The sequence below is a fragment of the Streptomyces sp. NPDC013157 genome (assembly GCF_042899865.1).
Lineage (GTDB): Bacteria > Actinomycetota > Actinomycetes > Streptomycetales > Streptomycetaceae > Streptomyces.
The window spans coordinates 163,117-219,061 of sequence record NZ_JBIBAK010000016.1 but is presented as its reverse complement, the minus strand read 5'-3'; the positions used below and the strand labels follow the sequence as shown (position 1 = coordinate 219,061).

Genomic DNA, 55,945 nt, shown 5'->3' with positions numbered 1-55,945 from the left:
CTCTTGCCAAGACTTGTGTGCATACCAGCACAAGACTGGCGGGCAGAGTCGTCCAATACACCAGCCGTCGGGGGGAAGATGCATGTCACCGGACTGGGCAACAACCATCACCACTGTGGGCGGGGTGGCCGCCGCCTTGATCGGCGTGGTGGCCGGCTCATTGCTCACCAGCCGCAGCGAACGCACGCATTGGGCACGTGACAAGCAGATCGCCGCCTGCTCTGCGATCGTCGCCGAGTCCACCCGGATCCAACTCGCTCTACGTCGCGCCTGGAAGCTCGGCGACCCCGTGGACTGGGTGCCTTGGAACGTGGCCTTGGGAACGATCTGGCTGGTCGGCAGTCCCGCAGTCGTCGATGCCGCAGCTCGGGTCGACGAAGTGTTCTGGGACTGCAGCGATCAGTTCATCCGGCAAGTCGCACCCGATGAACAGTCCTGGGGCGAGGCGCGCGACCGAATGGAAGCCGCGCGGCTCCACTTCATCAACACCGCCCGTCTTCATATCGATCCCCAGCGCTCACGGCTCACCCAGGTGCCCGTGAGCCGGCCGCCCCAGCCGCGCGTTGTCGGCCCGGGACCGGGAGGCGCCACTGCGCTCGACGCCGCATAACAGGGTCTTCGAAGTTGAGCGGTGCGCTGGCTCGGTCTGCTGACCGGGCGTCACTATTTGTGTTGGGCCGGCAAGACGCCCGGGGTGCTGCGTGATCGTTTCTGTTCTCTACGCGGAACGATCACGCAGGAGCCATGGGCTTGCTTGATTGATGGGGCCCACCGGCCTTCTGCCTCAAGGCGGCGGTGAGGGGAACGGTCAGGGTTCCCCGGCATGTGCCTCGTCGGCAAGAAGGCCCGCCAGGATGATGTCGAGCGCCCCGGCGAGGCGCTCGTGCAGGTTGAACGGGGCCGGTTCCTCGCGGATCCAGCGCAGGATCGTCGAGAAGTAGCAGGCGGCCAGCAGTTGGCCGGCCTGGTCGCAGTCGACGCCTGCCCTGATCTCCCCGCGTTGTCGCCCTTGCTCGACGATCCTGGCGAGTTCGATTTCCAGGGACGGGTCCTGCAGGAGGTACCCGTAACGCGCTGAGGCGTCCATCAAGACGGTGGTCTCCGCGCGGGAGGCAACGTTGAGGTCGCCCATCTCCTTCAGGTAGCGGCGCAGCCGGTCGCCGACCGGCAGGTCCTCGGCGTGCTCCGCGCCGAGGATCTCAGCGACGCGGGCGCGGCGGCGGACTCCCCATTCCTCGAGGAAGCCGACCTTCTGCGTGAAGTGGTTGAAGACGGTGGCCCGGGCGACATCGGCGGCCGCGGCGATCTGCTCCATAGTGGTCGCCTCGTATCCCTGGGCGACGAAGAGACCGACCGCCGTCTCATACAGCTGGTCGTGCAGCTTCCGACGCCTGCGCTCCTGGCGCCCCACGGCCGCGCCACCCTCTGAGGTGGCTGCCGCGTCCCGGATCTTCATGGCCCCCAGTACAACACAGGGCCGTACGACTCTTGACCCCTTCCCGGCATCTATCTAGATTCCTCTCCACTGCTGGACCCAAGTCCAGCAGTGGATAAAAGTCTTGCGCTGTTGATCGCGGGACTCTGACGAGGAGGCAACGTGGCTTCCGTGACATCCCAGGCGGGCTTTATCGAGCTCGGACACGGCTGTTACGCCTGGATCGCGGGCGATGTCGGATGGGGCATGAGCAACGCCGGGCTGATCACCGGCCGGGGCGAGTCACTGCTCGTGGACACCCTCTACGACCTGCGGCTGACCAAGACCATGCTCGACGCGCTGGCGCCACTGACCGCCCCGGCACCGATCTCCACCGTGGTCAACACCCACGGCAACGGCGACCACTGGTTCGGCAACCAGCTCCTGTCCCACGCCGAGATCATCGCGGCCCGCGGGTCCGTGGCGGACATGCGGCAGGTGGGCCCCGCGGAGATGCGGGCGCTGACCGGCATGGACAGCCCTGCCGGACACTTCGCCCGCCGGATCTTCGACCGCTTCGACCACACCGACATCGAACCCGTCCTCCCGAACCGGGTCTTCGACGGCGAGACCGTCCTCGACATCGGCGGGACGGAGGTCCGCCTCATCGACGTGGGGCCCGCGCACAGCGCGGGCGACACGATCGTCCACGTGCCGCGGGCCCGGACCGTCTACACCGGCGACATCGTCTTCGCCGGAGCAGCGCCGGTCGTCTGGCACGGTCCCTTCGCCCGCTGGCTCGCCGCCTGCGACCTGCTGTTGGGCCTCGACGCCGACATCGTCGTACCCGGCCACGGCCCCGTCACCACCAAACAGGCCGTCCGCGAGATCCGCGACTACCTCGAATACGTCCACGAGCAGGCCACCGCCCGCTTCACCGCCGGCATGCCCGCCATGGACGCGGCCCGCGACATCCGCCTTGGCCGCTTCGCCGACCTGGACGAGAGCGAACGCCTCGCCGTCAACGTGCACACCGTCTACCGGGAGCTCGACCCCTCACTGCGCCCGCTCGACGGCCCCGGACTGTTCGGCTGCATGGCCGAGCTCTGCCCCCGCGTCTGAGAGCGCTTCCCGCCTGCCCTGACGAGGCCCCACCCTCCGCCGACCGGCGCACCGCCCCTCCGGTACGCGCAGCTCCCCACCATCCCTCTCGGGCCGTACGTCCCGCCAACCCTCCAAGGAGGAGACATGGTCTCCACCCCTGCCTACGACCCACCCGCCGCCCCGCCGTCCGATGTCGCACCGGCCGCTACGGCACGCCACACCGGCACGATCATCGCCGGCTGTCTGGCCGTCTGCCTGGCCCAGATCGGGCTGGTCCTGCCCGCCGCGATCAACGGCGTCATGCAGCGCACCCTCCAGACGTCCGGCGGAGAACTGACCTGGATCAGTGACGCCTTCCTGGTGCCCGCCGCCGTCCTCGCGCTGACCTTCGGCGTCTTGGGCGACCTGTTCGGCCGTAAGAAACTGGTGGTGGGCGCGGCGCTGCTGTCCGCCGTCGGCTACCTGGTGTCCGCCACCTCCCACTCGGCAGCCCAGCTGATCACCGGGCAGGCGATCTCCGGCATCGGAGCCGCCGCGCTCTTCCCCGCATCCCTGTCGATGATCACCGCGATCACGACCACCCCGGCCTCGCGAGCCAAGGGGCTGGCCTCCTGGACCACGGCCCTGTCGCTCGGCGCCTTCCTCGCCCCGCTGATGTCCGGCGGGATCGTCGAACACGCCTCCTTCCAGTGGGCGTTCGGCGTGACCGGCCTGCTCGCCGTGATCACCGCGGTGGGTGCCTGGCTGCTGGCTGCCGAGTCCAGCGCCCCCCAGGGCCGCTCACTCGACTGGCCTGGCCAGATCGCCATCGCCGTGGCCATGCTCGCCCTGCTGTACGGCATCATCCAGGGCCCCTCGGACGGCTGGAGCTCGGCACCCGTCGTCGCCTCTTTCGTCGCCTTCGCCGTGTTCATCGTCGCGTTCGTGACGGTGGAGAGCCGCAGCGCAGCCCCGATGCTGCGCCTGGAGCTGTTCCGCAACCCGGCCTTCGCCGCGTCGGCCGCGATGGCGGTGATCGGCATGTTCGGCTTCCTCGGCGGCGCGTACGACCTGAGCATCCGCCTCGGCGTCATCCAGCACCAAAGTCCCTTCCAGGCCGCGGTGCCCTTCCTGGTCATCCAGGGCGTCACCCCGCTCATCTGGCCGCTGCTTGTCCGGCTGCTGCACCGCGTGGGCCCCGGTCCCATGCTCGTGACCGGGTTCGTCTCGCTGGCCGGCGCGCAACTGTGGCTGCGGGCGGCGCCGATCCACGAAAGCGGCCTGGTGCCCCTGCTCGGGCCACTGGTGCTCAACGGTGCCGGTTTCGGTCTGGTCGTCGCCGCCCTCACCGCGGCTGCCGTCAACGTCGTACCGCCCACCCTGACCGGCATGGCCAGCGCCACCACCAGCCTGGTCCGCGACCTCGGTCAGACCCTCGGCCCGGCCATCGTCGGCGCCGTCGCCCTCGGCATGGCCGCGCGTCAGCTCACCGGCAGCCTCGCCGACGCGGGCCTTACCCCCAAGGAACACGGCATCGCCTCCGCCGTCCTGCACGAGGGCGGCCCGCTCGCCCTGCACAGCGCCGACCTGGGCCCGCTGAGCGCCAAGCTTGCCCCGCTCACCGAGCACGCGCTGGCAAGCGGCTACAACAACGGGCTGATCCTCACCGCCGCCGCCTGCGTGACCGCCGCTGTGATCGCCGCAGTCTTCGTCGGCTTCCGACACAGCGGCACCGCGCCGGCCGAGGCGGAGAGGAGCGCGACGTGAAGTTCGCAAGCTTCGTCCACAACGGGAAACGGCAGTCGGGAGTCGTCGCCGACGACCAGCTCCACTCCTTCGAACACCCCGTCGACCTCCTGGACCTGATCGTGGAGGGCGAGGAGGCTCTGCGCGGTGCGGGAGAACACGCCCTGCACGCCTCCCTGCCCGTGCCCCTGGCCGACGCGCGCCTGCTGCCTCCACTGCAGCCGCCCACCGTTCGCGACTACATGACCTTCGAGAGCCATGTCGCGGGCGTCGCACGGGGATACGGCGACACCGTCCCCGAGGAGTGGTACGCCGCACCCGCGTTCTACTTCACCAACCCGTACGCGATGATCGGCGCCCACGACGACGTGCCGGTACCGCCGGGCTGCGGGCGCTTCGACTTCGAGCTGGAAGTCGCGGCCGTCATCGGCAAGGCGGGCCGGGATCTGACGCCCGAGCAGGCGCATGACCACATCCTCGGCTACACGATCCTGGGCGATTGGTCCGCCCGCGACCTCCAGGGCCGCGAGATGAGGGTCAAACTCGGCCCGGCCAAGGGCAAGGACACCTCCACCACCCTCGGCCCCTGGCTCGTCACCGCCGACGAACTCGAACCCCACCGCGACGCCGACGGCTTCCTCGACCTCGCCCTCACCGTCGCCGTCAACGGGAAGACGGTCGGCCAGGACCGACTGGCCAATATGGCTTGGACGTTCGAGGAGATGGCCGCCTACGCCTCCCGCGGCACCTGGATCCGCCCCGGCGACGTCCTGGGCTCCGGCACCTGCGGCAACGGCGGCTGCCTGGCCGAACTCTGGGGCCGAGGCGGCGTCCTGGAACCCCCGCCGCTCGTCCCCGGCGACACCGTCACCATGACGGTCGAGGGCATCGGCACCATCAGCAACACCGTCGTCGAGGGCGTCGTCCCGGTGTCTCTGCCACCTGCCCGCCGCAGGCGATGACCACCGTGCGATGAGCTCTGGCACCACCCCGGTGCCGGACACCGTGTCCGGCACCGGAGGATGACGTTGATCGACTGCGTGGATGACCCGTTCTTCAGGGTGATCTGACCGCCCCTGCCCACCGGGAGTGGCACGTTCTGACCTCCGTGAACTCGCCGCTTGATCGCACGTCTCGCTCATCAAAGCGCCGCAAGGAAGCGCGAGCGCGACCATCCCATGTGCGGCGGCGGTGCATCGATTTGAGTCAGTCAGCCACCGCGTCCGCATGTACCGTCGTCCGGATCGCGGCAGGAGTGTGCAGTTGTGTCACTGGGGTAGCCGCTCCCCTCGACGGATGCATCTCTTCGAAGACAGCACCATGAGCGGCCCCCCGCCGTCGGCTGTCCGTCAGTCCTCTTCGTCTGCGTCCACAACGCCGACCGCTCCCAGATGGCCGCTGCCTTCCTCGCGCATCTCGCCGGAGGGGCGGTGGAGGTCCGCTCACCTGGCTCAGCCCCACCGACTCGGTCAACCCCGCTGTCGGCGAGGCAATGAACGAGGCGTGCATCGACATCTCTGCCGAGGCCCCAATAGTCCGGACCGTCGAGGCCGTCAAGGCGTCCGACGCAGTGATCACCATGGGGCGCGGCGCCGCGACGAGATCGAGGACCGAGTCCACGGCTTTCTCGCCGACCTCGGTGTAGGCCCCCAACGCGTGACAGTCGCGTCGGCTCCGATCAGGCATCGCGTGCCGTGGTGTGCACGTAGCTGCCGCGAACTGTGTCTTTGCGTAAGCGACTTCGCAGGCGCAATACTCAGTGGTGACGCAGGTCACTCAAAATGCGTCTCACTATTTGGGACCCATGGGAGTCGAGTCACCCAAAGTGGCCGCTGAACGCCCCCGAGGCGCCCCGCTGAGCTCGACTTGGGGCACGCAGAGGGCACGCCACCCTCAAATTGGTCCAGACAACCAACAAACCCCAGGCCACCGACCTGGGGTTTCTCTCTGGAGCGGGTGACGAGAATCGAACTCGCGCTCTCAGCTTGGGAAGCTGATGTTCTACCATTAAACTACACCCGCGTAGAACGCCGACCGGGTCGGTGTCTGAACGCTCGCTCACTGTACCTCATGACGGACCCCCGGTGCTCGGACCGTGGGGTTCGTGTGCGTTTCAGGGGGTGGCAGAGGGGTGGGATCCGGGTGCGGGCGACCGGAGTTGGGGCGTACGGTGGAGGTGTGGGAGAGGGGCCCGGTAGGCCGGAGTGCCGCCTGGAGAGCCGTCCCTTTGATCCCGTAATGTGGCTTTCCGTCGTCACGGCAGTAAGCCCGACGCGGCTCCTGGGGAAGGGACTTAAGGGACTTGATGGAACAAACCGTCGTCCGCTGTGCCGAAGGGCACGTGTTCAGCACCGCTTCGTTCCCGATGCAGCAGGCCGAGCGGCTCGGCCCCGGCCGGCTCGTGCGGTGTCCCAAGTGCGCCCGGCTGCGCAGCGTCGTGCCGGTCGCACTTGAGAAGCAGCAGTAGCGGAGAAGAAGAGAGACAGCAGTAGCACGGGCGCGCGGACTCGTCACGATTGTCGTGGGTCCGCGCGCCTTGCGTATCCTCGGGGCGTGCTTCTCTCAGACAAGGACATCCGGGCCGAGATCGACGCCGGGCGAGTACGGATCGATCCCTACGACGAATCCATGGTGCAGCCGTCGAGCATCGACGTCCGGCTGGACCGTTTCTTCCGGGTGTTCGAGAACCACCGGTACCCGCACATCGACCCCTCCGTCGAGCAGCCCGACCTCACCCGGCTCGTGGAGCCCGAGGGCGACGAGCCCTTCATCCTCCACCCCGGTGAGTTCGTGCTCGCCTCGACGTACGAGGTCATCACGCTGCCCGACGACCTCGCCTCCCGACTGGAGGGGAAGTCCTCGCTGGGGCGGCTCGGGCTGGTCACGCACTCCACCGCCGGGTTCATCGACCCCGGGTTCAGCGGGCACGTGACCCTTGAGCTGTCCAACCTCGCGACCCTCCCCATCAAGCTGTGGCCGGGCATGAAGATCGGGCAGCTGTGCATGTTCCGGCTCTCCTCCCCCGCCGAGCACTCCTACGGCAGCGAGCGCTACGGCTCCCGCTACCAGGGGCAGCGCGGGCCCACCGCCTCCCGCTCCTACCTCAATTTCCATCGGACGCAGGTGTGAGAGGCCGGTCATGAGCAGTGACAGTCCCGTGCGGGAGAACCTGAGCTACGAGCAGTTCGGCGCCGCCGTGCGCGAGCTCGCGCAGACCATCGCCGACGACGGGTTCGAGCCCGACATAGTGCTCAGCATCGCGCGTGGCGGCGTCTTCGTCGCCGGCGGGCTCGCCTACGCCCTCGACTGCAAGAACCTGCATCTGGTGAACGTCGAGTTCTACACCGGGGTGGGGACGACCCTCGACATGCCGGTCATGCTCGCGCCCGTCCCCAACGCCATCGACTTCAGCGACAAGAAGGTGCTGATCACCGACGACGTCGCCGACACCGGCAAGACGCTGAAGCTGGTCCGCGACTTCTGCCTCGAAACGGTCGCCGAGGTGCGCTCCGCGGTGATCTATGAGAAGTCCCACTCCCTCGTGAAGTGCGAGTACGTGTGGAAGCGGACCGACGACTGGATCAACTTCCCGTGGTCCGTCCTGCCTCCGGTCGTGAAGAGGGCCGGGCAGGTTCTCGACGCCTGAGAGGACGGCCGGCGGACGTCGGCCGATGTGCGAAGGGCCCCGGCGCGGCTGCCGGGGCCCTTCGTGTGCGTGCGGTGCTAGAACGTGCCCAGCTTCACGATCGACAGCAGGGCGATCAGCTGGATCGCCGACGCGCCCAGGGCCTTCGGCCACGGCAGGTCGTGGGACTTGGCGACCATGAGGGTGAGCAGGGTGCCCGCCGCGACCCAGGTGGCCCAGCCGAGGAGCTGGACGAAGCCTGCGTCGCCGCCGAAGAACATGGCGAAGAGGAGGCGGGGGGCGTCGGTGATCGACATGATCAGCATGGAGAGGCCGACCGTCGGCTGCCAGGCTCCGTCGCCGCCGAGCTGGCGGGCCAGGGTGTGGGTCACCACGCCCAGGACGAAGGCGGAGAGGACCATCGCGACCGCCGTCACGAGGACGATCGGGACCGCGTTGGTGAGGGTGGCGTTTATCGCGTCCGCGCGGGCGCCGTCGAAGCCGAAGACCGCGAGCAGGCCGTAGAGGAAGGTGACGATGAGGGCGGGGCCCCACATCGTGTAGTCCCGCATCTGCAGGAAGGTCTGGTTCGGGGCGAGGACGATCCCCTTCAGCAGGTCCTTCCAGTGCAGGCGCGGGCCGATCGGGCCGGACGGCGCCGCCGAACCGGCGTGGTAGGTCGCGCCCTGCGTGTAGGCGCCGGCCTCGTCGACCGAGAAGGCCTGGGTGTGGCCCGGCTGGTTCGCCGCGTACGGGTCGGCGCTGCCGGAGCCGTATCCGCCGCCGTAGCCGTGGTCGTCGCCGAAGTACTCCGGACCGTCGCCGCCGCCCTGTCCCGGGTGGCCGCCGCGCGCCTGCGCCTGCGGCCAGCCGGACGCGCCGCCGTGCTGCGGGTACGGCGGCTGCGGGGCCGACGGGTACCCGTACGACGGTCCCGCCGGCCGGCCGCCGAAGCTCTGCGGCGGTGCCTGCTGCCCGTACGCGGGTTGTTGCGGTCGCGCTTGCGGGGCACGCTCGTTCCGGCCGCCGCGTCCGTTCCTGAATCCAGCCACGTCATCGAACGTACCCGGTCCCGGAGATCCGTGTGGCGGGCTCGGGCACCCGAGCCCGCCATTGCCGCAGACCTGTGACATCCCCTAAGGGGAACCCTCAGGGCCCTGTTGATCGCTGTCGCTCACTGCCCGAACAGGGAACCCAGCTGCGCCGACGTCCCCGACACGCCCACCGACGTCGCGTGGAAGGACACCGCGCCGGTCGTGGTCAGGCCCGTGGCGGAGCCGGGCAGGGTCCATACCGCGCCCTGTCCGCCGTTCTCGTGCCGGGCGCCGACCGCCAGATCGGCCCGATGGTCGCCGTCGAGGTCGGCCAGGCGGACGGCGGAGCCGAAGAAGTCGTCGTCCTCGTTCAGGTCGGGGATGCCCGGGGTGTTCTGGGTGTACCGCGTCGAGCCGACCCCCGTCAGCCCGGCCGCGGAGCCGCGTAGCAGGGTGACCGTGCCGGTCCGCGAGGCCGTGGTGACCGTCTCGTAGAGCGTGCCGACCGCGACGTCGTCGTAGCCGTCGCCGTCGGCGTCACCGACGGCGAGCGAGTCGCCGAACGAGCTGGTGCCCTGGGCCCGGGTGGCGCCGGGGACGCCCGGGCTGTCCTGGGTGATCGCCGCCTGCGGGGTGGGGCTGATGCCGTGCGGGCCGCCGAGGTACGTGATGACCTCGCCGGGTCCGGCCTTCGAGCCGTAGACCAGGACTCTGGCGGTGATGACGTCGTCGTAGCCGTCGCCGTTGACGTCGCCGGCGACGACCGGCTGCCGGCCGTCGGTGACCAGCGTCCGCTGGGCCTTCGGCCGGGAGTCAGCGCCCAGGTACACCACCTGGCCGTCGAAGGGTTCGTCGGACTCCCCCACGATCGTCCCGCTGACGACGAGGTCGTCGACGCCGTTGCCGTTGATGTCGCCGGCGGCCAGGGACCGGACGCCGTAGGAGTCGCCGGTGCGGAACGAGGGCACCACCCAGGTCCGGGACGCGGCCCCGGCGGTCCTGGTGAAGCCGCCCCGGAAGATCTGGACGTCGGCGCCGGTGCTGCCGACGGCCAGGTCGGCCCGGCCGTCCGCGGTGAAGTCGCCGACGGCCAGGGACCGGCCGAAGCGGTGGTGGGAGGAGCGGGCCGGGTCGGCGACGATACGGCCCCCGGACAGGCCCTTCCTGCTCCCCCAGAGGATCGTCACCGACCCGGCCTCGCCGTCCTCGCCCTCGGAGCCGACGACGAGGTCGGCGTACCCGTCCCGGTTCAGGTCGCCGGAGGCGAGCGCCGAGCCGAACTCGTCGCCCTTCTCGGCGGTGCCGGGGACAGCCGCCGAGTTCTGGGTGACGACCGTACGGTTCGACGCCTTGATCCCGGACTTGGAGCCGTAGGTGACGACCACCGCGCCGGCGTCCGCCCTGCCGCCGACCGTGGCTCCCGGGGCGGCGGTGGCGAGGTCGTGGTAGCCGTCGCCGTTGAAGTCGTCGGCGTAGCGGGCGGGCGCGGCGGCGGCGGGGGTGGCGAGCGGGACGAGGCCCGCGGTGAGGAGTGCGGCCAGGGCCGCCGCCGTACGGACGCGCATGATCAGCCTTCCAGTACGTCGCCGAAGTAGGCGGTGCCCGACGGGCCGCCCAGGGTGGTGCCGGTGAAGGTCTTGGAGCCGCTCGCGGTGATGCCGGCGGTGGTGGACTTGAAGAGCCAGACGGCGCCGGCGCCGCGGCCCTCGCCGTAGGCGCCCGCGACCAGTTCGGCGCGGCCGTCGCGGTTGGCGTCGGTGAGGCGGACCGAGGAGCCGAAGAAGTCCTGGGACTGGGCGGTGCCGGGCACGCCCGCGGTGTCCTGGGAGAAGAGCTTGGCGCCGCTGCCGGTCAGGCCGTTCGCCGAGCCGCGCAGCACGGTGACCGTGCCCGCCTGCTTCTTCGTGCCGAGCGTCTCGGCGTAGGCGCCGACGGCGATGTCCGCGTACCCGTCGCCGTTCACGTCCCCGGCGGACAGGCTCCAGCCGAAGCCGTCGTTCTTCTCGCCCTTCTCCGGGACGCCCGCCGTGTCCTGGGTGATCCGGACCGGGGTACGGCTGCTGAGGCCGCCGGCCGCTCCGTAGGTCACCGTGACCGCCCCGCCGAGGCCGCCGTTCGGCTCGTCGGCCGACTTCTCCATGAAGTTGCCGGTGATGATGTCGCCGTAGCCGTCCTTGTTCACGTCGGCGATGACCGCGTCGTAGCCGCCCGCGAGCTTCTTGCCGACCTTGAGGGTGCCGGTGGCGGAGCCGGTGTAGAGGACGCTGCGGGTGCGGTAGCCGCCGGATGAGGTCTCCTCCTGGCCCATGACCAGCAGGTCGGTCCTCCCGTCGCCGTTGACGTCGCCCGCGATCAGTTTGTCGGCGTAGATCGTGGTCTGGGCGACGGTGTCGATGCCGACCAGGGCGACCGCCTTGCCCTTGCGGGTGAAGGGGCCGCGGAAGATGTTCAGGGAGGGCGTGGAGTTGTTGCCGACGGCCAGGTCGGTGTGGCCGTCTCCGTCGAAGTCGCCGGCCGCCAGTGCCCAGCCGAGTTCGTTGCGGTACCTCGGCAGCGGCGAGGAGAGGTTGCTGGCGCCCTTGAGGCCGCTCGCGCCGCCCCAGAGCACGGTCACGTTGCCGTAGGAGTCGGTGGTGCCGATCCGCTCGCTGTGCACGCCCACGACCAGGTCGGTGTAGCCGTCGCCGTCCAGGTCGCCGGTGGTGAGCCGGTCGCCGAAGTAGTCGCCGGAGGCCGGGTTGCCGGGGACGCCGGTGGTGGCCTGGCTGATGATCTGGCGCTTGGTGGTGTCGAGGCCGTTCTTCGTGCCGTAGACGACCGCCACGTAGCCGGCGCCGGACTTGCCGGAGACCTTGGCGACGGGCGCGGCGATCGCGAGGTCGCGGTAGCCGTCGCCGTTGAAGTCGCCGGACAGGCCCGAGGGGGCGGCGGTGGCGGTGGCGGCGGGCAGGGCGGTGAGCAGGCCGGTGGTGAGGGCCGTGGCGAGGAGCAGGGTGGTGCGCTTGTGCATGGATTTCCCCCGTGAGGTGGTGAGGTGACGCGACGTCACGTGATGCGTCCTCTTGGTGCGGGCGCGTCAGCCGGTGAGGCCCGCGCCGAACGCGCCGTACGTGCGGGACAGCCCGAAGGTGCCCGGGCCGAAGGACTTGGCGCCCGTGGCGGTGATGCCGGAGGCGCTGCCGCGCAGGGCGGTGACCGCGCCGACGCCCTCGTCCTCGAAGCCGGCCGCGACGGTCAGGTCCGCCTTGCCGTCCTTGTTGACGTCCGAGAGCACGAGGTCCGAGCCGAAGTAGTCGATGGACTCGTTGGTGCCGGGGACCCCGGGGGTGTTCTGGGAGATCGTGCGGGCGCCGGTGCGGGAGACGCCGTCCGCCGAGCCGTTCATCAGCACGACGAGACCGGTGTCCTCGGCCGCGCCGATGTCCTTGAAGACGACGCCGATGGCGAGGTCGCCGTAGCCGTCGCCGTTGGTGTCCCCGATGGAGACGGAGCCGCCGAAGCCGTCGCCCTCCTTGTCGGTGCCGGGGACGCCGGTGGCGGACTGGGTGAGCTCGGCCATGGGGGCGTCGCCGTTGACCGGACCGCCCTTGCTGCCGCGGATGACGACGACCTGGCCGCCGAGGGTGCCGGTGTGGTCGTCCTCCTTCGCGAAGACGTTGCCGATGGCGATCTCGTCGTAGCCGTCGCCGTCGATGTCGCCGAGGGCGAGGGAGGTGCCGCCGTTCAGCGGGCGCGGCTTGGTCGTGACCACGCCCGTGGACGCACCGAGGTAGGCGGCGCCCTTGGACCAGCTGCCGGACGGGTCGGAGGTGAGCGCGGTGCGGTAGGTGAGGACGAGGTCGGCTTTCTTGTCGCCGTTGGTGTCGCCCGCGGCGAGCGCGTCGATGCCGAACTCCGCCTTGTCCGGCGTGGGGACCTTCTGGGTGCCGCCGGTGGTGCCGGACTTGGTGAAGCCGCCCTTGACGATGTAGGCGTACGACGCGGCCGTTCCGGACGCCAGGTCCGCCCTGCCGTCGCCGTTGAAGTCGCCGGCGGCCAGTACCGAGCCCCAGGCCTCGTGCTTGGCCGCCGAGGGGTCCTTGACCGTCGTGCCGTTCTTCAGGCCGTTCGCCGAACCCCACAGGATGGTGACCGAACCGCCGTCGGTGTCCGTGCCGTTGTCCTCGCCGGGCGCGCCGACGGCGAGGTCGGTGTAGCCGTCCTTGTTGAAGTCGGCCACGGCGAGCGCGTCGCCGAAGAAGTCCTCGGTCTCGGCGGTGCCGGGGACACCGGCGGTGTTCTGGCTGACGACGGTGCGCTTGGCGGGGTTGAGTCCGGAGGCGCTGCCGTAGACCACGGCGACGTACCCGGCCATGTTCTTGCCGCCGACCTTGGCGTAGGGGGCGGCGAAGGCGACGTCGCCGTAGCCGTCGTGGTTGAAGTCGGCCTTGTAGGCGCGGGCCGTGGCGGCGGACGCGGCGGGGGCCGAGAGGGTCAGCAGTCCGCCGGTCAGCGCGGCGGCGGTGACGGTCGCGAGGGCGAGGCGGCGGCGGTGGTGTCCGTTCACGAGGGCGTTCACGGGGAGGGGGCTCCTGGGATCGGCGGCATGGGTGCCGGAGGTGCGCGGGGGCGCGGGTCCGCGGGTGCGGAATCCGCGGGTGCGGGATCCGCGGGTGCCGGATCCGCGGACCCGCAGGTGCGCGGGTCCGCGGAGGTGGTGCGGTGCCGTGCGGCGGCAGGCCGGTCAGTCGGCGAAGATGGCGCTGAGCTGCGGGGTTCCGGTCGTCGACACGCCCAGCTTGCTTGCGGAGAGGGCCCGGGAGCCGGTCGTGGTGATCTTCGAGCCGTTGGACGGCAGGTAGGTGACCGCGCCGTCGCCGCCGTTCTCGTACGAGCCGACGATCAGGTCCGCCTTGCCGTCGCCGGTGACGTCGTCGAGCTTGGTGTCGACGCCGAAGAGGTCGTTCTTCTCGTCGTCGCCGGGGACGCCGGCCGTGCTCTGCGCGAAGGACTGGGCGCCGGAGGCGAGGTTGATCCCGGTCTTCGAGCCGTAGAGGACGGTGACCTGGCCGGTGTTGGCCTTGCTGCCGATGTCCTCGTACGGGGCGGAGACGACCAGGTCGGCGTAGCCGTCGCCGTTGACGTCGCCGAGGTCGATCTCCCAGCCGAAGTTGTCGCCCTTCTCGGAGGCGCCGGGGACGTTCCCGCTGTTCTGGTTGAACATGGTGGCCTTGGCGGGGCCGGAGGCGCTGCCGTAGGTGATGGCCACCCGGCCGCCGTTGGCGGAGTCCGGGAAGACGGTGCCGCCGCTGCTGGCGTCCCAGGAGGCGCCGCTGACGATGTCGCCGTAGCCGTCGCCGTTGATGTCGCCGATGCCGGTGACGATGCCGCTCTTCAGCGCCTTGGCGCCGGTGGCGGTCACGCCCTTGGCGCTGCCCGGCAGCCAGTAGTTGGTGTTCCAGTGGTCGCTGGTCTTCGTCTCGTACCCGTCGACGACGAGGTCGGTACGGCCGTCGCCGTTGACGTCGCCGGCGGTGAGCTTCATCGGGCCGTACGGGTAGGAGCTGGTGCCCGGCTGTATCGGCGGCTTGACGGTGTACCGGCCGCCGGGGGTGCCGCTGCCGGAGAAGCCGCCCTTGAACACCCACAGGGTGGCCGCGGAGCTGCCGACCGCGAGGTCCGCCTTGCCGTCGCCGTCGAAGTCGCCGGCGGCGAGCTGCAGCCCCCAGTAGTCGTGGCTGCTCGGCGACGGGTCCTTGATGTCGACGCCCTTGCCGGTGAGGCCGCTCTTGGAGCCCCACAGGAGGGTGACGGTACCGCCGTCGGTGTCGGAGCCGACCTTCTCCGACGGGGCGCCGACGGCGAGGTCGTCGTAACCGTCGGCGTTGAAGTCGGCGTACGCCAGGGTCTCGCCGAAGTCGTCGCCGGCCTCGGCGGTGCCGGGGACGCCGGGGCTGTTCTGGCTGAGGGTGGTGCGCTTGGCGGTGGTGATGCCGGAGGCGGAGCCGTAGAGGGCGACGACCTGGCCGGCGCCCTTGTGGCCGCTGACGTAGGCGGTGGTGGCCGAGGTGGCGATGTCGCCGATGCCGTCGCCGTTGAAGTCGGCGCGGGCGACCTTGACGGAGTCCGCGGCCGACGCCGAGGCTGCCGAGAAGGTGAGCAGACCGCCCGTCAGCGCGGCAGCGGTGGCCGTCGCGAGGGCGAGTCGCGGGAACGTGTGCATGCGGGTCGTCTCCTGCGGCATGCGGGGGCCGTCCGCGCCCGGCGGCCGGCCGGAGTCAGTGGTGTCCAGCGATCAGGAGACCCGCGTCAAGGAGTAAGGGTTGTACAGGAGTTCGGTGAATTCTTCGGGTGGGCTGTGACCGGCGGGGAGCTCGGCGGCCGGTCGTGCAGGACGGGGCCGCCCTCCTGACCTGCGGTCGCGGCACAGCACGAAAACGCCTGTCGAGGCCGGTTCGGCATCTGGTCCCATGCGCGGATGGAGATCATCCCGGGCGACGGAGCCCCACTCGCCGACTCGTGGCCTGTCCGCTTCACAGAGCGCGGGCACACGGGTGTCCGCCGTATCGGCTCGGGTGTCGAGGGCGTCGTCTACAGCCTGGGCGACGACCGGGTGGCCAAGGTGTGGAGCGGTCGGCGGCCGGCCGGTTTCCGGCTCACCCGCCAGGTGTACGCGGACCTTGCGCGGCACCCTCTGCCGTTCTCCACCCCGGAGATCCTCGACGTCGAGGAGTACGAGGGCGTCCTGGTGACGTACGAGCGGAAGCTGCCCGGTGTCACGTTGCGGGCCGACTCCGCACAGATGGACTATGAGCGCTAGCTGCCCGCGCAGCACAGCAACGCGATACTCACCGTCCTGCGCGGCTTGGCCTCCGTGCCCGGCACCGACGCCATGCGCCGGCTGACCGTCCAGGGCGACGACCGTCCGCTGTGGCGCGACCACGACCGCTTCCAGGACGCGCTCGCGGCCCTGGCCGCCCGGGCCGCCACCCGGCACGGTGCCGCCCTGGCCGCCCAGGTGCCGGACGTCGACGCGGGAGTCGAACGCACGCAAACGGCGCTGCGCTTGCTCCCCGACGCCCCCGTGACAGCGATCCACGGCGACCTCGTCCCGCCGAACATCCACGTCGACGCCGCCTGTCGGCCCGTTGCCGTACTCGACTTCGGCTTCTACACGACCGCGGGCGACCCGGCCTTCGAGGCTGCCGTCACCGCTGCCGTCTGGGACATGTACGGTCCGCACGCCGCGGAGCACACCGCAGAACTCACCCGGCTCTTCGCCCACGAGCTCGGGTACGCGCCGACAACCCTCACCGTCTGCCAAGCCGCGTACGCCCTGACCACCTACGACCTCTTCGGCCTGGATGACAGCGACGGACACATCCGATGGTGCGTCGAACGACTACGCCACAACGCCGTATTCAGCGCCAGGTGATCCAGTCGAACAGCGTGTCCTGAGCTGGTTGACCTCGTTTTCCGGTCGTGGCCGGAATTCCGAATTCGAGGGTCATGGTGTACGGATCCCGATGCGTTGCGAGGAGGTGATCATGTGACGACTTCCCCTGGACCTGATGCCTCAGGATCCCACTCCGGCTCACATGTGATGGTGCGGCGGGGCCTGACGAAATGCACATACTCACGGGCAGAAATGGCAGGGGTCCTGCTGGTCCTGCTCCTGACGGCGTTGCCGGTGGGCTGGTGCGGCTTCCAGGACTTCAGCGCGGCTCTGACTTTCCTGGGATGCGTCACGGGAGCGGCCCTCATCCTGGCAGCCCTCAGCATGGTGGTGGGTGTTGCCGCGGTCGTGGACTGCTGGGTTCGCGGGCCGATTTCCAACTTCGGGATGCTTGCGCTGATCAGTGCCGGCGTAGCGCTTTTGACGAACACCTTGCTCCTGCTTCAGACATGGAAGGACGGTGACAAGGTCGGCTATCCGGTACTGTTCGGTTTTCTCTCGGTGGGTTCACTATGGGCTGTCGTTCTGGTGTGGCGGAGACTGGACGAGATCCCTGCTCCGAAGAGGGTAGCCGCGGCACTGATCGTCTCCACTATTGTGGCGGTCGCCAATTTTGGCTACCAGGACCTCTATCAGCCGTACCGACGTGGGGGCGAGCCTCTCGTGCATCTGGCCGTGGGCAAGGCGGTGCTCAGCGGGGACCGCAACGCGTTCTCCGTGCCAGTCGACATCAAGCTCGTGAACCACAGTGATATGAGTTTCTATGTGCTGGGCACCGAGTTCCACGCAATGGGGGAGCACGTACCGCTGAGCAAGACGGACCGGCCGCGCGCCAAGTGGCAGGCCGACGCCGAGCAATGGATCAAATACCGGGAGAAGCACCCGCTCTCCCGCAGAGAGGTCTACCAGCCCGGTGAACTGGTGGCAGCACAGCCGTGGATTCCTGCCGGACACTGGGTCGAGGCGAACGACGAGTCGCTCACGCGAACCATTGTTCAGCTTCCCATCGACACGCCGTACGACCATTTGGCGTTCTATGCCACCGTGAGCTTGGCACGCAAGGACAAGCTCGATTTGGGAGCTTTCGGTCGACCTGATTACTCCTGGCGCGGCGCCACACTTCCCCAATGGCTGAAGAGAGGGCAGAAAGAATACGACACCATCGTCCAAAGCGCCGAAGTACAAGAGAACAATGCAATCGATAATTACACGAGGGATCCGCGCCGCGTCACCACATACTGGCGCTTTGGCCGACATGGTGCAGACGTGTCGGAGGTCATCGCGCGGAAGGGCGAGGAAGGCCGCGAATTTCCCGAACGGACGAACCGCGAGGTGCGGGAACGCTACGGACTGGTCGATGTCCTGGTAGGCCCGATCGAACAGACGCTGTGGGACATCAAGAGCAGGCGCTGACCAGTCCCTCCGCACACCGGAACAGAGCCGGGCTGCCTGACGGGCATGCTCAGCAGCGCGACCGAGCTTCCCGCGGCAGGAAGTGGGGGAACGAACACCGGCCGCGTGAGAAGGTGATCGCCCCCGCGCTGCACATCCACTGCTCCAGAGCAGAGGGGGCCCGGCCGGCCAAGGCCACACCCTCCACGAGGACCTGGGGCCCCGCAGCGCATCGACCACGATGCCGGCCAGCCGTTCCTCCCGGTAGTACAGCTTCACTGGATCCACATGCCGGTCAGCCTGTAGGCAGACCGATCTGGTCGCATTCGAGCACGGAGCGGAGCTCCGAAAGGACCTGTACGGCGGCCAGTCCTGAGGGGCCACGGAGAGCGCCTGCGGTCAGCTCGGCCGGCGTTTCGGTGAAGGTCGCCTCCGCCGCCTCGACGAGTTGCAGGGCGTCATCGGTCAGGTCCAGCAGTGATGAGCGACGATCCGATGGATTGGTTCGCCGTATGACCCATGCCTGCTTCTCCAGGCGGTCGATGCCCTTGCTGGTCGCACCGATCCCGATGGCGAACTCAGCGGCGAGGTCCGCCACCCGGGACCCAGGGCGGTCGCGCAGGAAGCGCAGGAAGCGCAGGAATTCGAACTGCGAGGTGACGATCCCCTGCCGCTCGCGAAGACGGTCGTTGGCGTTTGCGCAGGTGGGAGCGATTACCGCTGGAGGTGTAGGCCTTGTCCCCGGCGACTGCGTCCGGGTGCGAGGGCGGCCGACGGGCCCGCAGACCCGGATCTTTCGCATGACCGGGATGAACTGCGGGCTGTCGGCCGCCTGTCCGGCGGGCGGGACTTGCGGTCGGCGGCGAGGTGAACCTTGCTGGTCCGCCCGCCCCGCGAGCGTCCCAAGACGGCGGTCTTCGGGCGGAGCTCGGCATCTCCCGCCACTGCCCGCCGGTCCGGAACCGCCAGATCACGCCCTCGAACTGCTGCCGCAGGGTCTTGGGGTACGGGCCGCACTCGCCGGTCGGCAGGTGCGGCTCGATGAACTCCCGCTCGTCGACCGTCAGTTGCGCGCGGGTCACGCACGACGGTCTACCGGGCCAGGGCCTGGAACGGGGCGAAAGCCACGGATTGACCACGACCCGATCCGCGCCCTAGGCGGGCTGCGGGGCGGGTGTTGCCGGAGTGGCCGCGACCTTGCGGGTCTCGCGCATTATCAGCAGGCCGTTGACCACCATCAGTGTCGCGGTCAGGCAGTGGACGCCGAGCGCGGTGGCCACGGAGCCGTGGTGGGCCAGCACGGTGGCCATGTCGCCGTATGCGGCGAGGGACTCCACCAGCAGCACCCAGCCCAGCGCCCGGCGGTGGCCTGTCACCAGCAGGATGCCCAGGACCAGGGCCAGGACGACGTCGCGGATTCCCTTGATGATCAGGAAGCCGTCGCCGTCGCCGGACGGCCAGCCCGGCAGGCCGAAGCCCGGCGCCGTCGTCTCCGGGCTCAGGATGAATTCCGTCCCGAACCAGAGGATGAAGAGGATGAAGGCAGCGGCCAGAACGGTGTTGATCTTCTTCAGCGACATTGCTCTTCTCCTTGCGAGTCTTCGTCAGCTTGGTGAGCTTCGTGGACCCCGGTGAATCGTGTGGGGCCCGATCAGCCGCGTGGACGCGGCTGATCGAGGGGCGCAGCTTGCCGGGATCGCAGTCGTGGGATTTGAGCGGCAGCTGGACTCCTGGATGTCGGGATTTCGGTGGTCGGCCGCACCCCGAGGAGCGGGGATGGTGCGCCACCGGCGCGGCATCGGCCCGCGGGGTCAGAAATCCGAAGCCATGTCGGGCTCACCTCGACGAGGCGAAAGTCGTCGAGGTACAGGGGCGAACCAGTGCATGCCGGGCAGCGGTGGTATCACGTGAGGGCGGCGACCAGCAGGGTGAAGGCGGCGATGATGACGGCGACGCGGACGTAGTGGTAGCGGTCCCAGCGGCGCAACTGCTGCTTCCAGTCGGCGGGCCGGTTCTCGGGGGTCCAGGTCTTGTTTCGGTTGTTGATCGGGACGAGCAGCAGCATCGACATGACCACGCTGACGATCAGCAGGCCGGCGGCAGCGACGACGAGTCCGGCGCCGTGGTGGTGCCATCCGGCGATGGCCCAGATCGCGCTGAGGACGAGCGAGCCTATGTACCAGAACGGCATCAGGGCGCCGAGCATCCGGCCGCCGTGGGCGTGGCCGAGCTGGCCGCTGTCCTCGGGAAGCGCGTCCAGGATCCGGTTCATGATGAAGGCGACGGAGAACTCCACCCCCACCATCAGCCCCACGACGACGGTGGTGACGACCTCAAGCGCGTTGAGCATGGCGATCCCTCCGTGATCTAGCATTGCTAGCCGATGAGGCAACGCTAGTACTGCTACCGCTCGATTGTCTAGCGATGCTAGGATCGACTCATGTCGGTACAAGAACGCAAGCAGCGCGAACGGGCTGAGCGCGAGCGCCTCATCGTGGCGTCAGCCCGCGAACTCGCCGAACAGCAGGGCTGGGACGCAGTCACCACTCGCCGACTCGCCGAGCGCATCGAATACAGCCAGCCCGTCCTCTACAGCCACTTCCGCGGCAAGCGGGAGATCATCGGCGCCGTCGCCCTCGAGGGCGCCACCGAGATGGCCGCGGCGGTGCGGGCCGCGACCGCCGCCGTGGACGGCCCGCGCGCCCGGGTCACCGCCCTGGCCAGCGCCTACCTCGACTTCGCCGCACGCAACCCGGCGGTCTACGACGCCTTGTTCCAGCTCGACGGCGGCCTGGCGTACGCGCAGGAGGACACCCCCGAGCCTCTGAAGGACGCCTTCGCCGCCCTGCTGGAGACTCTCGGCGAGGTCGCCGGCGACGGCGTCCACCCGGGGCTGTTCACCGAGGTGTTCTGGGCGGCCCTGCACGGCCTTGCGACCCTGACCCGCGCGGGCCGCCTGCTGCCCGAGGACGCCGAGCCGAGGGTGGAGCTGCTGGTGGACCGGCTCGCCATGGTCTGACACACCGTCCCTGCGGGCACGCAACCGGGGTTCTCGGGCCCCGCGACGGCCTGCCTGCGGCAACGCTTCCGGTCACCCGCGTCCACGCGGCGCAGCCGCAGACAGCCGGGCCCCGCGCCCCAGACGGGGCGCCCGCCCCGGAGGCTGCGATGAGCATTGATCACGACCCGATACGCGCCGTAGGGCCACGCCTCGGAAGCCAAGAAAGCCTGGTCGATGTCGGTGTCCGGGTTGTCACGATGCTGACTTGCCCTCTGATGAGGTGGGGGCCGCAGTGCCCGGCCGGCGATGCTCTTGCCGACAAGTGAAGCAAACGGCCCTTACCGAAGCCTGGTTGAGGGGATCATCGGTCCATGGCCAGATTCGGGGGATATCGGCGCGGGCGCACGCTGCTCTTCGGCGTGGGCGCGGTCGCCAGCTCGGTGGCCACGGTGGTCTACGTCGTGTGGCAGATCGCCGGCGGCGGGCTCGGAGCGGCCGACACCACAGCCCTGTTGGGCCTACCCATCGGCCTTGCCTCGTTGCTGCTGACCATCATGGCCCTCCGCAGACCGGCCGAAGACGACAACGCCGACCACGTCCGCAGATGGGCGGACACCCTGGCCCACCAAATGCTCGAGACCGAGTCCTGGATGCTCCGGCGGCAGCTGGGCGTCGGCCCCGACCTCATCGACCTCACCTACAGGCTGCACCCGACGAGCAGCCGGGACGCCTCCGCCCTGCCCGCCGGACGTCTCGGCACCGATCCATCCGGCGCGCTTCCCGGCATCCGGGACTTCTACCTCTCTCTCCGACCCCGGCGCCTGGTGATCACCGGTGCGCCCGGGGCCGGCAAGAGCGTACTCGCCGTCGATCTCATGCTCGCTCTCATCAGGAACCGCGCAGAAGGCGACCCAGTACCAGTACGTATCCCAGTCGCTTACTGGGACCCTGCCAAGCCGTTGGACACCTTGCTGGTGGAGCATCTGACCCTCGTCCACGACTGGCCCAGGAAGATGGCTGCCGACCTTGTCCACCAAGGCCTGGTGCTTCCCGTGCTGGATGGTCTGGACGAGATGCCGTCCACCCAGCGCGACTCCCTGGTACCGCTGTTGGGCCGATGGCTGTCCGGTTTCCCGGCGCATATCGTGACGTGCCGCAGGGATGCCTACGACGAACTGTCCGACGTGGCGGCACGCGCGCTGGGCACGGCGGTGGTGGTCGAGCCGCTGTCGGCGTCCACCATCGCCGACTGCTTGCGCAGGGCCGACCCTGGAAGGGGCTGGCGGACCGTCGCCGAGGCGGTGGAGAGGGACCCAACGGGGCCGCTGGCCCTGGCCCTGTCGTCGCCGATCGCGCTGATACTGGCCCTCACCAGCTACTCCGGGCCCGGACACCGCGAACTCGTCGAGCTGACGGATCGCGGGGCGTTTCCCGACGCTGCCGCGGTCATGGCACGTATCTTCGACACTGCCGACCCGACGGCCAGCTTCGATGGCTGGGACGGCTCCGAGGCGAGGCAGCATCTGACGCTGCTGACCGACGCCATGGGACGAGAGAACGACGGTGCGCTCCTGTGGTGGCGTATGGCGCGGACCTGTCAGTCCCAGGGCGTGCTGTGGGGCGTACGGCTCGGACTGCTGCTGCTTCCGCTGCCACTGATCGCCGCGGTGAACCCTTCGCTGGCGACCGTGACTCTTTTCCCGTGCGCGGCAACAGGCATTGTTGCTCCGGCACTGCTCAGGCGTTCGGTCCCTCTGTGTCTGAGACTGCCCGGCTTCGGGAGAACGGGGCGGGGAGGCCGTGTCAGGAGGGTGGCGGCTGCCATCGCCTCGGGCGCGGTGCTTGGTGCGGTGCTCTTCGTCGTTCCCTCGGCACTGCGTGGCGAGACCCTGGGCACTGCGGTGTCGACCCCTGGGAGAACGATCCTTCTGGTGTGCTGTGCCCTCATCGGATGTGTGATCCCATGTGCGCGTCCCAATGCCGACCCTGAACCCGGGCGGTCGGGCGGCGACCTGAGCCGGGATCTCTGGTGCGCGCTGGCTGTCTCGTCCGCTGCGGCCTTTCTGCTGTATCTGCCGTCGGCGCGTTTCGCCTGGCCGACACAGGTCCGGCACGGCGGCCTGCTCACCTGGTTCGTATGGGTGGTGCCCCCGCTCTGCCTGTTCATGGCCTTTCTGCTCACCGGCAGCGCGTGGGGCCGGTACCGGCTGGTCCATTTCCGCCTGGCGCTCGACGGCGAATTGCCCTGGCGGTTGCAGCGCTTTCTTCAGCACGTACAGACACGAGGGCTGCTCATGCCCGCCGACGGGTACGGAAGCGGCTGCTATGCCTTCCGTCACCGCATGGTCCTTGACGTGTTCGCCGCCCGGGCCGTGCAACTGCCCCACCTCCGAGCCGTGCAGAGGTTTCAGGCGGAGATCCGTGCCGAGGTCCTGGGCCTGCCAGAGTCCGTCGCCTATCGCGCGTACCGGGCGGACGGTGACCCAGAGGCGGCGACCCAGGCAGAAGCTCGCATCGAGACACTCACCCAACGTGTGCTGGACGAGGAGCTCGCCGCCGTCGCGAGCCCGGGACGCGATGCCTACCAACGATTTCAGCGTGCCCAGGAGCGGATGAGGGCCGCGGTGCGTCGGCCATGGTGGGCCCAGCCCACCGCAGCCCAAATCTACGCGGCAGTCGCTCTCGTGGCCGGTGGCGTCGTCTGGGGGGCCGAACTCCTGCTGGTGGGCGCCCGCGAGAACCTCGGGGCGACCGAGAGCGCGGCGGTCGCCGTTCTGGTCGTGGGTCTCGCGCTCTGGCTGCGGCAGCGGCGCGCTGTGCGGCCTCGGACGCGTGGTTCCCAACTGCCTCCGTGGTACCGCGCCGGCGTCGTGGTGGGCGTGTACTGCGCGCTGGTCCCGCTCCTTGCTCCGGTTGTTTCCGACGGCCTGCTGAGGACGGCGCTTCTGCCTGCCCTGGGCGTGGGCTGTGTATCCCTCCTTGCCTGGCTCTACGCCCGGCCGCATGTCGCACGGGCCCGTGCTCTGGGCGACGACGATCCCCGCGGCTGGCCCGTTCTCCCCCGTTCCCGGGCCCGGCATCGTGAGGCCGCGCTCCAGGCGCGCCGGGACTGGCTGAACGTCGTAGCGCGGGACGGAGTCATGCCGCTGATCTCGAGTCGGCTCCGGGTAAGCGAGGACACCACGACGACCCCGGCCTTCCCCGCCATCGATCTCTCCCGTCTCACCGGCACGCGTCACTCCGACAGCTTCGTCGAGACAGCCGCGTCCCAACAGGTCGCCTTCGACCTCGGGGAGCTGGACAGTGCCAGTATCGGTGTCAGCGGGCCGCGTGGGGCGGGTAAGTCGCATCTGATGGAGCGTTTTTGCACCCCCGGTCCCACCTCCACCTCCGAAGACCTGCTGGTCCTGGTCGCGGCGCCTACCTCCTACGATCCCCGCGAGTTCCTCATCCATCTGTTCGCAGAGCTGTGCCGGGGCATCACGGGTGACTCGACTGCCGAGGGTGGCCGGCCCGGTCCCGACCCGGCCCCTCGCCGAGCGCGGGCATTCCGTATCGGCGCGGGCGTCACCACGGTCGCGGGCGTCGCGACGGTCGCGGTCACTTTGCTATGGCCACAGCTCAACACGGCCGTAGCAACCGCCGGCGCACACCTGCGTGCCTTGCTGATCGCAGGTGGTATCGCACTCGTCTGCGCAGGACTCATCTGGACCTTGGTATTGTCCGCCCGCGCCGGGCACCGAGCCCCTGACTCTTTCGCGGATGCCGAAGCCGTGGCGGCTCATTACCTGCGCGCACTGCATTACCAGTTGTCGGTGACGCGTGGCCGAAACGCCCAACTCAGTCTGCCGGCAGGGCTCCAACTCTCCGACAGCGCCGAAGTCCAGCACACCGAGCAGGTACTGACCTACCCCGAACTGGTGGCCCGCTTCAGAGCGTTACTTGACATGATCGCGCTGGAGCGCCGACATGCGGGCGGGCGCGTCGTCATCGGCATCGACGAACTCGACAAGCTCGGCGACGCCCAGGCGGCCGAACGCTTCCTCAACGACCTCAAGGTCGTCTTCGGTATCAGAGGCTGTCACTTCCTTGTCGCGGTCTCCGAAGACGCCCTGACAGCCTTCGGCCGGCACGTGGTGGATATCCGCACGGCTTTCGACAGTGCCTTCGACCAGCTTGTCGCCGTGCGTCCACTGGACCTCGCGCAGGCACGCAGGCTTCTGGAACTGCGCGGTGTGTGGCTTCCAGACCCGTATCTGTGGGTGTGTCAAATACTCTCCGGCGGGCTGCCGCGCGATCTGCTCCGCACGGTGATGAGCCTGGCGACCGACCGGGCGCTGCACAACACCACGGACATGCGCGCGCTGGTGCTCCGCGTGATCGAGGACGACGTCCGCACCGTGCTCTCCGCCCAGAGCCGCCACACCTCCGCCCTCACCACTGCCCAGGCCCCCGCTGTCGCCCGCTGGATCGCGAGCGCCTCCGAGGCCCCAACCCACGCCGACGCCTGGGAGGAGGTCCTCGGCAACGCGCCCCTCATCACTGCCGGCGAACACGAAGCCGCCAAGGCCCTCACTCAAGTGCGGGCTTACCTGGGACTGGGGGCTGTCCTCCTGCGCACCTTCGCCGACGACACCTGCGATCGCCTGCCCCTCCGCCTCGAGGCCCTGCGTAACGCGGGCCCCGAACCCATCGACCGCCTCACCGCTGCCCGGGCCAAACTCGCGGCAGAACCGGAGGCTGTATGGGCCGCTGTCAACCACTACCGCCGGCAAGTCCTGCGCCTTGCCCCCTTGCCGGAACCACAGTGAGCCCGTGCGCTCCCAAAGCCGGTGCCTCCTGGCTCATCGGTGATCTCGTCGGGCTCAGCGGTTTCGTTTCAATCGGCGGACGGATCAGGCGGATCGCCACCGTCTTGTGGATCGCCACCGTCTTCTCGTAACGGGTAGCGATGCCGCGCCACTGCTTGACGACCGCGCGGATGCCGCGTGGTCGGGTGCTCGCGGATCGCCCGTGAGGTCATCCAGAACGACACCCAGGGGGGACCTGGCCGACCAGGGCCACGCCCCCTACCAGGACCTGGAGGCCCTCGCAGCGCATCGACTGCACCATGCGCCCAGGCACAAGGCGTAGTCGCTCACGCTCTCCTGATCACCCTTGCGGCAGGATGGGGGCATGAGCGTAGTCAAGATCAACGTACTGGAAGTACCGGCGGGACAGCGGGAGACGCTGGAGAAGCGGTTCGCCCATCGCGCCCACGCCGTGGAGAGCTCCGACGGCTTCGAGTGGTTCGAGCTTCTCCGTCCGGTTGAAGGCACTGACAACTACCTCGTCTACACGCGGTGGCGCGACGACGAGTCGTTCCAGGCGTGGATGGAGGGGCCCATGAAGGCGGCGCACCAGGGCGGCGGTGAGGAGAGTGGGGAGAAGCCGAAGCCAGCAGCGTCGGGTTCGACCCTGTGGTCCTTCGAGGTGGTTCAGCAGGCCGAACCAAAGAACGCCTAGATCAGGCCACCTAATCTCCATCACCGATCGGGTGCACGTTGGCGTAGACCATGGGTCCTTCGACTGCGCGATCCGTCGGCTTCCCCGCGTACGCCGCTCCCAAGCTCCAAAGGCGCCCCACTGATCGTCTCGGATGTGGGAGTGGGTCTCAGCCTGTCCTCGGCCGAGGACAGAGCGCGTGCAGCCGGGCCTCTTCCTCGTCGAGGAAGAGGCTCAGTCATGTCGGTCCACGTCTTGAGGGCCCGCCCGCCGGTGCCGGCCCTCAAGTTGAGCTGTGGTGCCTGAACCGCTGGAGTCAACGGTCTGGTGGGCGTACCACAAGCGCGCAGTCGGTCGCGGCGTGGTGGATGGTGAGCATCCGGGTCCTCCTGCATCGGCCGAGGGCTGTTTCCCTAGCCCGCACGCCCCCCGCCGAACCGGGCCCGGTGGGGACGGCCGCAGGCACCGGCAGACCCGGTGTTGCCGTGAGAAGGTGTGCGCATATTGTCGTGAATGCGTGGTATACGCCGCCGTAGCGGGGCCCGGGAGGGGCTCCGTGCGGCGTCCGCCGCCCACCGCACACGACCGGAGGACGAACGTCATGCGGCTCCGTGCCCGGCCCAGGGACGACCTCGCGGTCGACGATGCCCTGGGCGTGGCGCTGGCCGACATGGTCCGCCGGACGGGGGCGGCGATCGGCGGCGTCTACCTCGTCGAGGAGCCGGCCGCGCTGCTGCGCCTGGTGGCGCTGTGCGGGCTGCCCGTCGACTTCACCGTGCCCTGGCAGCGGCTGTCGCTGACCGCCCCCGTTCCGGTGGCCGACGCGATCAAGGAGGACCACCTGGTCTGGGTCGGCTCCCAGGACGAGATGGCGCGCCGCTACCCGCGGGCCGCGACCGTCCTGCCGTACCCCTTCGCGCTCGCCGCGGCCCCGCTGCGCGGGGTGCGCCGCCGCTGGGGCGGGATCGTGCTGATGTGGCCCGCCGACCACCCGCCCCGGGCCACCGCCCGCGAACTCCACCACATCATCGCCGGCGCCCGCAGGCTGGCCCGGCTCCTGGACGACTCGCCGGTGCCGCCCGCCCTCCCCGACCGGCCGCGTGTCGTACCCGTGGACGCCCAGCACCACTCCGCCCAGACCGCGCTGGCCGCCGTCGACTTCCTCGACCGGCTCCCGGAGGGTGCGCTGGCCCTGGACCTGGAGGGCAGGGTCACGTTCATGTCCGCCCCGGCCGCGCGGCTGCTGGGCCGGGACGCAGACCGGCTGCTGGGCACCCGGCCCTGGCAGTCCCTGCCGTGGCTGGACGACCTGAGGTACGAGGAGCGGTACCGGCTGGCGGTCGTCAGCCGGGCGCCGGTCTCCTTCAGCGCGCTCCGCCCGCCGGACCGGTGGCTGACCTTCCACCTCCACCCGGACGCCAGCGGCATCAGCGTGTGGATCACCGCCGGGGAGGAGACTGCGGCAGCCGGCGCGAGCGGGCGCGTGGAGCCTGCCCCGACCAGGCCCGGACGCCTCTACCAGCTGGTCCACCTGGCGGCCGCGCTCACCGAGACGGTGACCACCCAGGACGTGGTCGCGCTGATCGCGGACCAGATCCTGCCGGCCTTCGGCGCCCAGGGGCTCGTGCTCAGCATCGCCGAGGCGGGCCGCCTGCGGATCGCCGGGCAGCACGGCTACCCCGCAGACGCCGTCGAACGCCTCGACGCCCTCCCCCTCGACACCGGTGTCACCCCGGCGGGACAGGTCCTGGCGAGCGGCGTCCCCGCCTTCTTCGGCAGCCCGGCCGAGCTGGCCAGCAGCTACCCCCGGGCACCCAGGATCAGCGGGAAACAGGCGTGGGCCTTCCTCCCCCTGATCATCTCGGGGCGCCCCGTCGGCTGCTGCATCCTCTCCTACGAGCACCCGCACGTCTTCACCGCCGACGAACGCGCCGTCCTCACCCCGCTGGCCGGTCTGCTCGCCCAGGCCCTGGACCGGGCGCGCCTCTACGACACCCAGCACCACCTCGTCCACCAGCTCCAGCAGGCACTCCTGCCGCGCAGCCTGCCCACCGTGCCCGGTCTCACCGTCGCCGCCCGCTACCTGCCGGCCGGGCACGGCATCGACGTCGGCGGCGACTTCTACGACCTGCTGCGCCTGGACGACACGTGCGCGGCCGCCGTCATCGGCGACGTGGAGGGCCACAGCATGGCCGCGGCCGCCCTGATGGGCCAGGTCCGTACCGCCATCCATGCCCACGCCACCGCCGGCGCCGCCCCGGACCAGGTCATCGCCCGCACCAACCGGCTGCTCGCCGACCTCACCCCCGACCTGCTGGTGACCTGCCTCTACGTCCACCTCGACCTGGCCCGCAAGGAGCTGACCCTGGCCGGCGCGGGCCACGTACCGCCGCTGCTGCGGCCGGCGGCCGGCCGGGCCCACCCCCTCTACCTCGACCCCGGCCCGCCGCTGGGCGTCGACGCCTGCGCCCGCTACCCCCTCACCCGCGGCCCGCTCCCGGCGGGCGCGGTCCTCGCCCTCTACACCGACGGCCTCGTCGAACGCCCCGGCACCGACGTCGGCCACGCCACCGCCGGCCTCGCCGAGTACCTCGCCCGCGCCGACGTCGACGACCTGGAGCGCCTCATCGACGGCCTCGTCCGGCAGGCCTGGCCGGCCGGCGGCCACACCGACGACCTCGCCGTGCTCCTGCTGCGGTCCGGGAGCCCGCACCCGGGCACCGGGACCCCCTGACGGGCTCTCGGGCCCCGGGGGGATACTCGCCGCATGCCGACGCTCTTTTCCCGGATCCTCGCCGGAGAACTGCCCGCCCGGTTCGTCTGGCAGGACTCCGAGGTCGCCGCGTTCCTCAGCATCGCCCCGCTGACCCCGGGGCACACCCTGGTGGTGCCCCGGCGGGAGGTGGACCAGTGGACCGACGCGGACGGCGAACTGCTGGCCCGCTGTGTCACGGTGGCGCAGGCGATCGGCCGCGGCGTGCGGCGCGCCTGGGACGCGCCCCGGGCCGGTCTGGTCATCGCGGGCTTCGAGGTGCCGCACCTGCACATCCATGTCGCGCCCGCCTGGGGCATGGCCGAACTCGACTTCTCCCGGGCCCGCGTCGAGAAGGACGAGGCCGCCCTGGACGACGCCGCGGCCCGGCTGCGCACCGCGCTGCGCGAACTCGGGTTCACCGAGCAGGTCGCGGCCGTCGGCTGACCGGACCCCCGGCAGGGGGTGGTGAACACGTCGTGCGCCCGCCGGTCGCCGGCCCGGGTGACCCCGGCGACGACGGTGTGCGCGTCATGCCCACCGGGTGCGCGGTCGCTCCGGACTAACGGGCGGCCCCCCTCGGCCCGCTCGGATGTACGACCAGCCGCTCCACCCGTTCGTGCAGGTCCTCGACGTACTCCTCCGACTCCGGCTTCATGAGGACGCTGCGCAGGATCCGGGCGCCGTCCGCGTCCGCCGTGAGCTTGGGGTGGCGGGCGGCGAAGGCGGCGCGGTCGGCCTTGAGGGTGCTGAGGAAGACCGGGTCGGGGGCGGCCATGCCGTCGGTCAGGACGCGGGCGGAGGCGGCGTCGATCGCGGTGAGGGCGGCCGGGTCGGTGGCCGGGAAGTAGGTGACGATGTCCAGTTGGGGGTGCTGGTAGAGCTCCAGGACGTCCGACGCCCCGATCAGGTCCGCCCAGCGCAGGGCGGCCCGGCGCCCGGCCGCCAGCACCGTGCCGAGGCCGTCGGGCGTGGGCGGCAGGAGCCGGAAGGTGAGCCACAGGGCGGCAGCGGCGGCACCGGCGCGGGAGCACTCCAGGCTGATCTCGCCCAGGTGGAGCTCACCGGAGGTGAAGTAGGTGTACGGCGAGTCGTGCAGGTATCACGCTCACCAGCAGCGGCACCACCCGCCTGGTCGACCGCATGGAGGAGGCCGGGCTGGTCCGCAGGGTGCCGTCCCCCGGCGACCGGCGGGTGGCCCTGGTGGAGCCGACCGCCGAGGGGCGTACGGCGTTCCTCGGCGCCGCCGCCGTGCACGCCCGGGTCGTGGAGGAGTTCTTCGTCGGGCCGCTGACGGCCGACGACTACACGCGGCTGACCGGCGCGCTGGCCGCGATCGACCGGGCCCTGCGCGAGGACACCGGCTGACGGGCCGCACCCGAGGGCGGCGCCCCCGGCCGAGGCCCGGCGGGCGGCGCCGCCGGTTGTAGGGGGTTCGGGGCGGCGGGATCCTGGGAGGGGTACCCGGACAGCCGGAGGCACCATGGAGGGACACGTACCCCTCGTACCGGAGGACCTGGCGGTCGTCGTCGACGCCGGCGGGGCGGTCCTGGTGTGGAGTACGGGCGCCCGGCGGCTCCTCGGGTACGAGCCCGCCGAGGTCGTCGGCCGTTCCGTGCTGACGCTGCTCGCCGCCGACCTGCCGGTGTCCGCGCGCCGGCACCTCGCCGACGGGCAGCGCTGGTCCACCGAGGCGGCACTGCTGCACCGCAACGGCGACCGGATCTTCGTACACCTCCAGGGCATTCCGCTCGACGCCGGCACCGGCCGCCCGCTGTGGCTGGTGACCGGTGCCGTGCCGGCGCCCCCGTCCGGACGCGACCAGCCCGGGGCGGGGGTCCTGTGGGACCTCACGCTCGCCCAGCTGCCGATGCCGGTGGCGATCTACGACCGGGAGGCCAGGCTCGTGGCCGCCAACGAGGTCATGACCCGGATCATGGGCCTGCCCGTCGCGGAGATGCGGGGCAAGACCCTCTCGGAGATCGAGCCCAGGCAGCCGTGGCTGGAGTACGACCGCCTCCAGCGGCAGGTCCTGCGCACCGGGAAGCGGATGTTCCTCGAGGAGCAGAGCCAGGCACCCGGCGAGATACGGGAGCACTCCTGGTCGATGTACTTCTCCGCGCTGACGGACGAGACCGGCGCCGTGCAGGGCCTTTCCGCAGTCGTCTTCGACACCACGGAGCAGTACTGGGCCCGCCGCCACCTGGCTGTCCTCAACGACGCCAGCATGCGCATCGGCAGCACCCTGGACGTGACCCGCACCGCCGAGGAACTGGCCGACGTGGCCGTGGCCGGGTTCGCCGACTTCGTCACCGTCGACCTGCTGGAGTCCGTCGCCCTCGGCGACGAACCGGAGCCGCTGAGACCGGGCGAGCCGGTCGCCGTGCGCCGGACCGCACAGCGGTCGGTCCTGGCGGGCTGCCCGGAGTCGGTGGCCGACCCCGGCGACGCGTTCCGCTACCCGGTGAACACGCCCCCGGTGTGGACCCTGCTCGCCGGCCACGGCACCCGCCACCGGCCCGGCGACCCCGGCATGCAGGAGTGGCTCAGGAGCTCCCAGGCCCGCGCCGACACCGTCGCCCGGCACCGGATCCACTCGGTGCTGATGGTCCCGTTGCGGGCCCGCGGCGTCACCCTCGGCCTCGTCCACTTCCTGCGGCACCGCACGCCCGAGACGTTCACCGAGGACGACCAGCGGCTCGCGGAGGAGATCGTCGCCAGGGCCGCGGTGAGCGTGGACAACGCCCGCCGCTACACCCGCGAACGGCACACCGCCCTCGCCCTGCAGCGCAGCCTGCTGCCCGGCCGGCCGCCCGGCCTCGCGGCGACGGAGGTGGCCTACCGCTACCTGCCCACCGGCGCCGGCGCGGACGTCGGCGGCGACTGGTTCGACGTGATCCCGCTCTCCGGCGCCCGGGTCGCCCTGGTCGTCGGCGACGTCGTCGGCCACGGCATCCGCGCCTCGGCCACGATGGGCCGCCTGCGTACGGCGGTACGCACACTGGCGGACGTCGACCTCGCCCCCGACGAACTCCTCACCCAGCTGGACGACCTGGTCATCCGGCTCGACCGCGAGGAGGGCCCGGAGGTGCCCGGCCGGGCGGAGGCGGCGTCGTCCGGCGAGGTCGGCGCGACCTGCCTGTACGCCGTGTACGACCCGGTGACCCGCCGCTGCACCATGGCCCGCGCCGGCCATCCGCCACCGGCCCTGGTCACCCCCGCCGGCGACGTCCGCTTCCTGGACCTGCCGGCCGGGCCGCCGCTCGGCCTCGGCGGCCTGCCGTTCGAGTCCGCCGAGGTGGAGCTCGCGGAGGGCAGCGTGCTCGCCCTCTACACCGACGGCCTGGTGGAGACCGCCGACCACGACATCGAAGTGGGCCTCGGCCTGCTCCGCCGGGCCCTGGCCGACCCGGCCGCGCCCCTGGAGGAGACCTGCGACCAGGTCCTGGACACGGTCCTGACCGGCCGTCCGGCCGACGACATCGTCCTGCTGCTCGCCCGGACCTCCGCCCTGGACACCGCGAAGGTGCGCACCTGGCAGCTCCCCCAGCACCCGGCCGCCGTCGCCGGGGCCCGCAAGATGGCCTGCGAGCAGCTGGAGGCCTGGGGCCTGACGGACGCGGCCTTCGCCACCGAACTGATCGTCAGCGAGCTGGTGACGAACGCGGTCCGCTACGGCGACGGCCCGATCGCCCTGCGCCTCATCCGCGACGCCGCCCTCATCTGCGAGGTCTCCGACGGCAGCAGCACCGCCCCGCACCTGCGCCGGGCCCGGGTCTACGACGAGGGCGGCCGGGGCCTGCTCCTGGTCGCCCAGATCTCGGAACGCTGGGGCAGCCGCCAGACACCGACCGGCAAGACGATCTGGGCGGAACAGCCCCTCACCTCCTGAGCCGTGCCTAGCGGGTGAGCGGCCGGTCGCGTCGCAGGGTGTCGGTCACGGCGGACACGACGGCGGAAGCGACGAAACTCCCCGCCATGACCAGCACCACCCCGACCATGAACAGCCCACTGGAATCGCCCGACCAGTCGACGTAGGCGGCGAGCGTCAGACCCACGGTCGTACCGCCCACGGCGGCGGCACTGTGGCCCCGGGCCGCCGCGCAGCACACGGCGGCCAGCAGGGTCGCCACCAGCCCGGCGACCTGCCACACCGCGTACGGCCCGCTGACCGACCCGTCGGCCCGCACGTCCTGGCCCTGGTCCCAGCCGAGCCAGGCGGCCCAGGCCACCACCGACACCCCGGCCAGCACGAGTGCCGGCGCCATCGCCCGCAGAACGGGCCTGTGAACTCCCATGTCCCCAGCGTCCCGGCCGGGCACGGGCGCCGGACAGAGTACGGATACTCAGGACGGGAACGGCGGGGCCACTCAGCCCGTGACCTCGTTGAGCCGCGCGTCGTAGCCCGCCAGGTAGCCCGTCAGGGTGGGGTGGAAGACCGCGGTGCCGGCGTTCAGGTCGTTGATCCAGGGATCGGAGCCGCACGCGCCGTGGCCCTGGAACGTGGCGCGCATGTCGATGAACTCGACCGCCTCCGCGGCCGCCGCGGCCTTGGTGCCGTCGGCGAGCGCGTCGGCCAGCCCGTTCATGGCGGTGCGCTTGGCGGTGTCGAGGTCGATCACCGGGCAGGTCCCGGTCATGGACAGCGTCTGCGGGTAGCCGAGGACGATGACCCGGGCGTTCGGCGCCTTGGCCTTGATGCCCTTGTACAGCCCGGCCAGGTCGGTGACCATCTGGTTCCTGGCGTACGACGACATCCACAGCGTCGCCGTGTTGCAGTAGCTGTCGCTCTGGGTGAGGCACGCCTGGACCACGGAGGAGAACTGGGCGTCGTTGCCGCCCACGGTGAGCGTGACCAGGTCGGTGCCGCTGCTCAGCGCGGACAGCTGCTTGGCGCGCACGTCCGCTGTGGTCGCGCCGCTGCAGGAGACGTCCGTCAGCGTGTAGTCGGAGTGCGCGGCCGCCCACAGCGCCGGGTAGTCGAGCGAGCCGCGCTTGCAGTCGCCGCCGGCGCTGCCGTAGTAGTCCGCGCCGACCCCGGAGGCGTACGAGTCGCCCAGAGCCACGTACTCCTGACCCGTCGCCGCCTGGGCGGGCGTGCTCATCATCCCGGCCATACCGGCGAAGGCCAGCACCGCGCCGGCGACGGTCGACGTCAATGTGCGCATGAGTTCCTTGAGTTCCTTCTGGATCGGAGCTGCGGGTCGCGATCCTCGTCCAGCAGGGCCAGCCGGAAACGGCGATCGACGTCGCCGAGAGCCTCGTGCTCAAGGCCCCGCTCCGCGAGACCTCCTGGGCGCTGCTGATGCGCGCCCTGTACACGGCCGGACGGCCCGTCGAGGCGCTGAAGCAGTACGAGCGGTTCCGCGACATGCTCGACACGGAGCTCGGCCTCGACCCCAGCCCCCAGCTGCGGGACCTGCACACCGCGATCCTGCGGCACGACGTCGTCGTCCTCGGCACCACCGCGCCGCAGTCCCCGCCTCCGGGGCCCGCCCTCACCTGCTCCCGCACCCATCCGCATCCGGGCTCCGCGGCCGCCCCCTTCGTGGGCCGCGGAGAGCAGATGGCGCAGCTCGCCGCCCTGCTGTCGGTCGCGACGGCGAACCGTCCCCAGTGGGCCGTGGTCGGCGGGGAGCAGGGGTCGGGCAAGACCCGGCTGCTGGAGGAACTCGCCGCCAAGGCCGCGGCGGCCGGGTTCACCGTCGCCCGTACCCGGGCCGGTCAGGCGCTCAGCGGCAACCGGGGGATCGTGCAGACCTGCCCCACCGTCCAGCTCCTGGACGCCTTGCGGCAGGACGGCAAGGACTCCGCCGAGGACGAGGTCGCACAGAAGGACCCCCTCGCCACGGTCGTCCGGGAACTCACCCAGGCGCCCACGCTCGTCCTCGTCGACGATCTCGACCGGGCGCCCCAGGGCTTCCACCGGCTGCTGCGGCGCCTCACCCAGGTGCTGCGGGAGGCCCCGGTCGCCTTCGTGTGCACCCTGCGCAACCCCGATGCCCCCGTCTCCAGCATGCTGCTCGCCGAACTGGCCCTGCTCGGCGCGGTCTGGCTGACCCTGGAGCCGCTGACCGCCGACGACGTGGCCGACCTGCTCACGGCGCACGGCGAGGATGCGCCGACGGAGGCGGCAGTGGCGCTGCACCGGCGTGCCGAGGGACACCCGTTCGCCCTGGCCGAGTTGCTCCGACTCCCGCCGGCCCGGCGCATCGGGCCGGAGACCCAGGTACCGGCCGCCGTGCGCAACATCGTCCACGCCCGCCTGGTCGAGCTTCCCGAACCGGCCCGCACCATGCTCACCTACGCCGCCGCCGACGGCGATCCGCTGGACCTCGGTCTGCTCGCCGACGTCCAGGGCATCGCCCCGGACCAGCTGCTGCACCTGATCGACGCCGCCGTGACCGCCCGGATCCTGGTCTGGGACGGCGACCCCGGCGCGCCCGGCACCGGCCGCTACCGGCTGCCCGAACTCTCCCGGGACGTGGTGCTGAGCACCCAGACCCCGTCCTCACGACAGCTCCGGCACGCCGCACTCGCCCGCGCGCTCGCGGACCGTGCCGGCACCGACCCGGCCCGTCTGGACCGGCACCGCCTCGCGGCGGGTCGGACGGCACCGCCCGCACCGCGGGAAGAGCCCTGAACCACGACAGAGACTGCTGTCCCCATGGCCCTCCGTCTCTCCGCGGATCAGCGGATCAGCGGATCCCCGGCCCCACACTCACCCGGGAGTCGTGATGAACACCAAGACGGGACCCCAGCTCTGCCCCGGCGCCAGCCGCGCCAACTGGTACCAGGACGACTTCGGCGGCGACCCGATGGAGGTCAACGTCGTCGTCCTGCACACCCCGAGGGCTACACCCTGCCCGGCTACGACGGCGCGGCCACCGCGCCCAACCTGACGGCGGTCCGGACCTCCGCGATGATCCCGGTCGACTCGGGTAGGGAACAGCTCTGTTCGCAGCGGCCTTGGCCGGATGTGGAGCTGAACGTGATCGACGGCGTGGGGCACACCGGCAGTCCCGCGAGGCACGGGGCGGTCCTGGCGGTGATCGCGCGGTTCGGCCGGTTCGGTCAAGGCGGGTGACCGGGACCGGACCGAACCGGCCGTGCGCTGGTCAGCGGCGGCGCAGGGCCGGGTCGAGGAGGGCGGGCGGGGTGTCGTACTTCTCGTGTGCGGCCAGGTCGGTGCCGGGGGCGACGATCGCGTCGATCGCGTCCAGGACGTCCGCGGAGAGCACGGTGTCGGCGGCGGCGAGCTGGGTGCGCAGGTGGTCCTGGGTGCGGGGGCCTATGAGAGCGCTGGTGACGGCGGGGTGTGCGGTCACGAAGCCGAGGGCGAGCTGGATCAGGGTCAGCCCGGCCCCGTCGGCGACGGCGGCCAGCCGCTCCACGGCGTCGAGCCGGGCCTGGTTGGCGGGCAGGGTCAGGTCGAAGCGCTCGGGAGCGAGCGCGGAGCGGCTGGTGGTGATGGGCCGACCCCTGCGCACGGCGCCGGACAGCCAGCCGGAGGCCAGCGGGCTCCACACCAGCACGCCCATCCCGTACTCCTCGGTCACGGGCAGGACATGGGACTCGACGCCCCGCTGGAGGAGGGAGTAGCTGGGCTGTTCGGTGACGTACCGGCTGAGGCCGTGCTCCCGGGCGGCCCACTGGCCCTGCACGATCCGGTACGCCGGGTAGGTCGAGGAGCCGAAGTGGCGGATCTTCCCGGCGCGTTGCAGATCGGTCAGCGCCGAGAGAGTCTCCTCGTCACTCGTGGCCGGGTCCCAGCGGTGTATCTGGTAGAGGTCGACGTGGTCGACGCCGAGCCGCCGCAGGCTGTTCTCCAGCTCGGTGACCAGCCACCGCCGTGAACCGCCCTGGTGATTGCGCTCGTCCCCCATCGGCATGCCGGCCTTCGTGGCCAGCACGATGTCGTCACGGCGGCCGCCGATGGCCTTGCCGACCATCTCCTCCGACTCGCCCTGCCCGTACATGTCGGCGGTGTCGATCAGATTGATCCCGGCGTCCAGGGCGGCGTCCACGATCGCGGTCGCCTCCTCCTGGGTGGTCTGCCCGATGGCCCCGAAGTTCATCGCGCCGAGCCCGAGCGCGCTGACCTGTACACCGGTACGGCCCAAGGTGCGGTACTGCATGGCTTTTCTCCTCACAGAACGCAAACGGGACGACGTCCCGTTTCATGTCTTCGACGATACGGAACACTGTCCCGTTTAGCAACGCCCCGATAGAGTGACGCGGACGGAGCACCCGATGAAGGACGCGCGATGAAGGACGAGGAGCAGGCGGTCCGGCCCCGGCGGGCGGACGCCCGGCGCAACGAGACGACCCTGCTGGAGGCAGCCGCGGCGGCGTTCGTCGCGTCCGGCGTGGAGGCGCCGGTGCGCGACATCGCGGCCCGGGCGGGCGTCGGCACGGCGACCATCTACCGGCACTTCCCGACCCGCGCCGACCTGATCATCGCCGTCTACCGGCACCAGGTGGAGGCCTGCGCCGAGACCGGCCCGGCCCTGCTGGCGACCGCCCCGAGCCCGTACGACGCGCTGCGCCGCTGGATCGACCTCTTCGTGGACTTCCTGGTGACCAAGCACGGGCTCGCCGCGGCCCTGCGCTCCGACCAGGCGGGCTTCGACGCCCTCCACGCCTACTTCCTGGACAGCCTGGTCCCCGTCTGCACCCGGCTCCTCGACGCGGCGGCCGAGTCCGGGGAGATCCACACCGACCTGGCCGCCATCGAGCTGATGCGCGGCGTCGGCAACCTCTGCATCGGCGCGGAGAACGACCCGGGCTACGACGCCCGCCGCCTGGTCGGCCTTCTCGTCACGGGGCTGCGCCACCCGGCGTGACGTGCCGGGGTCGGTACCGCCCCATGCATCGCGCCCTCGCCTTCTCGCCGCTCCGCCTGATCCCCGACCCGCCGCTTTCGGGACAGGAGCACCTGGACGACGAACTCCGCACCCTGGTCCGGGCGTTGCTCGCTGCCGGCCGGCGGGGCGCCGCACCTCCGGCCCGGATCAGGTCCCCCGGATCACGTCCCCCGGACCGGGCCGGCGAGCGCGGCGTCGATCAGTGCTTCGAGCTGTCGCGCGACCCGGTCCAGCGGCGCCGTGTCGCGGCGTGCGCGGCACATGGAGATCGCGCCCTGCACCGAGGCCACGACGAGGGTCGCCGGCTCGGGGGCCCGGCCGGGGTCGGCGCCGTGGTCCCGCAGGGCAGCGGCGAGCAGCCCCTCCCAGCCGTCGAACGCCCCGGCCGCGGCGATCAGCGCGGGCGGGATCTCGTCGCCCGGCGGCGGCTCCTCGACGGAGGCGGCCAGGACCGGGCAGCCGGCCCGGAAGTCGCTGGCCACGACGGTCCCGCGCCACAGCCCGAGAAACGCGCGCAGTCCAGCGACCGGACCCGCGTCCAGCTCCTTGCGCAGCAGCCGCTCGACGGCCGTGCCGGCGTACCGCACCGCCTCCGTCGCGAGCTGCTGCTGTCTCCCACGTCCTCGACTGGGAACAACTCCCCGAGGCCCTCCCGGAGAAGCACCTCAAGCCGGTCTCCGTACGGGACCCGCCTGCCGTGGCGTGACCCTCACGCCCCCTGCCCCACCCCTGTCCCTGCTCCCGCTCCGATGAACATGGCGATCAGGCCGTGCGGGGAGTCGTCGCCGAACATGCGCTCGTGGAGGTCGGCCGCGTCGGCGGCCTCCGCGGCGCTGCGGGGGAACATGGCCTGCTCGTATGCGGTCAGCGCGGTCTCGGTGTCGTCCGGGTGGGCCGCGAGGGCCCTGCCGAGTTCGGCGCCGTCGTACATCGCCAGGTTGGCGCCCTCGCCGTTCGGGATCATGAGGTGGGCGGCGTCGCCGAGCAGGGTCACCCCCGGCACCCGGTCCCAACGGTGGTCGGCGGGCAGGGTGTACAGGGGGCGGAGGACCGGCGCGGTCTCTCCGTCGGTGATCAGCGCGGTGAGCCCGGAGGCCCAGCCGTCGAACTCCGCCGCGATCCGCGCGGCGACCGCGGCGGCCCCGGCAGGGTCGGCGGGACCGGCGGGACCGGCCGGCCCGGTGAAGCCCGCCTCGGCGAACCACTCCTGCGACCTGCGCAGTGCCACGTAGGTGTGGAGGGTCCCGCCGGTCTCCCGGTGGGCCTGGATCCCCTTCCCCGGCGCGAGCGCGAACATCGCCCCGCCGCCGACCGCCTTCGCGGCGGCGGGGTGCCGGGTGTCGGCGTCGTACAGGTAGGTCTCGACGAACGAGGTGCCGGTGTACGCGGGTACGGCCGCGGACAGCAGCGGCCGGACCCGTGACCACGCGCCGTCCGCGCCGACCAGCAGGCCCGTGGCGACGGCGGTGCCGTCGGCGAACGTCACCTCGTGGCGGCCCTCGCCGAGGGCGCGGACGGCGTTGACCTTGCGGCCCCAGCGGACGGTGCCGGCCGGAAGCGATTCGAGCAGGATCCGGCGCAGCTCGCCGCGCAGCACCTCGGGGCGGCCCCCCGTGCCGTCGTCGGCCTGTTCGAAGAGCACGGTGCCGTCGGGGGCGAGGGCCCGGGTCGCCTCGCGGCCCTCCAGGACGAGGGCACGGAACTCCTCGTAGAGCCCTGCCTCCCGGAGCGCCGGCTGGCCGTTGTGCTCGTGGATGTCGAGCATCCCGCCCTGCGCGCGTGCCGCAGGAGAGGCCTCCGCCTCGTAGACGGTGGCCGGGATGCCGTGGACGTGCAGGACGCGGGCGAGCGTGAGGCCGCCGAGTCCGGCTCCGATGATCGTGACGGGCGTGCGCATGGTGACTCCTCGGGGAAGGCGGGGCGGGTCTCTTGCGGCCGGCCGTCCGGAAGATCCGGAACGGAACCGGAACGGAACTGGAACGACATTCCAGACTGGAATGCTGTTCCATGGTGGAACGGTGCTCCAGTCATGTCAAGATGGCGCCATGACAACGCGGACACGCCGGTCACAGCGGCGCACGGACGCGCTCTCCCGCGAGCGCATCGTCGAGGCCGCCGTCGAGCTGCTGGACACGGCCGGCGAGAGCGGACTGACGTTCCGCGCGCTGACCGAACGCCTCGCCACCGGGCCCGGGGCGATCTACTGGCACGTGACGAACAAGGACGAGCTGCTCGCCGCCGCCACGGACGCGGTCGTCACCGCCGCCGTGGCCGTCGGGTCCGCCGTCCAGGACCCGCAGCCGGCGCCGGAGGAGGCAGGGGCCCCGGCCTCGCCGCAGGACGGGATCCGGGCCGTCGCGCTCGGGCTGTTCGACGCGATCGCGCGGCATCCGTGGCTCGCGACGCAGCTCGCCGCGCAGCTCTCCCGCAGTCCCTGGAAGACGGTGACCCCGCGGATCTTCGAGAGCATCGGTCAGCAGGTCCGCGCCCTCGACGTGCCCGAAAGCAGCTGGTTCACGGTGACCTCGGCCCTGGTGCACTACGTCCTCGGCGCCGCCGGCCAGAACGCCGTGAACAGCGCGAGCGCCCGTGCGCTCCCGCCCGGCGTGGACCGCGCCGGGTTCCTCGACACCGTGTCGACGGCGTGGCAGGAACTCGACCCCGACGAGTACCCGTTCACCCGGGCCGTCGCGGACCAGATGCGCGGGCACGACGACCGCCGGCAGTTCCTCGACGGCATCGATCTCGTCCTCGCCGGCATCACCGCCACCCACCGTCCCCGTCCGGGCGACGCCGGCGCCCAGGAATAGCCGTCGGTCCGCCCCACGTTGCCGGGACCATGACGACCCACGCGCCCCGGCCCGAGATCCTGCGCTACACCGCCTTCTCCAGCTCCCCCGAGGGCGGCAACCCCGCCGGCGTCGTGCTGGACGCCACCGGTCTCGACGACGCCGGCATGCTCGCCGTCGCCGCGGAACTCGGCTACTCGGAGTCCGCGTTCCTGACCGCGCCCCCGGAGGGCCTGGGCGGTCCGGACGGACGGGCGTACACCATCCGTTACTTCAGCCCCAAGGCCGAGGTGCCGTTCTGCGGGCACGCCACCATCGCGACCGCCGTCGCGCTCGCCGAGCGGACCGGCCCCGGGGAGCTGGTGTTCGCCACCCGCGCAGGCACCGTGCCGGTGGCGGTGACCGAGGAGGGCGGGGCGATCCGGGCGACGCTCACCAGCGTCGAACCGCACACCGAGGAGATCGCCGACGCCGACCTCGCGGAGGCGCTGGCCGCGCTCGACTGGCCGGCCGCCGATCTCGACCCGGCGTTCCCGTCCCGCATCGCGTTCGCCGGCGCCCGCCATCTCGTGCTCGCGGCGGCGACCCGCGCCCGCCTCGCGGACCTCGCCTACGACTTCGCCCGCCTCGAAGCGCTGATGCACCGCCTGGACCTGACCACCGTGCAGTTGGTGTGGCGCGAGTCGGCCACCGTCTTCCACGTCCGTGACCCGTTCCCCGTCGGCGGGGTCGTCGAGGACCCGGCGACCGGCGCCGCGGCCGCCGCGTTCGGCGCCTACGCCCGTGAGCTCGGCCTGGTCCCCGAGGACGCCGTCCTCACCCTCCACCAGGGCGCGGACCTGGGCCGCCCCGGCGAACTCACGGTGACCCTGCGCACCGGCGACCCGCGCGTGCACGTGAGCGGCACCGGGGCCCGTATCGCCTGAGCCTCCGGTCCCCGGGTCCGGCAGCGCCCTCGATATTCCGTGGCACCGCCGCCGGACCCGGGCGGAGACTCGACCCATGACGTACACGCCGGACGCGCAGGACACGCTGGACGCGGCAGACGAAGCAGCCACAGGGACGACGCGCACGCCGGACATGGCCACCTTCCGGGAAGCCGTCCGCGCCTGGGCCGCCGGTGGTCCCAAGGCGCCCGCGCGGGAGCTCGCCGGCCGGCTCGGCGTGCGGGTCGCCGTGCTGCTGGAAGGGCCCAGCGACCTCGCGGCCGTCGACGCGCTGGCCGCCCGGCGCGCCCGGGACCTGGCGGCGGAAGGGGTCTGCGTGCTGTCGATGGGCGGGGCGATGAACGTCGGCCGGTTCGCACAGCTCCTCGGACCCACCGGTCTCGGCCTGCGCCTGACCGGGCTCTGCGACGAGCGCGAACGCCCCTACTACGCCCGCGGCCTGGAGCGGGCCGGCGCCGCACAGCACGGCATCTTCGTCTGCGCGGCCGACCTGGAGGACGAGCTGGTCCGCGCCCTCGGCCCGCCCCGGGTCGCCGAACTCGCCCACGCCGAGGGCGACCACCGTGCCCTGCGCACCTTCCTGAACCAGCCCGCCCAGCAGGGCCGTACCGCGCAGCAGCAGTTCCGCCGCTTCCTCGGCACGACGTCGGGCCGCAAGATCCGTTACGGCCGGGTCCTCGTCGAGGCCCTGGACCCCGACCGCGTACCCGCACCGCTCGACGCCCTGCTCACAGCGCTCTGAGCCGAGCCCCCGAGCCCGGCTTACCCGCCCGCCGGCTTCAACACCCCGGCCAGCGCCCCGGCCAGCGCCCGGTACGCCGGCAGCGGGTCGGTGCCGGCGGCGTGCAGCACCTGCAGCGCCACATGGTCGGCGCCCGCGTCCAGGTGGGCCCGGACGCCTTCGGCCACCCGGGCCGTGTCGCCGTGCGCGATCAGCGCGTCGAAGAGGCGGTCGCTGCCGCCGTCCGCGAAGTCGGTGTCGTCGAAGCCGAGGCGGCGCAGGTTGCCGACGTAGTTGGTCAGGCCCAGGTAGACGCCGAGCGTGGCGTCGCCGATCGCGCGGGCCTCGGCGGGGTCCGTCTCCAGGACCACCTTCTGTTCGGGGGCGAGGAGCGGTCCGGCGCCGAGGAGCTCGCGGGCCCGGCGGGTGTGCTCGGGGGTGACGAGGTAGGGGTGCGCGGCCGCCGTGCGGTCGCCGGCCAGCCGCAGGACGCGGGGGCCGAGGGCCGCCAGCGCCCGCCGGGCGGCCGGGACACCGCCCGCGTCGAGGACGTCCAGGTAGTCGTTGAGGGCCTCGTACGGCCGTACGAACTCCTTCGTCGCCTCCGGGTGGCCGGCGCCGATGCCCAGCAGGAAGCGGTCCGCGTGGCGTTCGGCGATGCGCCGGTACGCGCGGGCGACGCGGTCGGCCGGGTTGGACCAGATGTTCACGATGCCGGTGGCCAGCACCAGGCGGTCGGTGGCGTCCAGCAGCCGTTCGACTTCGGTCAGGTCCGGGTCGGTCACGTTGCCGAGCCAGAGGGTGCCGTAGCCCAGGCCTTCGAGCGCTACGGCCAGTTCGGGTTCGGTCCTGTCGTGGCGCCACACACCGACGGCGCCGAGGTCGATCTTGCGAGGGATCTCGTCCATGACCGGGACAACCGGGGGGCCGAAGCCCATATTCCGATCACTGTCGAAATAGCCCTCTCAGCCGCACCCCAGACCCCGTTTTGATCACACTCATGAACGGAATTTGCATACATGACTATTGACGCACCCACGCCACCCTCCTAGCTTCGCAGGGAAAGCGCTTTCCGCAAGGTCCCGCACGGAGACGAACGGAGACGAACGATGCACGTGAGACCAGTCATCGCGGCCGTCGGCCTGCTCGCCGGCACGCTCGTCGCACTGTCCGGCGGCCCCGCACAGGCCGCGTCCACGGTGCTGTACGTGTCGCCGAGCGGCACCGACGGCGCGGCGGGCACCCAGTCGGCACCGACCACGCTCACCTCGGCGATCAGCCGCATCGCCGCCGGCGGCACGATCTACCTGCGCGGCGGGACGTACAGCTACTCCGCCACGGTGACCATCCCGGCCGGCTCCGACGGCACCTCCAGTGCCCGCACCACCCTCTCCGCCTACCCGGGCGAGACCCCGGTCCTGAACTTCTCGGCGCAGAGCGAGAGTTCGTCGAACCGGGGCATCCAGCTCTTCGCCAACTACTGGCACCTGTACGGCCTCACGGTCGAGCACGCCGGCGACAACGGCATCTACGTCGGCGGCAGCAACAACGTCGTCGAGCGCGCCGTGACCGCGTACAACCGCGACACGGGACTGCAGCTCGGCCGGATCTCCTCCAGCACGCCCAGCAGCCAGTGGCCGTCGAACAACCTGGTCGTCAGCTCCGAGTCGCACGACAACGCCGACAGCGACGGCGAGGACGCGGACGGGTTCGCGTCCAAGCTGACCACCGGCACCGGGAACGTCTTCCGGTACGACGTCTCGCACCACAACATCGACGACGGCTGGGACCTGTACACGAAGACCGACACGGGAGCCATCGGGCCGGTCACCATCGAGTACTCGCTCTCCTACGGCAACGGCACGCTCAGCGACGGCAGCCAGAGCGGGGACGGCGACCGCAACGGCTACAAGCTCGGCGGCGACGACATCGCCGTCAACCACGTGGTGCAGCACGACATCGCCTACGGCAACGGGCACCACGGGTTCACCTACAACAGCAACCCCGGCACGATGACCGTCTCGAACAACGTGGGCATCGACAACGCCGAGCGCAACTTCTCCTTCGACAAGGGCACTTCGGTGTTCCGTACCGACACCTCGTGCCGGTTCGCCGTCGACGGCTCCAACGACAAGACCGTCGGCGACGCGGACAGCTCCAACCAGTTCTGGACGGGCACCAACGGCTCCCGCTGCGCCTCCTACGCGGGCGCTCTCGGCTGGTCCTTCGCCTCGTCCGGCAAGCTGAACGTCACTTTCGGCGGGACGGTCGTCAACCCGTAGCCGCCCGCCGCACACGACTCGGCCCGGGCGTCCACAGGGTGTGGACGCCCGGGCCGGACCGGTGGAGCTCGGGGTTCAGTTCCGTACCGTCAGGTACAGCCAGCCGCCCCAGGTGTCCGCGTTGCTCGTGTCCTTGGAGCTGTGGACGTACTCCGTCCGCACCCGGAACCGCTGGTTCACCGCGTGGGTGAGGACCAGGTGGGTCACACCGGTGCTGCCCGGCGCCATCGAGAAGCAGGAGGACGTGCCGATGGTGTGCCAGGCGCCGCTGTAGTACTCCTGGGCCTGGAACTTCATGCACTGCCCGGACTTGTCCGGCGTCACCGTGCCGACCACCTGCGGCCGCACGGTGTGGTGGTAGACGCGGTAGGTGACCCCGCTGTAGGTGGTGCTGGTGTAGTAGCCGCCCAGCTTCTCCGCGATCCTCACCCGGGCGGTGGCGGAATGGGTGGCCGTCGCGGGGGCGTAGCGGTAGTCGCCCGCGAAGGACGCCGTGAAGGTGGTGTTGTGCGTGAGCTTGTACGTCACCTTCAGGTTGCCCTTGCTGTCGACCGTGCCGGTCTTCAGGAGCGTCTTCTTGCCGCCGACGGGCGTGGCGTAGACCGAGACCGTGCGGCCGTTGTACGTCGTGCCGAGGTGGGCGGTGACGGTCGCCGTCCCGTCGTAGGCGTAGCCGGCCTTGTCGGTGGTGACGGTCACCGTCGGCCTGACGCGGGACACCTGGACGATCGCCGAGGCGGTGGCCGCCTGGTGGGCCGCGTCGCCGGGGTAGCTCACGGTGTAGGTGTTGGCGCCTCCGACGGCCGGGGTGTCCTTGACCGTGATGGTGCCGTCGGCCGCGATCGGCGCGGTCCAGGTCGCCGGGGTGGTGACGTGGGCGGCGTCGGTGCGGGTGACGGTGACCGTCTCGCCGGCGGGGTAGGGCCCGTTGCCGAGGTCGCCGGTGAAGGAGAGGGCCGCGGCGCGGGTGGCGGTGGCGGGGGCCTTCAGGGTGAGGGCCGGGGTGTAGGGCGAGATCTGGAGGGTCGCGTCGCTGGTGGTCGGTTCGTGGGTGGCGTCGCCCGCGAAGGAGAGGTGGTAGGTGAAGCGTCCGGCGGCCCCCGGGTCGTCGGTCACCGTGAACTCGGTGGTGTCCGGGTCGACGGGCACCGACGGAAGCTGGACGGTCTCCTGGGTGTCCTCGTTCGTGCGGGTGACGTCGACCTCGGTGCCCGGCCGGAGGCTGCCGAGGAGCAGTTCGGTGGTGAGCGTGTCCTTGAGGACGACCGAGTGCGGGGTGGCGGAGGCTATCTCCGGGAACGCGATGTCCGTGGAGAGCCGGGCCACGTACACCTTCTGGGTGGCGGTGGCGGGGCGGTGGGTGGCGTCTCCGGCGTACGACACCTGGTACGTGTACTGGCCCGCGTCCGGCCGGGTGTCGCTGATGCTGAACGTGCCGTCGGCGCCGACCGTGGCGTCGGGCAGGGGGTCGCCGTCACGGGTGACCTGGAGAACGGCACCGGAGGGGAGGAAACCCCGGGTGGCGAGGGCGCCGGTCACGGTGAACTGCTCGGTGGGGGCCGCGTACCGCGGTGGGTTCGTGGTGAGGGTGGTGTCGCTGAGCTTCGCGGAGCCGAGCACGTCGAGGGTGTAGGCGCCGGCGGAGTCCCGGATGACCGCGTAGAGGGTGGTGCCGTCGCCGCCCCAGGTCAGGCCGTCCGGGGCGACGGTGGTGCCGGAGGGGAAGGTGACGTGGTTCTCGGCCAGGTTGGAACCGGCGTAGAGGTAGAGGCCCGCGGTACTGGCCGAGGCGATGGTGCCGTCGGTGTCGATCGCCAGCGAGGCCGGGCCCACGGCGCCGGTGTAGTACGGGGCGGGGTTGGCGCCCAGCAGGTCCGACGTGCGGTAGACCTGCAGGGCGGGCTGCTGGGTGGCGGCGAGCAGGACCCTGGCACCGTCGCCGGTGACCTGGAGCCCGGTCGCGGTGCCGCCGGAGACGTCCGTGTCGGCCTTGGCGGTCGCCGTGCCCGAGGAGACGTCGAAGGTCGCCACGTGGCTGAGGCTCTGCAGCGGTTCCTCGGCCGCGAGCACCCCGCCGCCGGCCGCGAGCACCGGCGGGACCGACCAGTGGGAGAGCGAGGGCGTGGAGACCGTGCCGGACGCGTCGACGGAGCCGATCGCGCCCTTGCCGTCGGCCGTTTCGTAGCCGTACCAGACCTTGCCGCCCGCCACCGCGACGGAGACGGGTGCGCTGCCGGTGCCGGTCGCGTAGCGGGCGGACTCGGTCAGGGTCGCGGTGTCGACGGCGGCGACCGCGTCACCGTCGGCGAGGGCCGCGTAGAGCGTCGAACCGTCGGCCGAGAGCGCGAGGCCGGTGGCGCCCTGCTCGTCGGTGAGGGTGGTGACCGGGGTGCCGGACAGGTCGGTCACCAGGATGCCGGTCGAACCGGCGCCCTGGCTGAAGAAGAGGTGCTGGTGGGCCGGGTCGGCCACCATGTGCGCGTAGCGCGACAGCGGCAGCGACGCCGTGCTGTCCGCCCAGGCGGCGGGGCCGGCGAGGCCGACGGTGGCGGTGGTCAGCCCGGCGACGACGGATATCGCCGCCGAGACCGAGACCTGCTTGAGGCGCATGGAGCTCCGGGGAACAGGATCAGTATGTGATGTGGCTGTGCGGACGATAACCGGACCTGGTGGCCCGATCGTTGTCCGAAAACCTGATCTTCACCATGTTCCGGCAAAGACTCGGCGGGGCGGGTCCGCGACCCGGCCCCGCCGGGGCATTACCGGCGTGGACCGCCGAACTTCGCGAAGGTGTGGCTGAAGTACCAGCGGTCCTGGGCTATTCCGGAGCATGCGTTGGCGCCGCCGGTGCCGACGCAGTCGCCGTTGTCGCGCTGCAGGGCCCAGAAGGAGAGGGTGTCGATGCCCTGGGCGGCGGCCCAGCGCTCGACCGTCGCGGCGTTCTGGGTGGTGAAGGTCTCCGCGGGGCCGAAGTCGTCGATGCCGGGCATCTCGGTGACGCCGACCGTGCCCCACAGGTCCTTGGCGCTCTTGTGCGGGAAGAGGGCGTGGAGCTGGGCGTGCAGGCCGTCCGCGGCGGTCTTCGTGTCGGCGGCCATGTCGTGGGCGGCGCCGTCGTAGTAGTCGAAGGTCATGATGTTGACGACGTCCACGCGCGCGTGGTTGGCGACGGCGTTCTGGAGGACGGCCAGGCCGTCGTCCTCCAGGCCCTTGGTGGTCGTCGGCAGGGTGTAGGAGAACTGGAGCGGCCGGCCGGTGCGCTCGGCCCAGCGCTCGGCCTGGGCGACCGCCTTGTTGCGGCGGTCGATTCCGGCCGTGTTGGCGAGGGAGTCCGCCTCGATGTCGAGGTCGATGCGGCTGATGCCGTACGTCGTGACGAGCTTCTCGTAGACGCCGGCGATGGCGTCCACGTCGGTGCAGCTGTCGGCGAGTTCGGTGCCGGTGGTGTCGGCGCTGTAGCCGCCGAAGGAGGGGATGGCGTTGCCGCCGCGGGCCTGGAGGGCGGCGATGTCGGCGCCGAAGGTCCCCGGGGCTATGGGCTGGGTGGCGTCGCCGTTCCAGTCGGCGGTGCAGGAGCCCGCGGCGGGCGTCTGCAGGAAGGCGAGGGTGAGGTACTTGTTGCCGGACTCGGCGGCGAGCGCGGCGGGGCTGTCGCCGGTCCAGGCCTCGAAGTAGGGGGCCGCGACGTGGGCGGGCATGGGCTTCACACGGTGCGAGGCGGCGTGCGGATCGGCGTGCGCGGCGCCTGCCCCGAGGGCAACGAGCGCGGCGGACAGGGCGGTTGCGGGCAGGGCGTGCAGGGCACGAGTGCGTCTCATGGACGCCCATAGTTGGACTAGACCAATTGACTGTCAAGGTTCTTTACAATCAGCAGACCCTTTCGTTCGATGCAGCATCAGGAGGGGGTCATCTACGGTCAGTTCCGGCCAAGAATTTTCATGCGAAGATTTGAACTGACCATAAGAGAGTCATTAGGGTCTGTTGCCCGAACCTCTGCTCGGAAGGAGCTCGCCTCCGTGGCGTCCCACCGTCGTGCCAAGCAGCCGGGCCGTGCCCGCGTCACCGTGCTCACCTCCGCGGCTGCTGCCGCCGTGGCCCTCAGTTCACAGGCGGCCAACGCCGCGCCCGTCGCGAAGCCGAGCAAGGACGAGGTCAAGTCCCGGGTCGACAAGCTGTACGAGGAGGCCGAGCAGGCCACCGAGAAGTTCAACGGGGCCAAGGAGAAGCAGGAGAAGCTCCAGAAGCAGATATCCGCGCTCCAGGACTCGGTCGCCCGCGGGCAGAAGGAGCTGAACGAACTCCGGGACGGCATCGGCTCCATGGCCACCGCCCAGTACCGCAGCGGCGGCCTCGACCCGTCCCTCCAGCTGTTTCTCTCCTCCGACCCGGACAGCTACCTGGACAAGGCCTCCACCCTCGACCAGCTGAGCGGCCAGCAGGTCGAGACGCTGAAGAAGATCCAGGCCAAGCAGCGCGAACTGGCGCAGGAGCGGGCCGAGGCGACCGGCAAGCTCAAGGACCTGGCCGCCACCCGCACCGAACTCGGCAAGAAGAAGCAGGAGGTCCAGGCCAAGCTCGCCGAGGCGCAGAAGCTGCTCAACAGCCTCACCGCCGCCGAGAAGGCCGCCCTCACCGCCGACCAGGACCGCGCCAGCCGCTCCGCCAGCGAGCGCGTCGACCTCGGCAACGACACCTCCGCCACCGGCAGGGCCGCCGCCGCCTTCGCCGCCGCCAAGACCAAGCTCGGCACCCCCTACGTCTACGGCGCCACCGGCCCGTCCTCCTTCGACTGCTCGGGCCTGACCTCCTGGGCCTACGCGCAGGCCGGCGTCTCCATCCCGCGCACCTCCGAGTCCCAGTCGACGATCGGCACCAAGATCTACTCGGCCTCGGACCTCCAGGTGGGCGACCTGGTCTTCTTCTTCAACGACCTGCACCACGTGGGCCTCTACGCGGGCAACGGGCAGATCCTGCACGCCCCGCGCACCGGCACGGTCGTCCGCTACGAGTCGATGTCCACCATCGGCGGCCCGTTCATGTTCGGCGTCCGCGTCTGAGTCACCTCAGCGGGACCTGCCCCGGGCGTCCTCCAGGCAGTGCAGGACCGCCGCCACCCGGCGGTCCACCCGGTCGGCCGGGGACAGGTCGAGCTTCGCGAAGATGGACCTGACGGCATGTCGTAGCACTCGGCCGTGCCACCGTCCGGCGGGTGTCGGGGCAAGAACCTGCTCAGCCCTCTGTCTCAGGGCGGCCCTCTGTTGCCCAGTGGGTGTGGAAGAAGGTGCCGGGACGGTCGGTGCGGGCGTAGGTGTGGGCGCCGAAGTAGTCGCGCTGGCCCTGGAGGAGGGCCGCGGGGAGGCGGTCGGCGCGGAGGGTGTCGTAGTGGGCGAGGGCCGCCGAGAACGCCGGGACGGGAATGCCCCGGCGGGCCGCGGACGCGACCGTCTCCCGCCACGGCACCTGCGCGTCGGCGATCTCCTTCGCGAACTCCTCCTCGGCCAGCAGGCTGACGAGGTCCGGGTCGGCCCGGTAGGCCGCGCGGATCCGGTCCAGGAAGGACGCGCGGATGATGCAGCCGCCCCGCCAGATCCGGGCCACCGCACCGAGGTCGATCTTCCAGCCGTACTCGGCGGCCGCGTCCTGGATCATCGTCCAGCCCTGGTCGTAGGCGATGACCTTCGAGGCGTACAGGGCGTGTTCGACGCGGGAGGCGAAGCGGTCGGCCTCGGTGGCGCTGAGCGGTGGGGTCGTGCCGCCGGGCAGTCCGGCGTAGGCGGCGCGCAGCGCACTGCGGCCGGACGCGGCGCGCGCGAAGGTCGCCTGGGCGATGGCGGTGACCGGGGAGGCCAGGTCGAGCGCGGTCTGCACGGTCCAGCGCCCGGTGCCCTTCTGCCCGGCCGCGTCGGCGACGATGTCGACGAAGGGGGCGCCGGTGGCGGCGTCGACGTGGGCGAGGACGTCGGCGGTGATCTCGATGAGGTAGGAGCCGAGGCGGCCGCCGTTCCACTCCCGGAAGATGTCGGCGATCTCGGCCGGCGCGTACCCGCCGACCTGGCGCAGCAGGTCGTAGGCCTCGGCGATGAGCTGCATGTCGGCGTACTCGATGCCGTTGTGGACCATCTTCACGAAGTGCCCGGCGCCGTCCGCGCCGACGTGCGTGGCGCACGGCTCGCCGCCCACCTTGGCGCTGATGTCCTCGAACATCGGCCCGAGCACGGCGTACGACTCGGCGGAACCGCCCGGCATGATCGACGGCCCGTGCAGCGCGCCCTCCTCGCCACCGGAGACGCCGACGCCGACGAAGTGCAGTCCCTTCTCACGCAGGGCGGCCTCGCGGCGGCGGGTGTCGGCGAAGTGGGCGTTGCCGCCGTCGATGACGATGTCACCTGGTTCGAGGAGCGGTACGAACTCGTCGATGACGGCGTCGGTGGCGGCGCCCGCCTGCACCATGATCATGAGGCGGCGGGGGCGTTCCAGGGCGGCGACGAACTCGGCGGCGGTCTCGGCGCCGACGAAGTCGCCCTCGCTCCCGTACTCCGCGATCAGCGCGCGGGTGCGGGCCGGGGTGCGGTTGTGGACGGCGACCGGGTAGCCGTGCCGGGCGAAGTTCCGGGCCAGGTTGCGGCCCATCACGCCGAGGCCGGTCACGCCGATGGCTGCGGATGCGTTCACGGGGGGACTCCGTTCTGCGGACGCGTGCTGTGCCCGGAGGTACGGGTGGACGGCGGGCGGGCGTTCAGTTCCGGGACGATCACCTGGGAGATGGGGTGAACACCAGGCGCCGGCCGGGCTCGACGGGGGCGGTCCAGGCCTCCTCGACGTCGGCGAGCGGCACTTCCCGCGCGTCGGCGGTGAGGGTGCCCCGGGTCAGTTCGGTCATCAGGGACGGCAGTTCGGCGACGATGCCACGGGCGGTGACCGAGCCCTGGCCGCTGCCCATGAGCCGCAGGTTCGCCGCGCGCAGCACGGCGGAGGGGAGGGTGATCCCGGGGCCGGCCGTGGCGCCGATCTGGATCCAGTCCAGCGGGGCACCGCGGTCGGTGCGGCGGGTGAGGACGGCCGGGAGGGCGCGCTCGGTCGGCGTACCCCAGGTGTAGTCGAGGACGACGTCGACGTCCGCGGCGGCCTCGCCGAGGCGGGCGTCGGCCTTGTCCGGGTCGCCGGCCAGGGAGACCACGTCGGTGGCGCCGAGGCCGCCGAGCAGTTCCAGGCGCTCGGGGTCGCGTCCGGCGGCCACGATCCGGTCGGCGCCGAGGTGCCGGGCGATCTGTACGGCCATCCGGCCCGCGTTGCCGGTGGCGCCGAGCACCAGGACGCTCCCGCCCGGCTGAAAGGTGATCCGGCGGCGCAGCGCCACCCAGGACGACATGGCGGGATTCATGGCCGCGGCGACGGTCACCGGGTCGGCGCCGGCGGGCAGCGGGACCGCCCGGCGCGGGTCGAGGACCGTCCGCTCGGCCATGGTGCCGGGGTCCCCGTCGTCGGCCACGAAGTACACGACCTGCCCGTCGGGCAGCCGGCCCACGCCGTCGACGCCGGGGATCAGCGGGAGGCGGCCGTCGCTCGTGTAGTGGGTGCCCGCGGCACCGGAGCGGACCCGGGGGTGCAGACCGGCGGCGATCATCTCCACCGGCAGCCTGCCCTCACCTGGTTCGGGGGCGGGGAACTCCTCGAAGCGCGGCGGACGGTCGAACGAACGGACCACAGCGGCATGCATGTCGGCTCCTCGGCTCACATTAGTTCGCGACACCAAGTAAATTAGTTCGTGCTACATACCAAGTCAAGTAGTTGGGGGCGCGTACTAACGCCCGTAGGATGGGGCCATGCAGAACAAGCCAACCGCCGAAACCCCGGGCACGGCCGAGGACATCGAGGACCTGGGACTCGTGGACAGCCTCGCCCAGCTGTCGTTCCTGGTGCAGGGCGCGCTCGGGAAGGTCGCGGCGGAACACGGCCTGTCGGTCGTCCAGTTGCGGCTGCTCGGCGTGCTGCGCGACCGCACGCCCGGCATGCAGGAACTCGCCCACCACCTCGGCCTGGACAAGTCGAGCATGACCGGCCTCGTCGACCGCGCGGAGCGCCGGGACCTGGTCCGCCGCACCCCCGCCCCGCACGACCGGCGCAGCTTCCTGGTGTCGATCACCCCCCAGGGGCAGCAACTGGCCCGGCAGTGCGAGGCGCTCGCCGACCGGCAGATCCGGGACCTCGCGGCCCACCTGACCGACGCCCAGCGCGCCCGGCTCTCGCTGCTCGCGAGCACGGTGGTGAACCACCGCAGCCGGCTCTGAGCCGGGCCGATCATCCGAACAGGCGAAAGTCGTGGCGCCGGGCGCGTGGGGCCGCCCCCCGGCGCACCGGCCGTCAGAGGATCCGAAGATGCGAACGGATGATCTACGGCTCCTCACCGCCGCGCTGGTGCTCCTCCTGACCGGCGCGTTCCTCACCACACCCGCCAAGGCCGACGAGCGCCCGGCCCACTGCGCCTTCGGCACGCGCAGCACCCCGTCCCACACCGCCCGCAAACGCGGCACCGACCGCACCGACCGCAGCCACCGCACCGATCACGCCGATCGCACCGCCCGCTGGACCGCGCCCACCGTCGGCTACCGGCTCTCCGCCCGCTACGCCGCCAGGGGCCGCCTCTGGAGACACCGGCACACCGGCCAGGACTTCGCAGTCCACGCCGGCACGCCCGTGTACGCCGTCGGACCCGGCCGCGTCGTGGCCGCGACCTGCGGCGACGCCTTCGGCAACCAGGTGGTGTTACACCATCCCGACGGCTACTACACCCAGTACGCCCACCTGTCCGTCATCAACGTCCGCCGCGGCCAGCACGTCTCGACGGGCCAGCGGATCGGCTCCGCCGGCTCCACCGGCAACGCGGAGGGCCCCCACCTCCACTTCGAGGTCCGCACCACCCGGCACCTGGGCTCCGAGGTCCCGCCGCTGCCGTGGCTGCGGCAGCACGGCGTGAGCGTGCCCGGAACGCCGTCCCCGGCACACCCCCACCCGGCCCCGAGCACCCCGGCCTCGCCGGCCGCCAGTCCGGCGCCGTCGGCCGGCGGGCCAGGACCCACGTCGTCGCCGGCATCGGGGCACCGCCGACCGGCGAGGCCGCACAGGACTCCGAGGCCGCACAGAACCCCGGTGGGACAGTGGCTCCCGACGCCGGTGTGGGATCCGGCGACGCTGTGGAACCTGACGGCACGGTGAAGCGCGCCGCCGCCGACGGACCCCGGCCGCGGCACGCCGGATACCTGATGCGCACAGGGTCACGGTATGACCACATGGCGTGGCCGCGGTGCGCGGAGCGGCCAGACTGCCTCCCATGGCACGTCTGAGGTTCCTGTGGGTCGCCGCGCTGGTCGCCCTCCTGCTGCTGCCCGTGTCCCGGCCGGAGGTCCCGCGGCCCGCCGCGCCCGGGCCCTTCGGGGCGTACGTCGGGTACGGCGCGGACGGGGTACGGCGGGTGGCTGCGCTCGGGAGCTGGCTGCGGGACCAGCCCCGGGTCGGGCACACCTACCTGCCCGGGGACGTGTGGCGGAACATCGAGGGCGCCCCGGACTTCGTACGGCTGTGGGCCCGTTGGCGGCAGACCGAACCCGACCGGCTCCTCGTCCTCAACGTGCCGATGCTCGAACACACCGAGGCACACGTCCCGGACGCCGAGGTGCGCCGCCAACTGCGGCTCGGGGCAGGCGGCCGGTACGACGTCCACTTCCGCGCCCTGGCCCGCCGGCTGATCGCGGTCGGCGCGCCGGACACCGTCGTCGTGCTCGGCTGGGAGATGAACGGGGACACGTACACCCATCGCTGCGGGCCGGACCCCGCGGCCTGGCGGGCGTACTGGCGACGGATCGTGACCGCCATGCGATCGGTGCCGGGCGCCCGGTTCCGGTTCGACTTCGCGCCCAACCGGGGGCGGGACGCCGTCCCCTGGACCGCGTGCTATCCGGGGGACGGGTACGTGGACGTGCTGGGGATGGACGCGTACGACGCCCCGCGCGGGATGTCCTTCCAGGAGCAGGTCGCCGAGCCGTACGGGCTGCGGGCCCAGGCCGACTTCGCCCGGACCCACGGCAAACCGGTCTCGTACCCGGAGTGGGGACTGTACGAGAACGGCGACGATCCGGTGTACCTGCGCGGGATGCTGGACTGGTTCGCGAGCAGCCGCCCGCTGTACCAGACGATCACCGACTACTGCCCGCACGGCGTGTGGGGGTGCCACGGCAACCCCAGGTCCACGGCCGTGTACCGGTCCCTGATGAGGAGCTAGCCGCCTCCGCCGCCGCTAGGAGTTCGCGCTGGACGGGCCGAAGAACTCGATCTCGGCGATGGCCACCTGGGTGCGGGCCGACGCCTGGTACGACGAGTCGATCGTGAAGCGGACGGAGACGACGTCCGCCGCGCGCAGGTCGCGGACCTGCCCGCCGGCCGCCTGGTCGAGGGTGAGTTCGCGGGTCAGGGACTTGCCGTCGGCGGTCTTTATGGTCGCCGTCAGGCGGTGCGGCAGGGCCGACTTGTTCAGCTGCTCGTTGTGGGTCGACTCGCCGGAGGTGATGACGACGTTCAGGAGCCGGGTCGGCTCGTCGAAGTGCGCCTCGACCCACTCGCCCTCGCCTGCCCCGGCGATGCCCGGGCCCCACCACGTGTTGTTCAGCCTGTCGAAGAGCAGTTCCGGCTTGTGGCCCGCGTACGCGCGGGAGGCGCGGTAACTGTCCGGGGGGACCGGGGCGCGCTTGGCGAAGTGGTCGCGGGTGGCGCTCACCGCCTTCGGCGTGTTGATCGCCAGGACCGTGACGCCGGTGAGGACGACGGCGGCGACGATCCAGGTGAGGACGCGGTCGAAGGTGCGGCGGAGGCGGGGGCGGTCGCCTGCCCACGGGGTCTCTCTGCGGCGGAAGTCGAAGATGCGGCGCCACCAGGGGCGGTGGGCCGCGGGGCCGGTGTCGGGGTGGCCGGCCATGGGCATGGCACACCGGGTGCAGAAGTGGCGGTCGGGGCGGTTGGGGGTGGCGCACCAGGGGCAGGGGGTGCCGCCGTGGGCGCCGAGGTCCTCGCCGGGGGCGCGGACGGCGGTGGGGCGTTGGGGGGTGGGGCGGCCGGGGAGGACGGGAGCGATCGGTTGGGGGGCCGGGGTGGGGGTGGGCTCGCTCACCGGGATGAGGAGGCGGCGGGCCCGGTCGTGGTCGGAGATGGGGGTGGGGGTGGGGGTGGGTGCGGCGCCGCTGTCGGCGGACTGCGGGTGGGGGGTGGGGAGGGGGGTGGTTTCGGCTGTGGGGGACGTGGCGGTGGGTGGGGGCTGGTCGCGCAGTTCCCCGCGCCCCTGAGGGGGCGCTGTGGTCGCCGGTGTTGACGGGGCGCCGTGGCCCT

The 55,945-nt window shown here is 71.4% G+C and carries 48 protein-coding genes, 1 tRNA gene and 5 pseudogenes; 29 read left to right on the top strand and 25 right to left on the bottom strand.

The window, feature by feature from the left end; all coding sequences use genetic code 11:
- The first annotated feature begins 82 nt into the window (after positions 1-82).
- Positions 83-610: a hypothetical protein gene (locus ACFY6U_RS38215; RefSeq protein ID WP_390045794.1), complete on the top strand. Its 528-nt coding sequence runs from the start codon at positions 83-85 to the stop codon at positions 608-610.
- Between the two features lie 198 nt (positions 611-808).
- Here ACFY6U_RS38215 and ACFY6U_RS38210 read toward each other — a convergent pair whose 3' ends face one another.
- Positions 809-1,456, bottom strand: a complete 648-nt coding sequence (locus ACFY6U_RS38210; RefSeq protein ID WP_390045792.1) for a TetR/AcrR family transcriptional regulator — start codon at positions 1,454-1,456, stop codon at positions 809-811.
- Positions 1,457-1,597: 141 nt separating this feature from the next.
- On the opposite strand from ACFY6U_RS38210, the gene ACFY6U_RS38205 reads away from it, so the two are divergent.
- The 4 genes and pseudogenes from ACFY6U_RS38205 to ACFY6U_RS38190 all read left to right on the top strand — a co-directional run.
- Positions 1,598-2,536 (top strand): MBL fold metallo-hydrolase, encoded by a 939-nt coding sequence (locus tag ACFY6U_RS38205; protein ID WP_390045790.1) that lies wholly within the window; start codon positions 1,598-1,600, stop codon positions 2,534-2,536.
- Between the two features lie 126 nt (positions 2,537-2,662).
- On the top strand, positions 2,663-4,264 hold the full coding sequence (locus ACFY6U_RS38200) for an MFS transporter (RefSeq protein WP_390045788.1): 1,602 nt from the start codon (positions 2,663-2,665) through the stop codon (positions 4,262-4,264).
- Positions 4,261-5,205 (top strand): fumarylacetoacetate hydrolase family protein, encoded by a 945-nt coding sequence (locus ACFY6U_RS38195; protein ID WP_390045786.1) that lies wholly within the window; start codon positions 4,261-4,263, stop codon positions 5,203-5,205. Before ACFY6U_RS38200 ends, ACFY6U_RS38195 begins: the two co-directional genes overlap by 4 nt.
- Before the next feature lie 429 nt (positions 5,206-5,634).
- A pseudogene (locus ACFY6U_RS38190) lies at positions 5,635-5,834 on the top strand (phosphotyrosine protein phosphatase); the annotation flags it as partial.
- Between the two features lie 357 nt (positions 5,835-6,191).
- On the opposite strand, the gene ACFY6U_RS38185 reads toward ACFY6U_RS38190, so the two are convergent.
- A tRNA-Gly gene (locus tag ACFY6U_RS38185) sits at positions 6,192-6,265 on the bottom strand.
- Between the two features lie 283 nt (positions 6,266-6,548).
- Here ACFY6U_RS38185 and ACFY6U_RS38180 point away from each other — a divergent pair.
- From ACFY6U_RS38180 to ACFY6U_RS38170, 3 genes are all read left to right on the top strand, one after another.
- Entirely contained in the window at positions 6,549-6,710 is a 162-nt protein-coding gene (locus tag ACFY6U_RS38180) for a hypothetical protein (RefSeq protein WP_351494045.1), read from the top strand.
- 86 nt (positions 6,711-6,796) lie between these two features.
- Positions 6,797-7,372, top strand: coding sequence for a dCTP deaminase (dcd, locus tag ACFY6U_RS38175; RefSeq protein ID WP_046726946.1), 576 nt, complete (start codon positions 6,797-6,799; stop codon positions 7,370-7,372).
- 10 nt (positions 7,373-7,382) lie between these two features.
- Positions 7,383-7,889, top strand: coding sequence for a phosphoribosyltransferase (locus tag ACFY6U_RS38170; RefSeq protein ID WP_390045784.1), 507 nt, complete (start codon positions 7,383-7,385; stop codon positions 7,887-7,889).
- Between the two features lie 77 nt (positions 7,890-7,966).
- Here ACFY6U_RS38170 and ACFY6U_RS38165 read toward each other — a convergent pair whose 3' ends face one another.
- The 5 genes from ACFY6U_RS38165 to ACFY6U_RS38145 all read right to left on the bottom strand — a co-directional run bounded on the left by ACFY6U_RS38165 (position 7,967) and on the right by ACFY6U_RS38145 (position 15,104).
- Positions 7,967-9,001 carry a YIP1 family protein gene (locus tag ACFY6U_RS38165; protein WP_390045782.1) on the bottom strand — a complete coding sequence of 345 codons (1,035 nt, stop codon included), beginning with the start codon at positions 8,999-9,001 and terminating at the stop codon, positions 7,967-7,969.
- Positions 9,002-9,042: 41 nt separating this feature from the next.
- Positions 9,043-10,467, bottom strand: coding sequence for an FG-GAP-like repeat-containing protein (locus ACFY6U_RS38160; protein ID WP_390045780.1), 1,425 nt, complete (start codon positions 10,465-10,467; stop codon positions 9,043-9,045).
- Positions 10,468-10,469: 2 nt separating this feature from the next.
- On the bottom strand, positions 10,470-11,912 hold the full coding sequence (locus ACFY6U_RS38155) for an FG-GAP-like repeat-containing protein (protein ID WP_390045778.1): 1,443 nt from the start codon (positions 11,910-11,912) through the stop codon (positions 10,470-10,472).
- Between the two features lie 66 nt (positions 11,913-11,978).
- Positions 11,979-13,460 carry an FG-GAP-like repeat-containing protein gene (locus tag ACFY6U_RS38150; RefSeq protein WP_390045776.1) on the bottom strand — a complete coding sequence of 494 codons (1,482 nt, stop codon included), beginning with the start codon at positions 13,458-13,460 and terminating at the stop codon, positions 11,979-11,981.
- A 165-nt stretch (positions 13,461-13,625) separates the two neighbouring features.
- Entirely contained in the window at positions 13,626-15,104 is a 1,479-nt protein-coding gene (locus tag ACFY6U_RS38145) for an FG-GAP and VCBS repeat-containing protein (protein WP_390045774.1), read from the bottom strand.
- Positions 15,105-15,359: 255 nt separating this feature from the next.
- Between ACFY6U_RS38145 and ACFY6U_RS38140 the strand changes: the two genes are divergently transcribed.
- From ACFY6U_RS38140 to ACFY6U_RS38130, 3 genes are all read left to right on the top strand, one after another.
- The gene (locus tag ACFY6U_RS38140; RefSeq protein WP_390045772.1) at positions 15,360-15,701 is read left to right on the top strand and encodes a hypothetical protein; all 342 of its coding nucleotides are present in this window, start codon (positions 15,360-15,362) and stop codon (positions 15,699-15,701) included.
- 54 nt (positions 15,702-15,755) lie between these two features.
- A complete protein-coding gene (locus ACFY6U_RS38135) occupies positions 15,756-16,316 on the top strand; it encodes a phosphotransferase (RefSeq protein ID WP_390045940.1) in 561 nt (186 codons plus the stop codon).
- A 213-nt stretch (positions 16,317-16,529) separates the two neighbouring features.
- Entirely contained in the window at positions 16,530-17,750 is a 1,221-nt protein-coding gene (locus ACFY6U_RS38130) for a hypothetical protein (RefSeq protein ID WP_390045770.1), read from the top strand.
- A gap of 274 nt (positions 17,751-18,024) precedes the next feature.
- Here the strand turns inward: ACFY6U_RS38130 and ACFY6U_RS38125 are convergent, their stop codons facing one another.
- From ACFY6U_RS38125 to ACFY6U_RS38105, 5 genes and pseudogenes are all read right to left on the bottom strand, one after another.
- Positions 18,025-18,444 carry a MarR family winged helix-turn-helix transcriptional regulator gene (locus ACFY6U_RS38125; protein ID WP_390045938.1) on the bottom strand — a complete coding sequence of 140 codons (420 nt, stop codon included), beginning with the start codon at positions 18,442-18,444 and terminating at the stop codon, positions 18,025-18,027.
- Positions 18,422-18,656, bottom strand: a pseudogene (locus ACFY6U_RS38120) (IS5/IS1182 family transposase); the annotation flags it as partial. The gene ACFY6U_RS38125 and the pseudogene ACFY6U_RS38120, both read right to left, overlap by 23 nt.
- Positions 18,657-18,658: 2 nt before the next feature.
- A pseudogene (locus ACFY6U_RS38115) lies at positions 18,659-18,811 on the bottom strand (transposase); the annotation flags it as partial.
- A gap of 72 nt (positions 18,812-18,883) precedes the next feature.
- The gene (locus ACFY6U_RS38110) at positions 18,884-19,309 is read right to left on the bottom strand and encodes a DUF4267 domain-containing protein (RefSeq protein WP_390045768.1); all 426 of its coding nucleotides are present in this window, start codon (positions 19,307-19,309) and stop codon (positions 18,884-18,886) included.
- 323 nt (positions 19,310-19,632) lie between these two features.
- Entirely contained in the window at positions 19,633-20,079 is a 447-nt protein-coding gene (locus tag ACFY6U_RS38105; RefSeq protein ID WP_390045766.1) for an anthrone oxygenase family protein, read from the bottom strand.
- Between the two features lie 90 nt (positions 20,080-20,169).
- Here ACFY6U_RS38105 and ACFY6U_RS38100 point away from each other — a divergent pair, with 90 nt between their 5' ends.
- The 5 genes from ACFY6U_RS38100 (at position 20,170) to ACFY6U_RS38080 (ending at position 29,413) form a co-directional block, all read left to right on the top strand.
- On the top strand, positions 20,170-20,748 hold the full coding sequence (locus tag ACFY6U_RS38100) for a TetR/AcrR family transcriptional regulator (RefSeq protein WP_390045764.1): 579 nt from the start codon (positions 20,170-20,172) through the stop codon (positions 20,746-20,748).
- Positions 20,749-21,101: 353 nt separating this feature from the next.
- Positions 21,102-25,541 (top strand): NACHT domain-containing protein, encoded by a 4,440-nt coding sequence (locus ACFY6U_RS38095; protein WP_390045762.1) that lies wholly within the window; start codon positions 21,102-21,104, stop codon positions 25,539-25,541.
- A 364-nt stretch (positions 25,542-25,905) separates the two neighbouring features.
- Positions 25,906-26,235, top strand: a complete 330-nt coding sequence (locus ACFY6U_RS38090; RefSeq protein WP_390045760.1) for an antibiotic biosynthesis monooxygenase family protein — start codon at positions 25,906-25,908, stop codon at positions 26,233-26,235.
- Between the two features lie 580 nt (positions 26,236-26,815).
- A complete protein-coding gene (locus tag ACFY6U_RS38085) occupies positions 26,816-28,948 on the top strand; it encodes a SpoIIE family protein phosphatase (protein WP_390045758.1) in 2,133 nt (710 codons plus the stop codon).
- Positions 28,949-28,981: 33 nt separating this feature from the next.
- On the top strand, positions 28,982-29,413 hold the full coding sequence (locus ACFY6U_RS38080; protein ID WP_390045756.1) for an HIT family protein: 432 nt from the start codon (positions 28,982-28,984) through the stop codon (positions 29,411-29,413).
- Between the two features lie 115 nt (positions 29,414-29,528).
- On the opposite strand, the pseudogene ACFY6U_RS38075 reads toward ACFY6U_RS38080, so the two are convergent.
- Positions 29,529-30,068 (bottom strand): annotated as a pseudogene (locus ACFY6U_RS38075) (aspartate aminotransferase family protein); the annotation flags it as partial.
- Between ACFY6U_RS38075 and ACFY6U_RS38070 the strand changes: the two are divergent.
- Positions 30,068-30,334 carry a MarR family winged helix-turn-helix transcriptional regulator gene (locus ACFY6U_RS38070; RefSeq protein WP_390045936.1) on the top strand — a complete coding sequence of 89 codons (267 nt, stop codon included), beginning with the start codon at positions 30,068-30,070 and terminating at the stop codon, positions 30,332-30,334. The pseudogene ACFY6U_RS38075 and the gene ACFY6U_RS38070 overlap by 1 nt on opposite strands.
- A 115-nt stretch (positions 30,335-30,449) precedes the next feature.
- A complete protein-coding gene (locus ACFY6U_RS38065; protein WP_390045754.1) occupies positions 30,450-32,858 on the top strand; it encodes a SpoIIE family protein phosphatase in 2,409 nt (802 codons plus the stop codon).
- Positions 32,859-32,865: 7 nt separating this feature from the next.
- Here the strand turns inward: ACFY6U_RS38065 and ACFY6U_RS38060 are convergent, their stop codons facing one another.
- Entirely contained in the window at positions 32,866-33,264 is a 399-nt protein-coding gene (locus tag ACFY6U_RS38060) for a hypothetical protein (protein ID WP_390045753.1), read from the bottom strand.
- Between the two features lie 72 nt (positions 33,265-33,336).
- Positions 33,337-34,134, bottom strand: coding sequence for an SGNH/GDSL hydrolase family protein (locus ACFY6U_RS38055; RefSeq protein ID WP_390045751.1), 798 nt, complete (start codon positions 34,132-34,134; stop codon positions 33,337-33,339).
- 29 nt (positions 34,135-34,163) lie between these two features.
- On the opposite strand from ACFY6U_RS38055, the gene ACFY6U_RS38050 reads away from it, so the two are divergent.
- Both ACFY6U_RS38050 and ACFY6U_RS38045 read left to right on the top strand, forming a co-directional pair.
- The gene (locus ACFY6U_RS38050; protein ID WP_390045934.1) at positions 34,164-35,609 is read left to right on the top strand and encodes a BTAD domain-containing putative transcriptional regulator; all 1,446 of its coding nucleotides are present in this window, start codon (positions 34,164-34,166) and stop codon (positions 35,607-35,609) included.
- Between the two features lie 94 nt (positions 35,610-35,703).
- A complete protein-coding gene (locus ACFY6U_RS38045; protein WP_390045750.1) occupies positions 35,704-35,868 on the top strand; it encodes a hypothetical protein in 165 nt (54 codons plus the stop codon).
- A gap of 216 nt (positions 35,869-36,084) precedes the next feature.
- On the opposite strand, the gene ACFY6U_RS38040 is transcribed toward ACFY6U_RS38045, so the two are convergent.
- Complete coding sequence (locus ACFY6U_RS38040; RefSeq protein ID WP_390045748.1) at positions 36,085-37,104, bottom strand: aldo/keto reductase; 1,020 nt, start codon at positions 37,102-37,104, stop codon at positions 36,085-36,087.
- 129 nt (positions 37,105-37,233) lie between these two features.
- Between ACFY6U_RS38040 and ACFY6U_RS38035 the strand changes: the two genes are divergently transcribed.
- Positions 37,234-37,812, top strand: coding sequence for a TetR/AcrR family transcriptional regulator (locus ACFY6U_RS38035; RefSeq protein WP_390045746.1), 579 nt, complete (start codon positions 37,234-37,236; stop codon positions 37,810-37,812).
- Positions 37,813-37,994: 182 nt separating this feature from the next.
- On the opposite strand, the gene ACFY6U_RS38030 is transcribed toward ACFY6U_RS38035, so the two are convergent.
- Both ACFY6U_RS38030 and ACFY6U_RS38025 read right to left on the bottom strand, forming a co-directional pair.
- On the bottom strand, positions 37,995-38,420 hold the full coding sequence (locus tag ACFY6U_RS38030; RefSeq protein WP_390045744.1) for a TetR family transcriptional regulator C-terminal domain-containing protein: 426 nt from the start codon (positions 38,418-38,420) through the stop codon (positions 37,995-37,997).
- A gap of 122 nt (positions 38,421-38,542) precedes the next feature.
- On the bottom strand, positions 38,543-39,730 hold the full coding sequence (locus ACFY6U_RS38025; protein WP_390045742.1) for an FAD-dependent oxidoreductase: 1,188 nt from the start codon (positions 39,728-39,730) through the stop codon (positions 38,543-38,545).
- A 148-nt stretch (positions 39,731-39,878) separates the two neighbouring features.
- On the opposite strand from ACFY6U_RS38025, the gene ACFY6U_RS38020 reads away from it, so the two are divergent.
- From ACFY6U_RS38020 to ACFY6U_RS38010, 3 genes are all read left to right on the top strand, one after another.
- Positions 39,879-40,643, top strand: coding sequence for a TetR/AcrR family transcriptional regulator (locus ACFY6U_RS38020; RefSeq protein WP_390045740.1), 765 nt, complete (start codon positions 39,879-39,881; stop codon positions 40,641-40,643).
- A gap of 29 nt (positions 40,644-40,672) precedes the next feature.
- Positions 40,673-41,548: a PhzF family phenazine biosynthesis isomerase gene (locus ACFY6U_RS38015; protein WP_390045739.1), complete on the top strand. Its 876-nt coding sequence runs from the start codon at positions 40,673-40,675 to the stop codon at positions 41,546-41,548.
- 154 nt (positions 41,549-41,702) lie between these two features.
- Complete coding sequence (locus ACFY6U_RS38010; RefSeq protein ID WP_390045933.1) at positions 41,703-42,311, top strand: TOPRIM nucleotidyl transferase/hydrolase domain-containing protein; 609 nt, start codon at positions 41,703-41,705, stop codon at positions 42,309-42,311.
- A 20-nt stretch (positions 42,312-42,331) separates the two neighbouring features.
- Here ACFY6U_RS38010 and ACFY6U_RS38005 read toward each other — a convergent pair whose 3' ends face one another.
- Positions 42,332-43,198 carry an LLM class F420-dependent oxidoreductase gene (locus ACFY6U_RS38005; protein ID WP_390045737.1) on the bottom strand — a complete coding sequence of 289 codons (867 nt, stop codon included), beginning with the start codon at positions 43,196-43,198 and terminating at the stop codon, positions 42,332-42,334.
- A gap of 201 nt (positions 43,199-43,399) precedes the next feature.
- Between ACFY6U_RS38005 and ACFY6U_RS38000 the strand changes: the two genes are divergently transcribed.
- Positions 43,400-44,572 (top strand): right-handed parallel beta-helix repeat-containing protein, encoded by a 1,173-nt coding sequence (locus ACFY6U_RS38000; RefSeq protein WP_390045735.1) that lies wholly within the window; start codon positions 43,400-43,402, stop codon positions 44,570-44,572.
- Between the two features lie 75 nt (positions 44,573-44,647).
- Here ACFY6U_RS38000 and ACFY6U_RS37995 read toward each other — a convergent pair whose 3' ends face one another.
- Together ACFY6U_RS37995 and ACFY6U_RS37990 are read right to left on the bottom strand one after the other, a co-directional pair.
- Entirely contained in the window at positions 44,648-47,182 is a 2,535-nt protein-coding gene (locus ACFY6U_RS37995; protein WP_390045733.1) for a hypothetical protein, read from the bottom strand.
- 149 nt (positions 47,183-47,331) lie between these two features.
- Positions 47,332-48,390, bottom strand: coding sequence for a chitinase (locus ACFY6U_RS37990; RefSeq protein WP_390045731.1), 1,059 nt, complete (start codon positions 48,388-48,390; stop codon positions 47,332-47,334).
- 198 nt (positions 48,391-48,588) lie between these two features.
- Here ACFY6U_RS37990 and ACFY6U_RS37985 point away from each other — a divergent pair, with 198 nt between their 5' ends.
- Positions 48,589-49,629: an NlpC/P60 family protein gene (locus ACFY6U_RS37985; RefSeq protein ID WP_390045729.1), complete on the top strand. Its 1,041-nt coding sequence runs from the start codon at positions 48,589-48,591 to the stop codon at positions 49,627-49,629.
- A gap of 6 nt (positions 49,630-49,635) precedes the next feature.
- Here the strand turns inward: ACFY6U_RS37985 and ACFY6U_RS37980 are convergent.
- The 3 genes and pseudogenes from ACFY6U_RS37980 to ACFY6U_RS37970 all read right to left on the bottom strand — a co-directional run.
- A pseudogene (locus ACFY6U_RS37980) lies at positions 49,636-49,743 on the bottom strand (DNA-binding response regulator); the annotation flags it as partial.
- Positions 49,744-49,801: 58 nt separating this feature from the next.
- Positions 49,802-51,244, bottom strand: a complete 1,443-nt coding sequence (gene gndA, locus ACFY6U_RS37975) for an NADP-dependent phosphogluconate dehydrogenase (protein WP_390045727.1) — start codon at positions 51,242-51,244, stop codon at positions 49,802-49,804.
- 79 nt (positions 51,245-51,323) lie between these two features.
- Positions 51,324-52,289: a zinc-binding alcohol dehydrogenase family protein gene (locus ACFY6U_RS37970; RefSeq protein ID WP_390045725.1), complete on the bottom strand. Its 966-nt coding sequence runs from the start codon at positions 52,287-52,289 to the stop codon at positions 51,324-51,326.
- Between the two features lie 106 nt (positions 52,290-52,395).
- On the opposite strand from ACFY6U_RS37970, the gene ACFY6U_RS37965 reads away from it, so the two are divergent.
- The 3 genes from ACFY6U_RS37965 to ACFY6U_RS37955 all read left to right on the top strand — a co-directional run bounded on the left by ACFY6U_RS37965 (position 52,396) and on the right by ACFY6U_RS37955 (position 54,848).
- On the top strand, positions 52,396-52,860 hold the full coding sequence (locus ACFY6U_RS37965; RefSeq protein ID WP_390045723.1) for a MarR family winged helix-turn-helix transcriptional regulator: 465 nt from the start codon (positions 52,396-52,398) through the stop codon (positions 52,858-52,860).
- An 88-nt stretch (positions 52,861-52,948) separates the two neighbouring features.
- The gene (locus ACFY6U_RS37960; protein WP_390045719.1) at positions 52,949-53,785 is read left to right on the top strand and encodes a M23 family metallopeptidase; all 837 of its coding nucleotides are present in this window, start codon (positions 52,949-52,951) and stop codon (positions 53,783-53,785) included.
- A gap of 115 nt (positions 53,786-53,900) precedes the next feature.
- The gene (locus ACFY6U_RS37955) at positions 53,901-54,848 is read left to right on the top strand and encodes a glycoside hydrolase family 26 protein (RefSeq protein WP_390045717.1); all 948 of its coding nucleotides are present in this window, start codon (positions 53,901-53,903) and stop codon (positions 54,846-54,848) included.
- A 15-nt stretch (positions 54,849-54,863) separates the two neighbouring features.
- Here the strand turns inward: ACFY6U_RS37955 and ACFY6U_RS37950 are convergent.
- A partial coding sequence (locus ACFY6U_RS37950; protein ID WP_390045715.1) for an NADase-type glycan-binding domain-containing protein occupies positions 54,864-55,945 on the bottom strand: 1,082 nt, incomplete at its 5' end.

Bases quoted from the DNA above. Each gene is read 5' to 3' on its own strand.
- ACFY6U_RS38095 (WP_390045762.1), top strand. From the start codon at position 21,102: ATGGCCAGATTCGGGGGATATCGGCGCGGGCGCACGCTGCTCTTCGGC.
- ACFY6U_RS38110 (WP_390045768.1), bottom strand. From the start codon at position 19,309: ATGTCGCTGAAGAAGATCAACACCGTTCTGGCCGCTGCCTTCATCCTC.
- ACFY6U_RS38200 (WP_390045788.1), top strand. From the start codon at position 2,663: ATGGTCTCCACCCCTGCCTACGACCCACCCGCCGCCCCGCCGTCCGAT.
- ACFY6U_RS38170 (WP_390045784.1), top strand. From the start codon at position 7,383: ATGAGCAGTGACAGTCCCGTGCGGGAGAACCTGAGCTACGAGCAGTTC.
- ACFY6U_RS38010 (WP_390045933.1), top strand. From the start codon at position 41,703: ATGGCCACCTTCCGGGAAGCCGTCCGCGCCTGGGCCGCCGGTGGTCCC.
- ACFY6U_RS38100 (WP_390045764.1), top strand. From the start codon at position 20,170: ATGTCGGTACAAGAACGCAAGCAGCGCGAACGGGCTGAGCGCGAGCGC.
- ACFY6U_RS38215 (WP_390045794.1), top strand. From the start codon at position 83: ATGTCACCGGACTGGGCAACAACCATCACCACTGTGGGCGGGGTGGCC.
- ACFY6U_RS38035 (WP_390045746.1), top strand. From the start codon at position 37,234: ATGAAGGACGAGGAGCAGGCGGTCCGGCCCCGGCGGGCGGACGCCCGG.
- ACFY6U_RS38055 (WP_390045751.1), bottom strand. From the start codon at position 34,134: ATGCGCACATTGACGTCGACCGTCGCCGGCGCGGTGCTGGCCTTCGCC.
- ACFY6U_RS38000 (WP_390045735.1), top strand. From the start codon at position 43,400: ATGCACGTGAGACCAGTCATCGCGGCCGTCGGCCTGCTCGCCGGCACG.
- ACFY6U_RS38085 (WP_390045758.1), top strand. From the start codon at position 26,816: ATGCGGCTCCGTGCCCGGCCCAGGGACGACCTCGCGGTCGACGATGCC.
- ACFY6U_RS37990 (WP_390045731.1), bottom strand. From the start codon at position 48,390: ATGAGACGCACTCGTGCCCTGCACGCCCTGCCCGCAACCGCCCTGTCC.
- ACFY6U_RS38060 (WP_390045753.1), bottom strand. From the start codon at position 33,264: ATGGGAGTTCACAGGCCCGTTCTGCGGGCGATGGCGCCGGCACTCGTG.
- ACFY6U_RS38180 (WP_351494045.1), top strand. From the start codon at position 6,549: ATGGAACAAACCGTCGTCCGCTGTGCCGAAGGGCACGTGTTCAGCACC.
- ACFY6U_RS38080 (WP_390045756.1), top strand. From the start codon at position 28,982: ATGCCGACGCTCTTTTCCCGGATCCTCGCCGGAGAACTGCCCGCCCGG.
- ACFY6U_RS37955 (WP_390045717.1), top strand. From the start codon at position 53,901: ATGGCACGTCTGAGGTTCCTGTGGGTCGCCGCGCTGGTCGCCCTCCTG.
- ACFY6U_RS37995 (WP_390045733.1), bottom strand. From the start codon at position 47,182: ATGCGCCTCAAGCAGGTCTCGGTCTCGGCGGCGATATCCGTCGTCGCC.
- ACFY6U_RS38165 (WP_390045782.1), bottom strand. From the start codon at position 9,001: ATGTCACAGGTCTGCGGCAATGGCGGGCTCGGGTGCCCGAGCCCGCCA.
- ACFY6U_RS38160 (WP_390045780.1), bottom strand. From the start codon at position 10,467: ATGCGCGTCCGTACGGCGGCGGCCCTGGCCGCACTCCTCACCGCGGGC.
- ACFY6U_RS38020 (WP_390045740.1), top strand. From the start codon at position 39,879: ATGACAACGCGGACACGCCGGTCACAGCGGCGCACGGACGCGCTCTCC.
- ACFY6U_RS37965 (WP_390045723.1), top strand. From the start codon at position 52,396: ATGCAGAACAAGCCAACCGCCGAAACCCCGGGCACGGCCGAGGACATC.
- ACFY6U_RS38025 (WP_390045742.1), bottom strand. From the start codon at position 39,730: ATGCGCACGCCCGTCACGATCATCGGAGCCGGACTCGGCGGCCTCACG.
- ACFY6U_RS38015 (WP_390045739.1), top strand. From the start codon at position 40,673: ATGACGACCCACGCGCCCCGGCCCGAGATCCTGCGCTACACCGCCTTC.
- ACFY6U_RS38065 (WP_390045754.1), top strand. From the start codon at position 30,450: ATGGAGGGACACGTACCCCTCGTACCGGAGGACCTGGCGGTCGTCGTC.
- ACFY6U_RS38090 (WP_390045760.1), top strand. From the start codon at position 25,906: ATGAGCGTAGTCAAGATCAACGTACTGGAAGTACCGGCGGGACAGCGG.
- ACFY6U_RS38045 (WP_390045750.1), top strand. From the start codon at position 35,704: ATGAACACCAAGACGGGACCCCAGCTCTGCCCCGGCGCCAGCCGCGCC.
- ACFY6U_RS38155 (WP_390045778.1), bottom strand. From the start codon at position 11,912: ATGCACAAGCGCACCACCCTGCTCCTCGCCACGGCCCTCACCACCGGC.
- ACFY6U_RS38130 (WP_390045770.1), top strand. From the start codon at position 16,530: ATGGCAGGGGTCCTGCTGGTCCTGCTCCTGACGGCGTTGCCGGTGGGC.
- ACFY6U_RS38210 (WP_390045792.1), bottom strand. From the start codon at position 1,456: ATGAAGATCCGGGACGCGGCAGCCACCTCAGAGGGTGGCGCGGCCGTG.
- ACFY6U_RS38005 (WP_390045737.1), bottom strand. From the start codon at position 43,198: ATGGACGAGATCCCTCGCAAGATCGACCTCGGCGCCGTCGGTGTGTGG.
- ACFY6U_RS38040 (WP_390045748.1), bottom strand. From the start codon at position 37,104: ATGCAGTACCGCACCTTGGGCCGTACCGGTGTACAGGTCAGCGCGCTC.
- ACFY6U_RS38105 (WP_390045766.1), bottom strand. From the start codon at position 20,079: ATGCTCAACGCGCTTGAGGTCGTCACCACCGTCGTCGTGGGGCTGATG.
- ACFY6U_RS38145 (WP_390045774.1), bottom strand. From the start codon at position 15,104: ATGCACACGTTCCCGCGACTCGCCCTCGCGACGGCCACCGCTGCCGCG.
- ACFY6U_RS37960 (WP_390045719.1), top strand. From the start codon at position 52,949: ATGCGAACGGATGATCTACGGCTCCTCACCGCCGCGCTGGTGCTCCTC.
- ACFY6U_RS37970 (WP_390045725.1), bottom strand. From the start codon at position 52,289: ATGCATGCCGCTGTGGTCCGTTCGTTCGACCGTCCGCCGCGCTTCGAG.
- ACFY6U_RS38140 (WP_390045772.1), top strand. From the start codon at position 15,360: ATGGAGATCATCCCGGGCGACGGAGCCCCACTCGCCGACTCGTGGCCT.